The organism is Trujillonella humicola, assembly GCF_046233715.1.
Taxonomy (GTDB): domain Bacteria; phylum Actinomycetota; class Actinomycetes; order Mycobacteriales; family Geodermatophilaceae; genus Trujillonella; species Trujillonella humicola.
In genome coordinates, this window is sequence record NZ_JBJNRJ010000003.1 from 40,660 (window position 1) to 98,330 (window position 57,671).

The window sequence follows — 57,671 nt, forward strand, 5'->3', positions numbered from 1 at the left end:
GCCCCCGGTTCCTGAGGAGGAACCGGGGGCGCGGCGCGCAGCGGCGAGGGTCAGGCGGTGATCCACCGCCGGCCGTGCCGGGGGCAGCGCAGCCCCCAGGAGCAGTCGGTGCAGACCGGCGACCGGACCGAGGAGTGGCCGGGGCAGGCCGGTCCGTGGGGGCAGGGCAGCAGCAGCCGGTCGCAGTGCCGGCACCCGGTGCGGCGGCCGGCCAGCACGAGGCGCAGGCGGGAGAGGGGGTGGGCCACCGTCAGCCCCCGATCAGGGTGGAGGTGTCGCCGGGCTCGCCGAGCAGCTGCGCCATGCGCACCCGCGCCGAGGCCTTGACGTGCTCGCCGACGTTGCGCTGCAGCCGGCGGGCGGTCTCGGCGGCCTCGTCGACCTGGTCGAGCACCGCGGTGCGCGCCGACACGTTGTGCGCGAGCCGGGTGACCAGCTTCTCGGCCTCCGGCAGCCGGCGGCGCACCCGGCGCTGCCGGCGCAGGGCGGACCGCAGCCCGCTGGCCTCGGGGTTGGTCATCCGCGCGGCGAGGAAGAAGGCGGTGATGCCGGTGAGCAGCTGCACGGCGAGCAGCAGGCACGCCTGGACGACGTGGTGGTCGGTGTCGGCGGGGGTGTCGACACCGGGGATCACCACCGTCGGCGCGCTGCTGGCGGTGGCGCGGACGACGAACAGGACGACGCTCAGCACGAGCCAGGCGCCGCCGTAGAACCAGGCGGAGGGGTCCAGCGGTGCGCCGGTGGCCCGGTGCTCGCGCCAGGCCGCACCGAGGTGGAAGCCCGGGAGGAGCATCACCACCCCGATGCCGAGGGCCGTGCCCCAGGCCTCGCCGGTGGAGACGTCCAGCTGGAGGGCGACCAGGGCCTTGAGCAGCACGGTGTCGATGGCGACCACCGCGGCGAACAGCAGCAGCAGCTGCAGGCCGGCGGTGGCCAGCCGCTGGGCGGGGCCGGCGTTGACCAGCTCGGGGGCCAGCCAGGGGTGGCGCGGCGGCTCGGCCTGCGGCTCGGCGGCGCCGGGCGCGTCCGCCACGGCGTGCAGCTGCGGACCGGGCGGCCCGGCCGGGGCGGGGGAGTCGGGAGCGGCGGGGGGCGGCGGGGGGACGGGGAGGGACACGGGGGCTCCTGGGGGAGAGGGAGAGCGGCCGGTGGAGCCGCTCAGAAGGAGGAACGCGCTGCGCCCCGGATCTCTGAGCCGGGGCGCAGCGCGGGGCGGGGAACCGGTCAGGCGGTCGCCGCGTCGGCCGGGGCGGCCGGCCGGAGGTCGGCGGGTGCCGGGCCGCGGGGGATCGCGTACACGGCGAGCGGGGCCGCTCCGCGGTCCGCCGCGGGATCGGCCGCGCCGAGCCGGTCGCCGAGCAGCTCGGCCCGGTGGGCCGCGATCTCCGCGGTCAGGCGCTGGTCGGCCTCGCGCAGGTGGCCCAGCCGCACGGTGGCGTCGGTCAGGTTGCCGACCTCGGCCGACAGCAGCAGGCCGCCGTTGGTCGCCCGGGCGGAGGCGGCCTCGCGGTCGATCAGCTCCAGGTCGGCAGCGATGCGGCTGTCGACGTAACCGTCGACGACGGTGGCGGTGTACCGGTCGAGCGCGTCGCGGGCGTGCAGCTCCTCGACGAGCTGCAGCACCTGCAGCTCCAAGTCGGCCTGGGTGCTCACCACGGTGGGCGCCGGGTGCGCGATGAGCTGCACGGCGTCGGGCTGGTGCACGTCGGTCAGCGCCTCGGGGGCGGCCGGCCAGCGCCGGCGCCGGGAGGGGACGACGACCGGGGCGGGCTCGCCGGCCTGGCGGGCGGCGCGGCGGCGGGAGCGGGGCAGGAGGGGCATCGGGATCTCCGGGGGTTGGCAGCGGCGGCTGCTGCGGGGTGGGTGCACTGGGGAGGACGCGGTGCGGGCCGGATCGCTGAGCCGGGGATGCCGCACCGGCCCCGGGGAGGAGTCCCCGGGGCCGGTGCGGCGGCGCTCAGCGGTGGTCGGCGAGGGACAGCACGGCGGCCGGCCCGGGGGTTGCCGCCCCCAGCACCTCGGGCAGCGCCGGCGGCTCGGTGACCCAGGCCGGCGGGGCGATCAGGGTGCGGCCGAGCTGGCCGGCGAGCTCGGCCCGGTCGGGCTGGCGCCGCACCAGCGCCCGGAGGTAGGTCTGCGCGCGGCGCTGGTGGTGCTCGACGCACCGGCCGACGTGGCTGACGGCCAGGGCGTGCGCGGTGGCGATCTCGGCGTCCAGCTCGTCGAGGCGGACCTGGACCTCGCGGCTGCGCTGCTGCGCGGCCCGGACCTCGGCGCCGGCCCGGGCGGTGTCCGCGGCCAGCCGCATCCGGGCGCGCGCGGCGTCCAGCTCGGCGGGGGAGCCGGGCACGGCCGTCGGAGCCGGGGCGCCGGCGTCCAGCTCGCGCAGGTGCCCGGCCCGCTGCTCGAGGTCGGCGAGGGTGGCGGCGTCGACCGCGAGCTCCGCGGCGGCGGCCGACCGCTCGCGCAGCAGCGGGGCCAGGGCGAGGTCGAGCTGGTGGCGCACGGTGCGCGCCTGCTCCTCGGCCATGGTGGCCAGCCGGTGGGTGTACTGGGTGGTGCAGCCGGTCAGCGGCAGGCCGCGGCGGCCGTCGCGGAAGCCGGCGAGGGCGTCGAGCAGGCGGACCGGCGTCCAGTAGCGGCGCAACCGGATCCGGCGGCCGACGAGGACCGGGGAGCGCTGCAGGGCCGCGGCGGGGGGAGTGGGCATCGGGTACCTCCGGGTTGTCGCGGCGTTCGCCGCGGGGATGGGGAACGCCGCGCCCGGCAGCCGGGAGCGGCTGCCGGGCGCGGCGGCGTGCACCCGGCCGGTCGGCCGGGTCGTCGGGGAGGAGCGCTGCGGCTCAGGCCGCGGGCCGGGCCGCCCGGGCGTCGGCCGCGATGCGGTCGGTGAGCGGGCGGATGTCGTCCAGGCGACCGCCGTTCTGCACGTACCGGCGGGCCTGGACGGCCAGCCGGTCGGCGGTCTCGTTGAGCGGGTCGCCGGCGTGCCCGCGCACCCAGCTCACCGTGAGCGGGCGGCGCTGGGCGAGGACGGCGATGCGGGAGCAGACGGCGGCCACCTGGCCGCTGCCGTGGGTGCCGGCGGGGACGTCGAGCCGGCCGTGGCGCAGCACGCCGTGCAGGAGCCGGACGCCCTGCCGGCAGTCGGTGACCACGTGCAGGGGATCGGTGCCGGGGATCGTGGCCGCCGCCCAGGCGATCGCCGACAGCTCGGCGACCAGGGGGACCGCGGTCCGCACCGTGGTCACGCCGTAGCTGCCGTCGGCGCGGACCCAGGCGAGGCCGGCGGTCGTGGTGCCCCGGTGGTGGCCGACCGAGGCGTCGGTGGCCACGTGCTGCCGCGCGCGCGGGTCGCCGGGAGGGGAGGAGGGGAGAGCAGACGTCATCGCGGACCACCTCGCGTCGGGCGCCTGCTGGCGCCGTCTGAGAGGTGAGACGCGGGAGGGGGCCGCCTGCTGAGTTCGCAGGCGGCGGGCGGTCAGGCCGCGTGCTCCAGGGCGGCCGTGTGCAGGGCCCGGTAGCCGCGGATGGCCGACCGGATCTCCTGCAGGTGGTGCGACGGCGTGAAGGTCTGCGCCAGCTCCGGCAGCACGCTGCCCGGCACGACGCCGACGGTCTCGACCTGCACGTCGAACGGGAGGGCCAGCATGCGCAGCGCGGCGGCCTGCTGCGCGGGCACGTAGATGGCGGTGGTCACCGCGAGCAGGGTCTGCCCGGGCTCGACGGCGGCCAGGGTGCGGGCGAACCAGTCGTAGGTGTCGGCGGTGTGCGCGCGGCGCCGCTCGGGCTCGCTGGACGGCGCCGCGGCGACCCGGATGCGCAGGCCGCCCGCGCCCTCGTAGGTGCGCACCGACCAGGTGCCACCGGGCAGGTCCGACCGCTCGCCGTCCTCGGCGACGGGCGCGCCGAGGCCGAAGGCGCGCCGGGTGCCCGCGTCGAGGGCCTCGTACTCCTCGTCGACGCCGTCCAGGCCGACTGCCCGGGCCAGGTCGCCCTCGTCGCCGCCGAAGGGGCGGTGCCCGCCGAGGGCCGTGACGTCGGCCGTGCGGACGTCGCCGGTGGCGATCAGGCGGGCCACGTGCGCCGGGCGCACCACGCAGGCGCGCACCAGGCCGCCGAGAGCGAAGACGTGGTCGTACTCCTTGCGCCGGGGCGGCCGGGGGTCGACCAGGCCGAGCGCGCGGGCCGCGTCGTCGGTCAGGGCGACCTGCTCGTCGGTCAGCTCCAGCGGGGTGGCCAGGTTGCGCTCGGCGCCGCGCCGGCCGTCCCACCGCGTGGAGAAGCCGTCGAGGGCGGTGAGCCGGTCGCCGAGGGAGCCGGCGAAGAGGTCGGCCGGGCCGCCGAACCCGGCAACCAAGGCCCGCAGGGGTTCCGACGCGGTCCAGGTGTCGATGCCCGCCACGATGTCCTGGGCGCCGCGCGCGTCGTCACCCACCGCCGGGACCGGCTCGAACGTCACCGCGGCAGGTTACCGGGCGGCGCGGCCGGGGTCCTTGCCCCCGCGCCGGGGGTCGGTTCTGATGACGCCCAAGGACGATGCAGCAGGGAGTTCGGTGCCGTGGACGAGGAGTGGCCGGTCTGGACGGCGCCGCCGGCGAGCGCGCCGGAGGTCGACGGGTACGGCGGCATCGCCTGCTACGTCACCCCGCTGCTGGTCCAGCAGCGGATCGGGCATGCGTTCCCGCGGGGGGTGCGCAGCCGGTTCGAGGGCGCCGGCGTGGACCGGGCGGGTGTGGACCGGCGGATCGCCGGGGCGCTGTGGAAGGCGCTCGCCGCCCGGGCCATCCCCTACACGGCGCCGCCGTGGCACCCGCTGGCCGGCCAGCGGATCCGTGATCCGGAGTGGTTGTGGCGCACCACCGGCTCGGGCACCTGCATCGACCTCGCCGTCCTGTTCGCCGGCGCCTGCCTGAACGAGGAGCTGGCCACGTTCCTGGTGCTGCTGCGCGGACCGGCCACGGCGCACGCCGCCGTCGCCGTCCACCTGGGCGGCAACCCCCGATCGGGCCGGCTGCCCGCCGGGGTGGCGGCGACCGACGAGCCCGGCGTGGGCCGGGTCGTCGACCCGGCGGCGTTCGCGGCGGCGCCGGACGTGCTGCTGCTGGACCCGACGACGGCGACCGAGGGGACGGCGGACGCGTCGATCGGCCACTCGGCCACGACGCTCGGGGAGCTCCTGGCGGGCGGGGCGTTCCCGGACGTGCACCTGGTGTCGGTCGGGACGCGGCACGTGCTGGGCGACGAGCCGCTGCCCCAGCCGAGCCGCCGCGGTGCGCTGCGCACCCCGCTGGCTCGGCCGGAGCTGCAGGCGACGCTGCACTTCGCCGCGCACGCCCGGGCGTGGGCCGAGCTCCGCGGGCATACCGGGGGGTGCGTCGTCCTGCACGGCCGGGAGGGCACCGGCAAGAGCACCGTGGCTCGGCAGTTCGCCGCGCAGTTCGACCAGGGCTTCGGCTGGGTCCTGTCCGGGGCGACGCTCGGCGGCTACCGGGCCTCCCTGGCGCGGGCGGAGCTGGCCGAGCGGGGTGACGAGCTGACCGTGCCCGATGCTGCGATCGAGGCGGAACTGGCGCGCAGCGCGCTGGACCGGCTGGCGCGGACCGACGGCGGCTGGGTGGTCGTCGTCGACAACGCCAACGGCGGGCCGGGGAGGTTGCGCGGGCTGCCGGAGCCGCGCGACGGGCAGTTGCTGCTGGTCACCACGACCGACGACCCGGCCCAGTGGCCGGGATACCTCCCGGTGGGCCTGGACCGCGCCGAGGGGGACACCGACGACGTGCCGCCGGACCTGCGGGACGTGGCGGTGGGCAACCCGCTGCTGGGTGCCGCGTTCGCGGCGCTGAAGGCGGCGGCGCCCAAGGTCGTCGCGGCGCTGCCGGCCGATCCGGTCGCCGACGTCGACGCCGGTGCCCGCCGCTACTGGGCGGGCGTGCAGGAGGCGGTGCCCGGCGCGGTGGCCCTGGCCGCGCGGCTGGCGCTGCTGCCGCCGGAGGCCATCACCGGAGAGGCGGCCGCGGAGCTGGGGCCCGGCCTCGACGACCTGGTGCACGCGGGGCTGGTGACGCCGCTGACCGACGGCACGCTGGCGATGCACCGCGTGTTCGGGCGCGCCGTGCGGGCGACCGACGGGGATGCGGCCGGTGCTGCGGTAGACGTCCTCGGCTGCGAGCCGGCCCGCGTCGCCCTTGCGCGATTCGGGGACACCCAGGTCACCGGCGTCCTCGCGCAGGCGCTGCAGGCGGCCGTCGACGGGATCGCCCTGGCCCGGCTGGGCGCGTTGCAGGAGCTGCACGACGGTGTGGCGGTGTCGCTGGCGACGTACCAGCGGGCCGAGGCGGAGCTCGCGCCGCTGGCACCGGCGCCGGGGGAGCCGGCCGCCGCCGGACTGGCGGACTGCCTCCACGCGCGGGCCCGGTCGATCAACCAGGCACGCGAGGGCGACGTCACGCAGGAACAGATCGAGGCGGCGCGCGCGGCGGCACTCCGCGCCGCGGGCCTGCGGGGCACCGACGAGCTCGGGGAGCAGGAGAAGCACCTGGCGATGGCCGCGCTGCTGCGCCAGCGCGCGGCGCGGGTGCTGGAGCTCGGCAGCCCGGAGCTGTTGGCGGAGTTGCACGCGGTGCGCAGTGAGCTGGACAGCTCGTACGAGACCCGCCGCGACCTGCTCGGACCGGACCACCCCTTGGTGGACCGGGCGTCCTTCAACCGCGCTGGGGTGCGCATCCGACTCGCACAGGCCGAACCGGACCGCACCGCAGAGCACCTGGACGGGGCCCGCGAGGTTTACGCGGGGACGTTGCGGTTCCGGCGCGCGTACTACTCCGACACCAGCCCCCTGACAGCGGCTTCGGCGCTGGGCCTGGGGACCTGGGGTTACTACGCTGTTTTGTATCGGTGCGCAGCCGAGCCCGCCGCGACGTTCGCCGAGGCCTGGGAGCACGCCGTCGAGTCCATGATTATCCGGCAGCGACTCAAGGCGAACAGCGATGTGGTGAAGAGCGCCTCGGTGCTGACGAAGCTGGCCCTACTACAGGTGCATCTGGCTGGTGGTGCGCCGGCCGAAATCGCGGACGGGTCGATCACCGAACTCGAGCGTGGGTTGCAACGCTGAGTCTTCGGCTGCCAGATCGGTGTGCCGCTACAACTCGGGTCCTATGAATCGGAAGCGTGGAACGCTCTTGCCCTCGTGCTCGACCTCGTCCAGGAACATGCTCAGCGGGCGCACCTGCAGGCGTAGTCCGGTGTGCTCCGGGATGACGTATAGCGGGACGTAGACGGCGAGCACTTCGTCACTCTCCGTGTGCTTGGCGAAGCCGAGGACCTGGTACAACCTCCTGCTCTCAGGTGTGCTCTTGAAGTGCTCGTATACCCCTGGATACGGGTAGTTCGGCAGCGTCGATTCGGTCATCAGGTCCTCGTCATGTCTCTGCGCATGGCCACTGGCGGTAGGCGGGTCGGAGAGGAGGTCTCCGCTCTCGGATCGGCGATCCTCCACCAGATGCCTCGCGTGTGGTCGTTGCTCTCCGAGGATCCAGCAGTACTGGCGGCTCGCGCGACGACGCACCGATACAGCGCTGTGTGGCTCGACGGTGGGTATCGGGGCTTGCGGCCTTATCCGGACGGATGCAGAGGCGATCGCGGGTCCTGCTCGATGACCATTCGGACTGATGGGAGGCGTCACCAGCGCGGGGGCCGAGCCGCGGCCCCCGCGACACTGCCGGCGGATCGCCGCTCGGCACGGCCTCCAACCCGTTGCGTGATCCTAATGTGGTCGCGCGGCCCTAGTTGGCGCGGACCTGGAATCCCGTGAAGGGTGCCCCCCGCTACTCCGCAGCGCGGAGAGGAAGTGAAGTCACTCCGTCGCCGTTGCGGTTCACGATGCAGCAGCCGAAGTGGTGTCCTCGCCGTAGGCGCTGTTCGCAGAGCGGCCAACGAGACCCAGGGCTGGGCCGCCGCCCCCGTTGAGTGGCGTCGGCGACGGAGTCCTTGCCCAACGACCCTGCGCTCTGCCAGCCTGTCGATCGCTGTCCCCCTAATACGCGCGGTGGGGAGAGTCTGGCGTGCGCCTAACGTGCCGCTTGGTCTCGGTGTGCAACTTGTCGTCTTCGGGGGATGCCGTGGAAGCGTTCATCGGTGTGCTGGTCGCTGTAGGGCTCATTGTGCTATTCGTCTATATGTGGAACTCAGGGAGAAATGCGGTAGCGACCACGGTCGTGCATTCTCCGCACGATCCGCGGCGAACCGTCGAGATCGTTTCTCGGGCGTTTGGCGGTGCGCGTGGACTTCTCTGGACTGATTCCCCTGGGCCTGGCAAGATCAACAAGCGGCGTAGGGGTAAGGATCGTGGCATTGTCATGTCGATAGATATCGAACCGCTGCCGAATGGCGGGTCGAACGTAGCGATGTGGGCATCGCAGACGAACGTGTACTGGGGATTCTTGGTCAACTTCTCCGGTGACGTGAACTCCCGAAAGAAGGCAATTGCAAGGCTTGTCTCGGCCTAACTGACGGCGGTTAGGTAGCGATAGGTGACTTAGTGGTGGAACCGTCCCATTATTGGCCACGGGCCCCGGCCTGCTGCGCTTTCGGCCATCGTTAGTTCCAGAAGGAGCTGTGCAATGCCGTGGTTCGCGCGCCGCTCAGATCAGCCGACCGCCCCGCTCCGCGACCTCGCGGAGTTGATGGAGCGCTTCGGACGCTTCGAGTACTACAAGGCTGACAGCGGCGAGGACGCCGGCGCCATATACGCCAACGTCATCGCCCCGCTCTACCCGCTGGCCACCTCCGATCCGCAGGCCTTCCTCGGTGCGCTAGCTGAGCAGGCATCGGCGCGCGGCGGATGGGCCGCCTACGGCGCCGGGCACGCCGTGTGGGAGTTGCTAACGGGCGACGTGCGAGACCAGCTGCGCGACAACTCCGCCTACCGGGCGGTGATGGACGCCTCGCTGCAGTTCCTCAGGGACAACGGCGTGCCCCCGATTCGCGTGACCGGGTACGAGTGGGACTACTGGGTCGACGCCGGCGGTTCGGCGCAGACGTGGCTGCCGCCCCTCCCGCTCCCACCGCGGGACACAACGGTGCCCACCGAGCTGCGACCCGGTGAAGAGCGCCCCGTCGCTCGGCTGGCCCCTGAGCGGGACGCCAACTTGATCATCGTGCGCCGAGCCGATGCCGGCGGCTACGAGGCGCTCGTCGACGCCCGCTGGAATGACGACGACCCGCGTCGCAGCCGGTCGCTTTGGCAGTCCGCCGAGAGCTTGTACGACCTTTACGTGCAGATCGGCAACGCTCTGCAGACTCCGTCGCCCTGGCACGAACCCGAGCTAGGGCCGTTCTTTCCGCTACCTGCATCCCGCATCTGACCCGGCAGCCTGCTACCTCGAAGGGAGACGTCGGCGTCCTAGGTCGGCCGTGGCAAGCAGGTGGCCGCTGTATGGGGCGAAACGTACGGGTCCGCGAGCTTGCCGCCAGACTCCGGACTCGGTTCTTCTTCAACCGCATCATTTCGAGCTGCACCGGTCTGACAGTCAAAATCTCCCTACTCCTTGACTGATGCGCTCATCGCGGCGGCGAGAGCGGCGTCGCGTTCTTGCTCGGCGCGTTGATAGCGCAGGGCCATGGCGGGGGAGGCGTGGCCGAGACGATGCATCAACTCCTTGGTCGTGGCTCCATGCCGGGCGGCGATGGTGGCGCCCCAGCCGCGAAGGTCGTGCAAGTGAGATCCGAACGGGAGTCCGGCCGCCTTCGCGGCCGGAGCCCACACCTGTGAGAAGTTGTTGCGTCGGACTGGTCCGCCCTTCGGACCCACGAACACCAGTCCGTTCGCACCGGGCTGGGCGTACGTCGCAAGGTGACGCTCCAAGTCGTCGATGATGTGCGGCGGGATGGCTACCGTTCGTCGACTAGCGGCCGACTTCGGCGGTCCGTAGGAACGTTCCTGCCCGACCACGTCGACGACCGAGCTCCTCACGCTCACGGTGCCTGCCGCGAGGTCGAGGTGTTCTCGACGGAGCGCTGACAGCTCACCGATGCGAAGGCCCGTCCAGGCAGCCAGCAGGATCAGGGCTCGCCACCGATCCTCGACGGCATCGGTAAGCGCCTGAACTTGAGCGAGTGTGAACATCGGTCGCTCGCTGGACCGTTCCTGCCCCGCGCCACGGATGGAGCACGGGTTCTTCGCGATGAGGTTGTCCTCCACGGCCGTGGTGCAAATGGCACGCAGCAGCCGGTAGCACTTGGCCGTTGTGACTTGCCCCGGCCCGCGTGGTCCGCTGAGCTTGCCGTACCAGGCCCGGACGGCGGACGCCTCGAGTTGGCGAAGTGGCGTCGATCCCAGCGCCGGCACGATGTGGTTCTTGAGCTGTGCCCGGTACAGCTCGGCCGTGCGAGGCGCCAGCGGCCGGCCACGCACGAGACGGGTCTCCACCCAGCGCTCGGCATAGACCTGGAGCGTCTCCTTGCCCGCCTTCGGGTCGATCCAGCGGCCCGAGTCCATCTCGGTCTGAGTCTTGGCGAGCCACCGATCGCCGTCTGCCTTGGTCGCGAACGTATGCGGTGCCGTGACCTGCCTGCCCGAGCTACCCCGGTAGCGGGCTTGGTAACGCCCTGAGGGAAGCCTGCGAACCGTGCCCCATGCCCTTCGACCCATGACGACCTCCTAGCGCCCTCCGATGGCGATGAGATTCGCGCAGTTGCCGGCAGTGTCGATTGCGTCGGCGTTGTTCGGCGGCTGGCATTCCACAACCTCCAGCGGCGGCCTTGACTCCGGCTGGGCAACCTGCCTGCCTGCTGACGGCAGGACGCGGGCCTCGGCTCGACTGCGCACAGGACCCGCTGCGATCGAGTCGCCAGAGAACCTTTCGTTCCGCATACGGTCGGCCGATCAGGACCTGATCTCGTTGCTCGACGTGGTGGGAACGGAGTGGCGCAGAGGCTGCCACATGGAGGCGTGGTGAACGACGCCATTCGTACGGCGCAAGGTGAGCTACCCGTCGCTCGCGACACGTCCGGCCTCGATGAAGTCGTCGAGCGTTGAGCGCTGGAGTCTTACGTACTTGCCGATCTTGACGTACGTGATCCGCCGCTGGGCGATGAGCCGACGGATGAACCGCTCGCCGGTTCCCAAGTAGTCCCCGGCCTGCGCGACGGTCAGCAGCGCGTCGTGCCGACCAATGAGCGCTGCTCGCTCGGGGGTCGTTCCGGACATCAGGTGCCGACCTGCCAGTCGCGATTAGGCCGTCCGAGAAGGTCGCGGCCGGCGATGGGCCAGCACCACGGCCGGCATGGACGACGTCGCCGCCGGGGACGGGCTGCAGGTCTCATGGCCCGAAGCCTCGACAGACAGTTCCGGTCTTCCTGCAGTCGCTGGGACTCGGCTCCGGGCATTGCCGCTATGACGCAGGCGCCCTCGGCAGCCGCGCGGGACTCCGGCGTTGCTGAGCTGACCGTCCTCCGGGTTGCCTCCAGCCTGGACGGCGGCGGCTATGCGGTCTGCCGTAGTCCTTCAGTTCTTCTCCGGTGGTGGAAGGCCGTCGAGGCGGCGCCGCGCCCGCTTGTCAACCGACAGCTACTGCGCACAAGCTCCTGTAGGTCGTCAGCTGTGTCGCGTAGGGCGATGAAAGCGCGCGTGCGACCGCAATCCGCGAGTGGGCGCTAGGGTTCTCCGCCACGGGCGGGTGTCCACCGATCGGGTGATGGAGGCTGCCGTGGCGCGGCCGCTGCTTCGAGGCGATCGCCTGCAGGCTGCGCGAAAAGCCATGGGGATTACTCGAGAAGAACTGGCCGAAAAACTGGAGCTCTCGAGCCCATCGCGCATCCGGGTATGGGAGACGGGACTGGAGCGGCCGCGGCCTCGTTACGTACCGCGGTTGGCGGCCGCCGTGGGCGTCGACCCCTTGCACCTGCTCGACGTCGATCCCGAGGACCCGCCGCTGGCGGCTCTGCGCTTGGCGGCCGGACGCGCCACGAACGAGGTGACTGGTCCCGGGCTGTCGGTCATGACCTACGTGCGCCTGGAGGACGGACGAACCGGGGCGGTTCCCTCGGCCGAGGTGATCGGCGCTGTCGCCGACGTTCTGGGCGTGGACGTCCCTCGCGTGGAGGCGGCCGTCCGCCGTAGTCGCAGCGACCAGTCGGCCTTGGCGTCCTCCGGCGGCTGAACAGGAGAATTACTGGAGGAAGAAGCTTGCTCTCCTGGACGACTGCGGTGGTAATTTCCCGCGCACGTTGCCCCGGGAGGTGGCCATGGGCCGCACGTCGAAGTCAAGCGTGGCGTGCTCCTGCGTGCTCCTGCCCCGGCCCATAGCGGTCTCCCTGGTGGTCCAGGGCGATCTGCCCACCCGGCGAGGGCACTCGCGATGACCGGGCGGCGGTGGACGGCTGGCGTACTCCTTGCGCTGCTGTCCCTCGCCGGCTGCACCGAGGGTGAGGCCAGTCCCGAGGGCTCGTCGCCGGGCGTGACGACGTCGTCGGCTTCGCAGACATCGACGACGTCTCCTGTGGCGAGCAGCGCGCCGACCCCCGAAGACGAGGCGGCGGAGGCCGCCACCGCGGTCGTCAGCGAGATGCTGCGCGTGACCGACGCGGCCAAGAAGGACCCAGCTGCCAGGGACTGGGAACCGGAGATCCGGCGATACGCCGGCGACCCGGCTGCTCTGCTCGCCGTCACGGCGGTACGGGACTACGCGACGATCGGCCTCCGCCAGGAAGGCGACACCGTGGTCGATCTCGAAGTCACGACCGTGGATCTGGCATCCCCCGAAGGGCCGACGGTGAGAATCACGGGGTGCTATGACAGCCAGAGCACGCGGGTGCTGAACGTGCAGACCGGCGAGGTCGTGCCACCGGGGACTCCGCCGCGGTACGTCTGGGACATCACCGTGACGCGCTACGAGGCCGAACCGGGATCCCCGTGGCTGGTCAACCAGCTCAACCCGCTAACGGATCGACCATGCTGAGGATGTCCTGCGTGGCCGTGCTGGCAGCCGCGATGCTCGCCTTCCCCGGTGGGCTGGACGCCATGGCAGCCCCACCTGTCGGCTGTGCCAGGGCTGATGCGCAGACCGGCATCTGCCTGGTCGAGGCGACCTCTCCTGGTCAAGACGCGAACGCGGCTCCCGTAGGCAGCGGTGGCAATTCCGGTGAAGGACGGTCCGGCGGAGATGCCTCGTCCCAGGACCCGTGCACGTACACGGTGGCGCAGCCGCAGCCGCCCTCGACGAGTGTCCTGTGGCAGGGGCAGTCGCCGGCTGACGGAGCGATGTACGCCAAGGTCTGTCCGCGGGTGGACGGCTCGGGGCTCACCACGATCCTCGTGTTCGTACCCAACGGCTCCGCTCCGCCGGCGGGGCCGCCCGTGGACCCGCGCGTTCTGGCCGAGCAGGCGATCGCATCGCTGGTCATGCGCGCCCCGGAGATTCGGATGGCGCCGCCACCCGAGTCCACCAGTGGCCTCGTCGGACTGCCGGTGTGGATGTGGACCGAGCGCGGGGAAGAGTTCGTCGGCCCGACCCGGCAGTCGGTGTCGGCCGGTGGCGTCACGGTGGCGGCTGTGGGGGAGCTGAGCCGCATCGTCTGGGACATGGGGGACGGCACCACCGTGGTCTGTGGGCCCGGGACGCCGTACTGGCCGGGCGCCAGCGGAGAGTCACCGGACTGCGGTCACGTCTATGCGGAGGCGTCGAGCCGACACGTGCCTGGCGGCGGGCCGTGGCCGATCACCGCGACCAGCACGTGGACGGTCACCTGGTCCGGCGGCGGGCTGTCGGGCACCGAGACGCTGGAGCTGTCGTCGTCGGCGGAGCTGTTCATCGGCGAGTTGCACGTGCTCAACCAGGACGGGAGCACGCCATGACTGTCACTCAGCCGTCGAAGGCCGGCGCACCGCCCTCCTCCGGGGCGGTCAACGGACTGTCCCGGGCGCCGGTGCTGCCGCCACCGCGTCGCCGGCGCCGTCCGGCCCTGCTGGCCCTGGCCGTGACCATGGTGGTCCTCGGGGCCTTGGGCTCCGCCTACTTGGCGACATCGCTGGGGCAGACGTCACCGGTGATCGCGATCGCGCGGGAGGTGCCCTGGGGGCAGACCCTCACCGCAGCCGACCTGGTGGAGGCGCGTATCTCGGCCGATCCGGCGCTGGAGCCGATTCCGTACGGTGACCGCGACCAGGTCATCGGCCTGGTCGCCGCGACCACCCTGACGCCGGGCTCGCTGCTCACCCGCGACGCCCTGACCGACCAGCGCCTTCCGGCTCCCGGCCAGCAGCTGGTCGGGGTCGGGGTGTCGGCGGTGCAGCTGCCCACGACACAGCTGCGCCCGGGCGACGACATTCTCCTGGTGCCCGTGGCCGCCGGCAGCGCTCCAGCTGCGACCGAAGGCGGAGACCCCAGCACGGTGCAAGCGACCGTGGTCCAAAGCGGTCCACCCGGAACCGACGGCCGTCGAGTGGTCGACGTGCTCGTCGCGGCTGCCGACGGACCGGACGTCGCTGCCCGCGCCGCTGCGGGACTGGTCGCCATCGTCGTGGTGGCCGGCGAGTAGGGCGGGGCTGCCGCCGTGTTGATCGCGCTGTGTTCGGCGAAAGGTGCACCCGGGGTCACCACCAGCGCGCTGGCGCTGGCGTTGTCCTGGCCGCGCCCGGTGATCCTGGCTGAGTTGGATCCGGCCGGCGGGGACGTGCTGGCGGGATACGGCCGGGGTGAGATGTCGGCCGGTGGGCTGGCCGACCTGGCGCTGGCGGCCCGGCGGGGCGGCCCGGCCCGTCACCTGGACCGCCAGCTGCTGCGGCTCGACCTCGAAGGGCGGGCACGGTTGTTGCCTGGCCTGGCCGATCCCGTCAGCGCCCGACACGTCGACTGGGATCGCCTGGGGGCTGCGCTGGTGGCCGTGGAGGACGGCGCGATCGATGTGGTCGCCGACTGCGGGCGGCTGCGCGCCGAGCACTTTCCGGATGCGGTGGTCCATCGGGCCGCCGCAGTGGTCCTGGCCACCGGCTCCACGCTTCGCGCCGTGCGTTCGGCGACCCAGGCGATCGCCGAACTCTGGGAACGCGGCGCCTGTCCGGGCATGCTGGGCGCGCTGGTGATCGGGCCGGGGGAGCCGTACGGCGAGCGAGAGATCAGCGAGGCGCTCGGCGTTCCCGTCGTGGGCGCGCTGCCGCGGGACGAGAAGGCGGCGGCAGTGCTGAGCGACGGCGCGCCGGCCGGCCGCCTGTTCGTCCAGTCGGCCCTGCTGCGGGCCGCCCGCACGATCGCCAGCAGGTTGGTCGGATCCGTCGCGGCGCACCAGTCCCGGATGGCCCCACCGCCGGCGCCCGTGCCTGCGTCGGTGATCGCGGAGGGGGGAAGCCGTGTCCGCTGACCTCAGCCGGCTCGGCGAGGGGGCCCTGGCAAGACGACTCCTAGCGTCTACCGCGACGGTGGACTGGGCGTTGGTGCGCCGGCTGCACGAGGCGACGGCGACGGCCCTGGCCGAAGAGCTCAAGCGCCGTCCAACGCTCAGCGCGGCGGCGCAGCAGGAGCTGGCCCGCACACTCGCCCAGGACGGGATCGACGAACTGGTCCGGCAGCGCCTGCGGGCCGGGCAGGCGGTGCCGACTCCGGACGACGAGATGGCGATCGCCGAGGCGGTGTTCGCCGCACAGTTCGGTCTCGGCCGGCTCCAGCCCTACGTCGACGACCCGCAGGTCGAGAACATCGAGGCGCACGGGCACGACAACGTGTGGATCGGCTACGCCGACGGCCGCGACGTCCGGGTCGGCCCGATCGCGGACTCCGACGAAGACCTGGTCCGCCAGCTGCAGCACATCGCCGCCCGGCTGGGCCGCGCGGAGCGGACCCTCACCACAGCGAGCCCGCTGCTCACGATGCGGCTGCCGGACGGGTCCCGGCTGACCGCGGTGATCGAGACGGTGCCCCGTCCGCAGCTGGTGATCCGCCGTCACCGCATCCGCAACGTCGACCTCGACGACCTGGTGGACCTGGGAGCCGTCGACCGTGCGCTCGCTGAGTTCCTCCGGGCGGCAGTGCGCGCCCGCAAGAACATCATCGTCACCGGCGCGCAGGGCGCCGGGAAGACCTTGTTGCTGCGGGCGCTGGCTAACGAGCTCCCCGTCTCGGAGAACCTCGCCACCATCGAGAAGCACTTCGAGCTCTTGCTGCACGAGCTGCCCGATCGGCATCCGCGCGTGGTGCCGTTCGAGGCCCGCGAAGGAACCGGCGAGCGGGGTCCGGACGGCCGCCGCCTGGGCGAGGTGACGTTGACCGAGCTGGTCGAGCAGGCGCTGGTCATGAACGTCAGCCGGGTCTGGCTGGGCGAGGTGCGGGGCGAGGAGGCGTGGCCGCTGATCGAGGTGATGGAGGCCGGCGAGGGCGGGTCGTGTTGCACGCTGCACGCCCGCTCGGCGCACCACGCGTTCGAGCGGCTGGCGAACTTGTGCATGCGCGGACGCACCGCCGTCACCCCGGAGCACGCCTACCGGTCCTGTGCTGCGGCGATCGACCTCGTCGTGCACATCGCGACTGTGGATGAGCGGTGGATCGGCGGTGAGCGGCAGCGGTTCGTCAGCCAGGTCGTCGAGTGCAACGGCATCGGCGAGGGCGGGCGCCCGGCGGTCACCGACGTCTTCACTGCGGGCCCCGACGGGCGGGCGGTGCCCGAGCACGATCCGGTGGACCTGGCCGACTACGTCCGGGTCGGCTTCGACGCCGGCTGGCTCCGGCCCGGCCGAGGTCACTGGTCGAGCACCGCTGCGGGACGGCGATGAGCGGCGCGGGGCTGTTGGCCGGCGTGTGCGGCGCCTTGTCGGTCGGCGGCCTCCTGCTGGCCGCCCATGCGCTCACCGCAGCCGATCCGCCGGCCCGGCCGCGGCGTCGCCAGCCCCGGCCGACGGCGCAGCTCGACCGGCCGGCGGTGCGCCGGCAGCGGGCGCTGTGGGTGGCCGCAGCCGTGCTGGCGGCTGTGGTGTGGCTGGTCTCCGGCTGGCCGGTGGGTGGTGCGCTGGCCGGGCTGGCGGTGATCGGCGTCCCCTGGCTGCTGGCACAGTTCTCCGGCGGCAACGCCGAAGTAGAGCGGCTGGAGGCGCTGCAGGAGTGGGTGCGCCGCACCTCCGACGTGCTGGCCGCGGGCGGCGGTCTGGAGCAGACACTGATCCGCTCGGCGCGCACCGCGCCCGAGCCGATCGCAGCGGAGGTGGCGACGCTGGCGGCGCGGCTGCAGGCGCGTTGGCCGACCTCCCGAGCGCTGCTGGCCTTCGCCGACGACCTCGACGACGCCGCCGGGGACCTGGTCGTCGCCGCCCTGCTGCTCGGTGCGGAGCTGCGCGGGCCCGGGCTGGCGCGGGTGCTGACCGAGCTGGCGGGCAGCCTCACCGAGGAGGTCACGATGCGCCGCAAGGTCGAGGCCGACCGCGCCAAGCCCCGCGCCAACGCCCGCTGGCTGCTGCTGATCACCGTCGCCGCGTGCGGGCTGGCGGCTCTCAACGGGAACTACCTGGCGCCCTACGGCACCGGGCTGGGACAGATGGTGCTAAGCGTCATCAGTGCGCTGATCGTCGCCTGCCTCTTGTGGATGCGCCGGCTCACCATGCCAACGTCATCGCCGCGCTTCCTGGTCGATCCCGACGGCGGCCGCCCGGCAGCAGAAATCGAGCCGGATGAGGTACCGGTCCGGTGAGCGGCCCCCAGGCGCTGCTGATCACATTCGGCGCGATCGTCGGGCTCGGAGCGTTCCTGCTGGTGCGCGCCGCGCTCGTGGTCGAGCAGCCGCGGTTGGCCGATGCGCTCGCCCGCCTCGACGGGCGCGCGGCCCCGGTCGCCGTCGGCTCGATGACCGGGGAACGCGACCGGTGGGCGCGGGCAACTGGTCACGCCGGAACGTGGGCCGCGGCCCGGTTGCCCGCCGGCGCGTTGCGGACGCCGTCCCACGCGCTCGCGTTGATCGGCTGGACGCCGGAGGGTTACGCCGCCCGCAAGCTCGGCCTCGCCGCGTTCGGCGCAGCTTTCGTGCCACTGCTGACCGCCGTGCTCGGAGTCCTCGGCGTCCGCCTGCCGGTGGTGATGCCAACGGCCGGGTCGCTAATTCTGGCCGTCGTTCTGTTCTTCGTCGTCGACCTCGTCGCGCGCGACCAGGCCGCCGAAGCGCGCGGCCAGATGCGCCGGGCGCTGTGCTCCTACCTGGACCTGGTCAGCCTGCGCCGCGACGCCAGCGAGGGGCCGACCATCGCTCTGGAGCGGGCCGCCGCACTGGGCGAGGGCTGGGTGTTCCGGCGGATCAACGACGCGCTGGTCGCCGCCCGGCTGGCCGGCGACCCGCCCTGGGACGGGCTGCGCCGGCTGGCCGCCGAGACCGGGGTCGGGGAGCTGGCCGACGTCGCCGACATCGCGGCAGTCGCCGCGGTCGAGGGCGCCTCGATCGCCCCGACGCTGCGGGCCCGCGCGCAGTCGCTGCGGGTGCAGCTGCTGGCTGAGGAAGAGGCGGCGGCGAACACCGCCAGCGAGAAGCTCACTGCCCCGGTGGCCTTGCTGTCCGTCGCCTTCCTGCTGCTGTTCCTCTATCCCGCCCTGGCCCGCCTGATGGCCACCTGACCCGGTGAACCCGACCCGAGAGGAGCCCCGATGACCTCGCTGCTCACCCTCCTGACCGCCGTCGGCGCGCAGCTGCGCGACCGACTCCGCGACGCCCGCGACGACCCGGAGCGCGGCTCGCTGTCGGTCGAGCAGGTAATCATCACCGTGGCCTTGATCGGCATCGCCGTTGCGCTCGTGGCGGTGATCGCCAACGCCGTCACCTCCCGCTCCGGTCAGATCCAGTAGCCCACCCGTGGCCCGCCCCGCCGGCCTCCGCGGCCGCATCCCGCAGTCCCGGCTCAGCCCTGCGTGTGGCGAGGGGCCGGGCGGCGTGCTGCGCCGACGGCTGTCCGGGGAGCGTGGCGCGGCCTCGGTGGAACTGGCGATCGCCTTCCCAGTGGTGCTCCTCCTGGTGATGACGCTGCTCCAGGCGGGCCTATGGTTCTACGCCCGCTCGGTCGCCCTGGGCGCTGCACAGGAAGGCGCCCGCGAGGGCCGGGTGCAGCCCGCCTCGACCGCACGCGCCCAGTCGGCGGCCGAAGGCTTCCTCGACCAGACCGCCCAGGATCTGCTCACCGGCCGGGACGTGACCGTGACCGGATCGCCGACCAGCATCGAGGTCACGGTCACGGGCACCTCGCTCAGTCTCTTCCCAGGGCTGTCCGGCTGGTCGGTCACCCAGACCGCCGTCGGCCCCGTCGAACGGCCCACCCCGTGAGCGCGCAGACGAGAGAGCAAGGGTCGGTGTCGGTCGAGCTCGCGCTGCTCGCACCCGCACTGCTGTTGCTCCTGTCCTTCGCCGTTGTCGCCGGGCGCACCCAGGTCGCCGAGGGCGCCGTCGCTGAGGCCGCCCGCGCGGCCGCCCGGGAAGCCTCCCTCGCTCAGGACGCCGTCACCGCGGCCGCACTGGCCGGCGCTCAGGCGGACCGCACCCTGGCCGCCCAGGATCTGCGCTGCCAGAGCACCCGTGTCGACATCGACACCACCGGCTTCCAGGCTCCGCCCGGCCAGCCCGGCGACGTCACCGTGTCGATCACCTGCGTGGTCGGCATGGCCGACCTGCTGGCCCCCGGCCTGCCCGGATCGGTCACGGTCGAGGCGTCCTTCACCAGTCCCGTCGACGCCTACCGCGAACGATGACCCTCCAGCGACGCCGCCAGCAGGCGGACGCCGAGCGTGGCGCCATCAGCATCTTCCTCGTCGTCCTCGTCCCCGGGCTGCTGCTCATCATCGGCCTGGCCGTCGACGGCGGCGCCAAGGTGGCCGCCACCCAGCGCGCCAACGCCATCGCCGACGAGGCAGCCCGCGCCGGCGGCCAGGCACTCGACGTCTCCGCGGCCCTGGCCGGACAGATCCAGCTCGACCCGGCAGCCGCGGTCGCCGCCGCGCAGGACTACCTCGACCGCAACGACGTGCAGGGCGCGGTGACCATCGTCGACGGCGACACCCTGCAGGTGACCACCACGATCTCCGAACCCACGACCTTCCTCGGCCTGATCGGCATTTCCACCCTTACCGTGGAGGGCACCGGCACCGCCGACCTGACCACTACCGGAGACGGCCAGAACGGGGGAGCGGGCCCATGACCATCCCACCGCGGGCACCGGACCTGCCGCGCCGGCTGATCGCCGTGGTGCTGCTGGCCGCCGCGGTCGCCGGCATCCCTCTTGCGCTGTGGCGGCTCGGCGGCGCCTACCTGCCCGACGACATGTCCTCCTGGGAACAGGTGACCAGCACGCTGAGCCGCCCGGACACCGGCGCGCTCTTCCTCGGCCTGCTCGTGGTGATCGGCTGGGTCGCGTGGGCCTGCTTCGCCCTCTCCGTGGCCGTCGAGCTCGTCAGTCAGCTGCGCGGCCTGCCACCGATACGACTGCCCGGCTTGGCGGCGTCGCAGCAGCTGGCCGGCCTGCTCGTCGCTGCTGTCCTCGGTGCCGGCGGCGGTCCGCTGCTGGCCGCTCCCGCCCTGGCCGGCCCCCCGATCGTCACCGAACAGCCGGTCGGCCACGAGGAACCGTCACCGGCGCCTGCGCCGCCCGTGGAAACGCGCCCGACCGGACCGGTCGCGGCCGGGCCTGCGTACACGGTGGCCCCGCGCGACACCCTCGGCCGCATCGCCGCCCGCTACCTGGGTGACTGGACCCGCTTCGAGGAGATCGTCGAGCTCAACCGGGGCCGGCCCCAGCCCGACGGCGCGCGTCTCACCGACCCCGGCCTGATCCGCCCTGGCTGGACCCTGGTTCTCCCACCGGACGCACGCCTTCCAGAAGCCGGCGCGACCCCGGGCGAGGTGACGGTTCAACCCGGCGACACCTTGACCGACATCGCCGAGCAGCACGATCTGCAGCACTGGCAGCCGATCTTCGATCTCAACGCCGGCGAACCGCTGCCCGGTGGCGGCCGGTTCACCGACCCCGACCTGATCCGTCCCGGGCAAGTCCTCGATCTGCCGCCGGCCGATCCAGCGGCCGCCGATCCTCCGCCGCCGACCGAGAACGAGCCCCCGGCCGACGAGCCGGCGCCGGACGAGGACGAGCCAGCCGTCCCCGCTGAGCCTTCGCCGACCCCGGACAGCCTCCCCGAGCAATCGGAGCAGGCGGCAGTCGACGCCAACGCCGACGGTGGAGATGCCGACGAGAGCCCGTCGGAGCTGGCGGCCGTTCTCGCCGGCAGCGGGGCACTGCTCGCCGCAGGTGTGGGCGCGGCGTGGTTGGGGCATCGCCGCCAGCGGCTGCGCCGCCGCCGTCCCGGCCGACGGCTCGCCCCACTCCCGAGGACGCAGTTGCCCACACAGGCGGTCGTGGCATCGGCGGCCGACGAGGGCACGGCCGACTACGCCGCGCTCGACCTGGCCTTGCGCGGCCTCGCCGTCCGGATCTCCGCCGATCCAGATGGACAGCTCCCCGACGTCGTCGCCGCCCGACTCCACGGCGGCCGGCTCGAGCTGCGACTGCACGCCCCTGCTGACCGCCCGCCGCCGGAACCATGGACCGTGGACGACACCGGCCTGTGGTGGTCGGTGCGGCTCGACCGGGACACCGGTGTCGACGCTCAGGTTGCCCGGACCCGCCTGGCGCCGTACCCGACTCTGGTCACCATCGGCACCGACACCGCGGGTCGCTGGCTCCTGGACCTAGAACGCCTCGGTGCGGTGTACGTGACCGGACCGGCCGACCGCCGCGAGGACCTCGCCCGGCACCTGGCTGCCGAACTTGCCGTCAACGGCTGGTCGGACCTGCTCACCGTCACGCCCGTCGGCTTCGGCGACGAACTGGTCGACCTGGCCCCCGGGCGGGTTCACCCGGTCGCCAGCATCACCGACCCCAGCCTGCACCTCGGCCTGGCGGAAGCCGCCGAGTCCGACGACGACGTGCTGGACGGGCGGCTACGGGCCGGAGCCGGCGACGGCTGGATGCCGCAGGTCGTCCTCGTCCCACATCCGCCGGATCAGGTCGGCGAACTGGCCGAGGCCGCCGCAGTTCTGCATGCCCGGAAGCTTCGCGCCGCGATCGCATTGGTGCTCGGCGCGGAACCGGGGCAGGTCAGCAACGAGTGGCTGCTCACGCTGACCGACGACGGATCGCTGCTCATCCCTGCACTCGGGCTGCGGTTGCCGGCGCCACAGCTGACCGTCCAACAGGCTCGCGATATCGCCACGCTGCTGGCTTTCGAGCGCGACTCCGAGGACGCCCCGATCCCCGCCGCCGACGGCGACCGCCCCTGGCAGGTGCACACCGACGCCGCCGGCGCGCTGAGCGACGATGGGTCCGGTCCGGGCACTGCCGCGTCATCGGGACACGCGCCCTCACCGCGGCCGGCTCGACGTTCGAGTTCCCTTCCCAGGGCGGGCGCTTCGACGACGTCCGGATCGGCCGAGACCTCGACCGCGAGGCCGTCGACGACCACCGATGGTGGGGAGGCACTCGGGCGTTCAGTGGCGGCCGGCCTGCGCAGCCGGATCGAGGACGACCTCGACCAACTCGATCGCGACCTCGCCGACTGGTGGGCGCCCGACTGTGCCCGGCCGCGGCTGACCCTGCTCGGACCCATCATCCTGCGCGCGCAGGGCGACGAGGCGGCCGTCGCCCGGTCCGGGCTGCGCCGCCGCTACGAGGAGACGGTCGCATATCTCGCCACCCGTCCGCACGGCGCCACCGCTGACGAGGCGGCCACCGCTTTGCAACCGGCCCGCGGCGGCAGGACCGATCCGGTCAGCGCCCGGGCCTACGTCCACCGGGTCACCGCCGGTGCCCGCGCTTGGCTGGGCACCGACCCCGCCACCGGCTCCAAGCACCTCAGCTCCGGCCACCGCGGTCGCTACACGTTGACCGGTGTGCTGGTCGACGCCGACCTGTTCCGCCAGTTGCGCGCCCGGGCCGCGGTCCGTGGCGACGACGGACTGCCCGACTTGTTGGCCGCCCTGCGACTGGTGTCCGGCCCGCCGTTCGCCCAGCGCCCGGTCGGTTACGAGTGGCTGGACGGCCTGGACCTCACGCTCACCGCCGCCGTCTGCGACGTCGCTCACCAGGTGGTCACCGCTGCTCTTGCCGACGGCGACTTGGCCGCCGCGGGCACCGCCTCGGCCACGGCCTTGCTCGTGGCGCCGGATGACGAGCAGGTCCTGCTGGATGCGATGTGGGTGGCCTTCCACCAGGGCAACCGTGCCGAGGCCGAGACGTACGTCGCGCGCATCGTGCAGATCCACGACGGCGAGGACGAGATGGACCTGCCGATGAGTACCGCAGAGACCATCAACCGCGCCCGCCGGCAGTTCCTCGACCGCGCCTCGTGAGGGGTGCCGCCGCCGGTGACGCCGACAGACGAAGAGGCATCCCGCCTGGACATGCCGCGCCTCGGGACCGCCTGCAGTCGTCGGCACCCGCAGCTGCGTCGGACTCAGTGGAGAACCGTGGAGAGACGCAGCCCCGGCGACATGGCCTGAGGCCAGCGGTCCACCGGGGCTTTCACGGTCACGGTACGTCAGGCGGGCGTAACCGCAGCTCCGCCGCACATGAGAAGACGCTGTGGGTTCCGGCCCTGCATCGCGCATTCCCAGCCGGCACCGACCGCGCGGCGCACGTCGATGGTCCGGTAGGCCGCCCGCACGACCTCCGCAACGGGGTGGCTCACCACGAACCGCTGCTCACTACCGACGTAGCCGGCCGACTGACCTACCTGAACGGGTTGGGCGCGCGCCTCGACCCCCAGATGGGACAGCACCTGCGGGTGATCAGCACCGTCGCCGCCCCGCTGCCATCCGGCCATAGGCACAGCTGCGCCGCCCGCGCACGGCCTGGCTTCTCCAGTAGTTCTGCAGTGGTCCGCCCGTCCGGGGCGGTCGGCCATCGCCTCTTGCGCCGGTGCGCCCGGACCTCGGCCAGAGGTCTGTCTGCCTGGTCGACTGGAGGACCACTAGAGGTTCGGTCGCCACCGTCGGCGCATGCAGACGACAGCCCCGCATCGGGGGTCGCGGCGCGGTAGGCCAAGTCTTGGCACGCCGCCGTCGGCGGCGCCGGTGCCCCCCATAACACTGGATCCTCGCGAGGGACGGTCGATGACCGTGCCTGCCATGCGGGCGGCTGTCGTGGCCATCCGGTCGGGGCTCTTCGACGACGTCAGCGACGGCGTCCTCGCTCCCGGAGATCAGACGTTCCGGGGCGCGATCACCGGTGTTGTCGGTCGACCGGATCGCTCTGACGTCCCCTGGACGGGAGTGGCCGCCGGCGGCCGTGCGGTCCTGGTCGTGGCCGGTCACGCCGGGGCCGGTGCTTCCACCGTCGCGTTGACGATCGGCGAGGAGCTGGCGGAGGGCCGGCAGGTGCAGCTGGTCGACTACGCCGAGCCGGTCCGCTCGGGGCTGGCGGCTGCCCCGGTTATCGAACTGGGCACCGACGACGGATGGCGGCGAGGCCGGCGCGGTCGACTCGATGTCGTCCGGCTCGCTCGGCGCCCCGCCGACGGAGCGCTCCCACCGCTCCCGGGGACCGACGCGAACGGCACGGTCGTGGTGGACGCGGGCTGGTCGACGACCTGTGCGCTGCTCGACTCACCGCGGTCGTTCGTCGGCTGCAGTCTGGTCGTCGTCACCCGGGTCACGGTCCCAGCGGTCCGGCAGACCGAGCACGTCCTGGCGGTCATCGATGGAGAGGCGGCCGTCGCCGCGGTGGGGCCGGCGCGGTGGCCACCGCCGGTGGTGGCCAGCTGCGGTCCGCGGCTGGCTGAGTTGCGGGCGCGGGGACGGGTGATCTCCGTGCCGGTCGACCGACGTCTGCAGATCACCGGTCTGACCAGAGACCCGCTGCCCAAGCCGGTAGCCGCCGCCGGGCGGGCGCTGGCCGCACTCCTGGTACCGGCGGCGCCCGCACGGCACCGGCACCGCGCAGCGCGGTCCGAGGACTGTGCACCGGGAGACGGCCGATGAGGGTCGGACGGGGAACCGCGGCTGCAGCAGTCCGCGCTGCGTCGATCATCGCGCTCGCCCTCGCCGGACCGCTCGTGCTGAGCGCCGGGTCGGCCACCGCGGCGCCGGCGGAGTTCTCCGCAGCGGTCTGTCCGCAGGCGCCGCCCGGCATGCAGGGCTTCGCCAACCAGATCACCGGCTGGGTGAAGTGGGGCGTCCTGGTCCTGATCGTCATCAGCGCGGTGATGTCCTTGGGCGCCGTGCTGATGGGGCGGATCTTCTCGCATCCGCACGCCTCTAGGTATGGGGCGATGGGGGTCGCGGTCACCGTGATGGTGGCGATCACCTACACGGTCATCCTCGTGATCTTGAACTCCATCACTGGCAGCGGGTGCACGTGATGAGGCGCCGAGCTGGCCGTCAAGAGACGGCGACGACGGAATGGAGTCCGGCTCGACTGCTCGTGCTGGCCGGCAGCTGTCTGGCGGTCTTGCTGGCGATCGTCGCCGGGCTGGTGCTCGCGGTGCTTGCGGCGTTGGCCGAGGACCCGGACGGAGGTGAGGCAAGCCCCGTCGCCGGAAGGGCAACGAGGAGCCTGTCCGAGCAGGATGCGCTGGCCGCCGCACCCATGCCGACCGCCGAGCCGGAGGAGGCGCTGCCCGGGCCGGTGTCCAGCAGAGCGGCCGAGGTGCTGGTGCTCCCGCGCCCTTCAGGTGTCGGTCCGGCAGATGTGGCCACGGGCTTCCCACGCACGCCGGAAGGCGCGTTGGCGCAACTGGCGGCGATCGACGTGACGGCGATGCAGTCCGGATCGATGGACGGCGTGCGCGATGTGATCGCTGAGTGGGCCGCCGCGGGCGGTCCCACTCCCGAGAACTGGTCCGGCGTGACCGGTATGGCGAGCTTGCTGTCGGGAGCGGGGCTGTCCGCGGCCGGCTCGCCCCAGCTGGCCATCGTCGTCCGGCCGGTGATGGGACTGATCAAGGGCACGGTGGGGCCGGACTTCGCGGTGGTGTGCGTGGACCTGGAGTTCACCGTCACCCTCGAGCGGACGGCCCGGCGGGCCGTCGCCGACTGCCAGCGCATGACATGGGTCGCGGATCGGTGGCTGATCGGTCCCGGGCCGGAGCCTGCACCGGCGCCGTCGATCTGGCCGGGCACGGACGCGGCGATCGACGCCGGATGGCGGGACCTGCGCCATGCCTAGCGCCGCCGTGCGTCGACGCACGAGGACCCACGGGGTGCGCCACCTTCTCGTCGTCCTCCTGCTGGCGGCGATCAGCTGGCTGGGGACAGCGACACCGGCTATGGCCGAGCCGACGGTCACGGCTCTCCCCGCGGCGGTTCCCACCAACCTGCCTTGCCCACCGCTCATCCCCGCCTGCGCGCTCGCCGAGCTGGGTGAGGCAGCCGGTGACCTGCTCGGCGACGCGGCCGGCAACGTGGCAGAGAACGTGTGGACCAGCGCCATGCTCTCGCTGTGGGATGCCGGGCTGTGGCTGCTCAGCCTCGCGTTCTCGGTTATCGACGCCCTCGCCACGCCTGACCTTTCCGCCGACGGCCCGCTGGCCGGGGTCTATCCGGTGACGTTCGGCATCGGCGCCGTCGTGGCGACGCTGATGGCCTTGGTGCAACTGGGTGCCGCTGGACTCCGCCGGGACGGGCAGACGCTGGGGCGGCTGCTACTGGGGGTCGTGCAGTACGGGTTGGTCTGGGCCGGATACGTCGGCGTGGCCGCGCTGCTGGTCACCGGCGTCTCCGGGCTAACCACGGGCCTGCTCCGGAGCCTGCTCGACATCGAGACCATGGCCGCCTTCGATCCCTCGATCAGTGTGGAGCGCGACCTGGTCGACGGAACCGTGGCCACCGTCCTGGGGATCTCCTCGATCTTCCTGCTGGTGCCGGCCAGCGTGGGCTATCTGCTGTTGATGCTCGTCCGCGAGGCGGCCCTGATCGTGCTGGCCGCCACCTCGGCAATCTCGGCGGGCGGGCTGCTGGCGCAGACGTCGAGCGCCTGGTTCTGGCGGAGCTTGCGCTGGTTCATCGCCGCGCTGCTGGTGGCCCCGGTCGCTGTCCTCGTCCTCGGTGTCGGGGTCACGATCACCGAGGGCATCCTGACCGGCGCTGAGGAGACCAGCACCGAGTCCGCGGTCGGCATGGCCGTCGTGGGGTGCCTGTTGATCCTGCTCGGCGCGGTGTCTCCGTTGGTGCTTTTCCGGCTGCTGGCCTTCGTCGATCCGGGCACCTCCAGTGGTGCGGCGCTGCGGTCCTCGCTCGCCGCTTCCGGCGGCGTCATGGGAGCGTTGGGCAAGCTCGGCGGGGCCGCCGCAGCCGGCGGCGCCGCGGTCGCCGCTACCTCCGGCGGCGTAGCCGCGTCCGGCGCCGCTGCGCAGATCAGCGGCGACCGCGCGCAGGGAGAGTCGACCGCGGACGCCGCGACCAGCGGGCGTTTCGCCGGTGCGATGCGAGCCTTGGCCGCTGGTACGTCGGGAGCCGGGCGACTCGCCGCCGGGGTGGCCGCCTCGGCCTCGGATGTGCTGGCCAGCGCCGGGGTCGGGCACTCCGCCCCGTACTACGGCCAGCCGGCCTCGGGGCGGGCGGCATGGCGTGGCTCCGGGGCGTCGGGCGGGCCCGGTGCCGGCTCAGTAAGTCCCGTGGCTACGGCAGGCGGACTGCCCCGTGGGCCGTCGAACGGTATCGGTGGCAGCGACGACGGTTCGGTGGTTGCGGCCTGGCCGGCGGAGCGAACGGACACCCGCGCTGGCTTCGGACAGGACGCGCTTGAGTCGCCGGATCTTCGGCCGGAGGGCTCCGGCGTGGACGGGGACCCGCAATGAGCGCCACCCGGTACGGCGACTACGCCAAGGACGTCTCCGGCTGGTTCCTCGGCATGACCGGCACTCAGCTGGCACTGGTCAGCCTCGCCGGTGTTCCGGCGCTGATCGCCCTCAACGCCCGGGCCTGGATGGTGCTGTTGCTGTGGCTGCCGGTCTGGACCCTGCTGTCCGCGGCTCTGCTGGTGCCCATCCGCGGTCGCTCGGCCGGCCGCTGGGTGGGCGATCTGTGCCTGTTCGCGGTGGGGCGGGCGCTGGGCTGGACGGCCTTCGGGTCCCGCGCGGCCGCCGGGACAGCGGAGGACCTGTCGGAGGTGGATCTGCCGGGAGTGCTGGCCGGGATCCGTACCCACGACGGGCCGCCGTTCGGCCAGACCTTCACTCGGCCGGTCATCGTGCAGAACTGCGCGGCACGGACCTGGGCCGCGGTGGCTCGGATCGCCCATCCTGGCATCGGGCTGGCCGAACCGGGTGAGCGCGACCGGATGGGCGCCGGATTGGCCGAGTTGTGCGAGATCGCCGAGCGCACGGAACTCGTCGACGTCGTCGCTCTGCAGGTGCGGACGGTGCCCGACGACGGCGCCGAGCGCGCGGCCTGGGAGCGGACTCATGCCCGCGCGGATGCGCCGGGTCTGGCCGTCGAGGTCAACGCCCTGCTGGGAGCGACGCTGACTCCGGCGGCGGTGCGTTCGGAGGCGTTCGTGACCGTGGTGGTCGGCGAGCGGCGGATCGCCCGCGCCGCCAGGGAGTCCGGCGGCGGGATCGACGGCCGCGCCCGGGTGCTGCACGGCGTGATGGCCGAGATCGAAGGGGCGCTGCGCGGGGCAGTCGGCTGCGCCGCAGTGGACTGGCTGGACTCGGCCGGACTGGCAGCGGCGGTGCGCACAGGCTTCGCGCCCGGGGATCGCGGCCAGCTCGTCACCGCCGATCGCGTGGATGGGGCCACTCGGGGCCGCGCCCCGGCGGCCGGGTTACCGATGGGCGCCGCGGGCCCGACCCGCTCCGTCGCCGAGGTGCGGCACTACGCCCACGACGCGTGGGCATCGGTCACCGACACCATCCTGCTGCCCGACTCCGGAGCGGTGCTCGGGGCGCTGGCGCCGGTCCTGGTGCCGGCCACCCCGGGGGAGCGGCGCAGCCTGACGGTGTTCTTGGCGCCGCTGCCGTTGGACCGGGCGACCCGGCTCGTCGGCCGGGAGGACATGAGTGCCACCACCGGCAACGAGCTGCGGGCTCGGATGGGCTTCCGGCAGCGGGCCCGGCAGCGGCGGGACACCGAGCGGATCGGCGCCGCGGACGAGAAGCTGGCCTCCGGCCGGGCGCTGGTCCGTCCAGCCGTCGCCGCCTGCGTCACGGTGCCGGCCACCTGGCCGATCGCCGAGCACGGCCGCCGGCTCGACGCCGCCGTTCGCGCCGCGGGTTTCGTGCCGCTGCGACTGGATCTGGCCCAGGACTCCGGGTTCGCGGCAGCCGCCATCCCGCTGGGTATCGGCCTGCCCGACCGGCGAGGTCGGCGATGAGCCGCCGTCACAGCAGCGGGCGGGACCTCACCGTCCTGCTCGACGACTTCGGTCACCGGCTCCCGCCGGTGCGGAGCGAACCGGTGGGGGAGCGGGGCGGCTCGTCGTTCCCGGTGGCGGTTCCGCGCCGAGGCCCGCGCGGACGCGGGCGGGGGCGCGCGGTGGCCCCGGCACCGCTGTCGGTGTGGCGGATGACGTCGGAGCAGACCCCGGTGGTGTGGCCGCTGATCGCGACCAGCGGTCTGCCGCCCACCGGGGCGCAGATGGGCATCGACTTGCTGTCGGGCGGTGCCTTCTACTGCGACCCGGTCGGTTGGGTCACTGACGACGACATTCCGGTCACCAACCCGAACGTCGTCGTGTTCGGCAAGCCGGGCCGCGGGAAGTCGGCCACGGTCAAGGCGTTCGCGCTGCGGATGCTCGGCTACGGCTACCGAACCCTGGTCCTCGGCGACACCAAGGACGAGTACGAGCCGCTGTGCCGCGCCCTCGGCGTGGAACCGATCGCCGTCGGCCACGGACTGACCGCCCGGGTGAACCCGCTGGACTTCGGCCCGCTCGGGCACGGCTGGGACCGGCTACCTGCCGCCGAGGCCCGCCGCCGGGAGGCGCTGGTCTTCGCCCGGTGGATCGTGCTGCTGCGCGGTCTCGTCGGCTCCCAGCACGTGCCCTTCGGGCCGGTGGAGGAGACAGCGGTGGGGGAGGCGCTGCGCCTGCTCACCGGCTACCGCACCGGCGCCACCCGGTTGGCGGAAGTGACCGTTCCGCAACTGTGGCGGGCACTGGACGAGCCACCCGACCCGCTCGTCACCGGCTGCCGCTACGCCGACCGCCGGCACTTCCTCGACGAGACCCGAACCCTGCGCGACGCCCTCGGATCCCTGGTCAAGGGCTCCCTGGCCGGGCTGTTCGACGACCGCACCACGATCGCCGTGGACTGGCGCGCCCCCATCCAGTCGCTGTCACTGTCACGCCTAGAACCGCTCGGCGACCAGGCCGTCGGCATCGCACTGACTTGCCTGAACAGCTGGGGGCAGGCGATGCGCGAGATCGCCGACCCCGGCGACCTGCGCATCGTCGTCCGCGACGAGACCTGGCGGCAGATGCGCCTGGGCACCGAGGCGATGAAGAGCCTGGACGCCAACCTGCGGCTGTCCCGCCGCGACGCCGACGTGCAGATCCTGCTCGCCCACAAGCCCTCGGACATGCTCACCGCCGGCGACGCAACCTCCCAGGCCGTGGCGATCGCCCGGGACCTGCTGCACCTGTGCGACGTCAAGGTCCTGCACGGCCAGGACCAGGCCGTCGGTGACGAGCTGGGCGACCTGCTCGGACTGACCCCCATCGCCCAGCGGGTGGTCACCGGCTGGGCAGTCGCCGGCAAAGGCCGGGCGCTGTGGCTCGTGGGCGACCGGGCGTTCAAGGTGCAGACCGTCCTCACCAGACCCGAACTGGAGCTGACCTACACGAACGAGGCCCTCACCGCCGGACGGCCGGCATGAGCGGGGCCGTCGGGCGCGCCGCCCAGTCGTATGCGCAGGCGTGGCTGTGGAAGCTGGCCGCACCTCTGGCCGTCCCGGTCGGTGGGGCGGTCGCTCTGCTGCTGATCCCCATGGGAGTCCTCGCCGCGCCGGAAGCGGCGGAGGCCGCCCGGCCCGCCGGGTTCTCGTCGTGTGGGACGGCGGGCACGGGCGCCTCGGCCGCCGGAACGGACCTCGACGCCGTTCAGATGGGTCACGCCCAGACCATTGTCGACGTCGCGCTACGAGCCGGGCTGCCGCCGTACGCGGCGACAGTTGCCCTGGCCACCGCCTTCCAGGAGTCCGGGCTGCGGATGCTGGCCAACGACGGCAGCAGCCTCCAGCTGACCGTAGAGCAGGCCGCGGTGACGGCGACCAGCCTGCAGTACCCGCACGACGGAATCGGCACCGACCACGACAGCGTCAACACCTTCCAGCAACGCTGGACCGCCGGCTGGGGAGCCATCGCCGACCTGATGGACCCCGTCTACGCCGCCGAGGCGTTCTACCAGCGGCTCGCCACAGTGCCCGACTGGCAGACCATCCCGTTGACGGCGGCCGCCCAAGCCGTGCAGATCTCGGCGACCCCCACCGCCTACGCCCGCTGGGAGCCGCTCGCCCGCGAGCTGACCGCCATGCTCTGGCCGGCCGCCGAGGCCGCCGCAGCGGACCCGTCCGCCGCAGCGCCTGCCCTGTGTCCCGCCGCGGTCGCGGCCGCCGGGACCTGGATCCGGCCCACCGCCGGGACCATCACCTCCGGCTTCGGTCCCCGCGGCGGAAGCCTGCACGCGGGCGTGGACATCGCCGGCCCCCGCGGCACCCCTGTCTACGCCGCCACGGACGGCACCGTGACCGACGCCCGGTGCACCAGCGCCTACTGCGACCGCGACGGCAGCCTGGCGCTGACCGGCTACGGCAACCTCGTCGAACTCGACCACGGCGCCGGCGTCAGCACCCGCTACGCGCACCTGACCGCCTACACCGTCACCGCCGGCCAAGCGGTCAGCGCCGGCGCGCTGCTCGGCTACCAGGGCTCGACCGGCAACAGCACCGGAGTGCACCTGCACTTCGAGGTCCGCGTCGACGGCGCCCCGATCGACCCCGTCCCCTGGCTCGCCGAGCGCGGGATCGAGCTGTGAGAGCCGGCAGGTGCGCAGACCAGTCGTGGGACCAGACGTGAACAGGGAGAACGGAGGGTGGTCGTGAGCGGCGATCGATCCCGGGACGACGTCGGCCCGGCGAGCTGGGAGATTCCGGTGGCTGCGGCGGTGGTGTGGGTGACGGCCGCCGCACTGCTGCTGCCGGCCGGCCGCGCAATCGCAGCACTGCTGACCGGCGGCGGCTGGGTGTGGCCGCACGGGTCGGCCGCCCTGGTCCCCGCCGTCGGCGGCTTGCTCACCGGCGAGCCCACCGCCGGGCTGGACGCCGCACAGACGGCGGCGCTGCCGTCGCCCGCGGCTGTGTACACCGCCATCGCCGGGTGCTTCGCGCTCTTCCTGGCCGTCAGCGGGGGAGCGGCGTGGGCCGTGCACCGATGGCTGACCGGGCGGTCGGGCATGGCCACCCGCAACCAGGTGGCCGAGGTACTCGGCAGCGGTCGGTTGCGCCGGGTCGGACTCGTCGTCCGTCCCGACCTGACCCCGGCCCGTCGGCGTAGACCTCGCCCCGTCGTGAACACGGACGTGGGATGGCGGCTGGGCCAGGCCGCCGTCCCCGCCGCCGGAGAGCTGTGGGTGCCCTTCGACCGCACGACCGGCGTCTACGGCCCGCAGGGGTCGGGCAAGACCCTCGACCTGCTCGCCCCTGCCCTGCTCGACGCGCCCGGCGCGGCGCTAGTCACCCTGACCAAGGCCGAGGACTTGCTGCTCACCGTCGACGCACGCGCCGCCGACGACCGCCCGGTCGCCGTGCTCGACCCGTTCGGCGCCGTTCCTGGACTGCCGGAGCTGGTGTGGGACCCCGTCGCCGGCTGCGTGGACCCCATGACGGCCGAGCGCCGCGCCAAGGCCTTCACCGCCGGCACCGTCCCCGGTGCGATCACCGACGGCACCACTGATTCCGCGGCTCGGTTCTACGCCTTCGAAGCCGCCAAGGTGCTGCAGGGCTATCTGCACGCCGCTGCGCTGACCCGTCGCACCATCGAGGACGTCCTGGCGTGGGCCGCCCACCCTCAGGCGGCGACCCAGCCGGCTGACATCCTGCGCGCTCATCCGCACGCCGCGCCGTTCTGGGACGGGCTGCTGCACGGTGCTCTGCACGGCGATCCGCGCACCGCCGGGAACACCGCCACCACGGTGCAGCAGGCGCTGACCTTGTTCTTCCAGGCTGACATCCGCCGCCGCTGCACTCCCGGGCCCGGCCGGCCGGGCACGGACATCGCCGCGCTGCTGGCCGCCGGTGGCACCGTCTACCTGCTCGGCCGCGAGGATCCCTACGCCTCGGCGGCCCCGCTGATGACGGCTCTGGCCGAGCACGTCCTCGACACTGCCTTGCAGCTCGCAGGCGATGCACCGACAGGGCGGCTGTGCCCGCCGCTGCTGGCCTGCCTGGACGAACTGCCCTCCACCGCGCCGCTGCCCACTCTGCGCACCCGGATGGCCAACGACCGGGCCCTGGGCATTTCCTTCATCTATGCCGCGCAGACCTGGCGGCAGCTGGTGCTCATCTACGGCGAGGACGAGGCCCGTGCCCTGTTCGGGCTCACCAACGTGCTCGTCGCCTTCGGCGGTGGCAAGGACGGCGGCTTCTACCGGGAGCTGTCCGAGCTGCTGGGCAGCACCCGGGTCCGGCGCACCTCCTACAGCTACCGAGGCAGCGGATGGTCTCGATCCACCTACGGCGAGACCGTGCCCGTGCTGCGCCCGGAAGAGATCCGTCAGCTCCCACCCGGCCGAGCCCTCGTGGTCGCGGAGAACGCCCCGCCGCTGATCGCCGGGCTCACCCGCTGCCTCACCGGACGCCGCGGCGCGCAGCTATTGGCCGCGCAGGCCTCGGCTCGCGACCGCGTCGCCGCCGCCCGGGAGCACACCGCCAGCATGGTCGAGCGCACCGGTGACGCCCACGCCGCGGCCGCTCGCGCGGGTCTCACCCCGGTCGAGCGGGGCCTTCGATGACCGATCTCGGACTGGCCGTGCCGTTCCCCCCGCCGCCGCGGGAGATCCGCCGGGCCCTCGAGCAGCTGCGGCAGGCCGAGGACGCCGGTCTCGAACCGGCCGGCCTGCGGCTGCTGGACCGGCCCTGGGACCCGGCGACCTGCTCGTCTCACGTGCGCACCCGGCTGTGGCCGTGGCTGGACGACGTCGCCGCCTGGCTCAACCACAGCTACGCCTGGCAGACCACACAGGCCATCCCCTCCTGCTGGCCCGCCCATCCCCACCTCGTGCACGAGCTCGCAGTACTGGCCTGCCTGCGCGCGACGGCTGGCGACGCGGCGACTCCGCACGCGCTGGAGGAGTGGCACCGCTACGCGCTGCCCGCCTTCCACGCCCGTCTGGCCGAGCGGCTCGGCATCGGCTGTCGACCCGGCCGGCACACCGACTGGCCGGCCCGTTCCTGGGCCGCCGAGTACACCAGTCCGCAGGCGACCGCAGCGCGGCGGGCGCTGTTCGACGGCGACCCGGGCATTACCCCGACTGGCCACCGCCCCGAAGCGGCGGGAGGCCTGTGATGAGCAGCGCCTTCCCGTCCGACCGCGGCGACTGGGTGTCGATGCTCGATGGCGTGCGGATCAGCCGCGCCTGGATGGTCCGGCACACCCCGGGCCTGCTGGCTGCCTGGTGCGACGCCGCGACCGGCGAGGGCCGCCGCGGAATCGCCACGCGCATCGTGCAGATCGCCGCCGACCTGGAGAGCGAACCCGCGGACGGCGACGACGACGCAGCCATCGACCCGGCCTGGCGGCAGCTCGTGGCCCGCATCGACCCCCGTCTCGTCCGCGGCCCGGACTGGCTGCCGCTGGCCGTCGCGCTCGTCCGCGCGGCGACCGCCGGCTACGACGTCGCTGACCGACTGCCTGCGCTGGCCGCCGCCGCTCCGCTGCCCGCCCGGCACCCCGCTCGTGAGCTGCACTGGCGGCTGCTCGACGACTGCGCCGCCGCCCTTCCCACGCGCGGCGCCACCGAGCACCGCGCCTCGAACGCACACAGCCCGTGCGGTCCTCCACAGATGTCCCGCAACGCCCCCGCAGCTCACCGCGGCGACGCAAGCGTCAACAGAACCAATCCCTGACGAAAGGACGTGTCCCATGGCCGTCGACACGGTCAGCGACCCGCTCGGCTACGCCGCATCACTGCTCGACGCCGTCGGCGCCGACCGGGAGCAGGTACCTGCCGACATCGCCCTGGAGTGCCTCTACGCCGCAGAGCTGCTCGAGCTCGCCGGCGGACGCACCGAACCGGTCCCGCTGATCGACGGCGACCCCGCCGCCAGCATCCGCGCGGCCATGGGCGCACTCGGATTGCTTGACGAGCGCACCTTCGCCAGCACACCGGTTCTCGACGCCGCGCGCGCCGCCCGCCACGCCCTGCGACGGCTGGGCTGAGCGGTGGCCACGACCCTGCGGCAGCTGCTCGACGATCTCACCGACCGAGCCGGCGCCCGCCCCGCGGCGGCGACCATCGAGGACGTCACGGGAGCACTGGCTCACCTGGGCCGGGCGCTGTCCGGACTGGCCGAAGACGGCCTCACCCTCGCCGACAGCCGCCGGCAGCGCACGGCCACCGCAGTCGCGGCCGCCTGCACGACCGCCGGCCGGCTGTGGCCGCACAGCGGCGGACCGCTCACCGACCTAGCCGGCGCTGCCGCCGACCTCGTCGGCCGCGACCGGGCCATCATGGGCCGCTCCCACCGCTGGGCCGTCACCGTCGAGGTGGCCGAGGCCGCCGACCACTGCGCGCGGCTCGGTCGCCGGCTGCTGCCGCAGGAGGCAGCTCCGGAGCTGGACGTCGTCCGTCAGTCGGCCGCCAGCATCGAGCGTGCGGCGCAGACGGATCCGCCCACCGCCGCGGACTCCGTGGTGCTCGACCGTCTGATTCCCCTGCCAGGCCCGCCGACCGGAGAGGCCGAGGTGACCGTCCTGGACGCCGCCGCAGGCCTTCTGGCTGCGCTCGACCGTGCGCGGCAAGCCGACACCCTGACACTGCGGGACTTCCGTGCCGCCGTCGCTGCCGCAGAGCTCACCAGTCGCTACGCCGCCGGCGCCGCGGGCCAGACCGGGAGGGACGCCGGACCGCCGCTGCTCGCAGGGCTGGCCTGGCAACTCGCCGGTCGCGCCAGCATGGTCTTCCACGACGGACGCCGAGGGGCACCGAGCGACGGCGGGAAGGTCGTCTCGTCGTCGCAGGCGCTTGTCCGCGCCCTGCGCAATGAGGTCGGCGCGCTCGCCGATCTCGGCGAGCAGCGCGACTCCAAGACACCCGCGGACGTGGCAGCTCCCGTTCAGGAGGCTGCGAACCAAGTACCAGCCGTCGCCGACCGGCTCACCATGGCGGTCGAGCGCTGGTCCCGCACCGGCCAGCTCTTCGCGAACGCTCGAGACCTGCCGCGCATGGAAGCCATGCCTGAGGACCGGATCCAGGCGGTGATCGCCGGACGACACGTGCGGGCAAGCGGCGACGACCTCGACCGTCTGCAGCAAGTCGTCGGCCGGGCCGCTGACCTGTCGACCGGACTGGCCGATGCGCTGAACCGCACCGCCGGCAAAGAGCCACTGGCGCAACGGCACCGAGCCGACCGGTGCGATCGGGGAGCGAAGGTGCCGGGCGACGCCGACCGCCTGCTCAGTCGTGCCACCGCCGTCGACCGCGACAGCAGCGGGATCCGGCTGCTCCACTCGCCGCGACAGATCCCACCGTCCCGATAGCCGGCCCCGCACGGGACGTGCGCACAGAGGGATCGCGCTCCGGCTCTCGACTCGCACGTTGCTTGACGACCACTCCGCGCTGATGAACCACCTCGGCGCGATCGAGCGCAACCTCGCATCCGACCCCGCGGATGCACAGCCTTATCGCCCAGACGGGTAGACGGCGGCTGACCTACAAGCCACTGACGGACTAGGATCACCGGCGGACCGGACGGGGATCGGACCCGCGGGGAGACCTTTCAAGGGGCGCTCCTGGCAACCATGCCCCGGCCCGTGCCGATGACCCGGCCAGGGTGTTGACCGCACCCCAGCCGGGCCACCGCTTGGCCCCCGCCGCTCCTCTTCAAAGGCGCTGGCGGCGGGGGCTCAGGCCCTCCTCATGACCATCTCCTTCGTCATGGCGATGCCGTCCACCCAGCTCATGGCTGGGGGTCCTCGGAGCCCTCGGCGTAGTCCGCGAGGGCGTCCACGATCTGGTAGAAGAAGTCCCGGTCTGCACCGCGCAGCGTCAGCGGGTTGACGCTGACAGAGAGCGTCATCGTGCCGCCGGTTCGAAGGGTCACCGCCTGCTTGTAGACGCCTGACCCATCGCGTTCGGCGGGGTCGTCATCAGGCTCCTGGAACGTCTCCCGGATAGGCGGCGACGCTGTCGCCGCGGCCGGCTTTTTGCGAGCGGGGCGCTTCTTCGGCACCCCGGGTCCCCCAGAGCCAGATCGGATCTGCGGGAAGTGATGACTGAACGGAAGGTCGGCAAGACGCAGCGCGTGCAGGAAGAAGGTCTCGCACTTCCGACGAGTCTCGGGCGATGAGAGGCCGAAGGAGTCACGGAAGCTGTCATGCAGAGCATTGCTGGTGGCGTTGGCCGCCGAGACGGCCAACTGCCGGGGGTAGAACTCCTCCACCATCTCGGCGAGCATCTTCTTCCGGTCGTCCTGGGCGCCGCTCGCGAACTGCTGGAGGCGACTAGTTACGGTGCCATCGGGCTCCATGAGTCCGAAGCTCACCAGTGCGCTCGTCAGGTTTGCCTGATCCGTGCCCGACTTGCCGCTCATCAACGAACGGTCGATGCGCGGCGGCAGTGGCTTGTTCGCCAGCTCCTCGATGAACTTCCAGAAAGTCTGGAAGGACATGTACGGGGGCTTGAATTCCGGGCTCTGTGGCTCCACGCCGATGCCCCTTCCGGAAGGTCGCTGGCCGTCGCCGACAGTCTGCCATACCGATCTGCCGTAAGCGCGTCGTCGGAGGATTTTTCTTCACAGATCCTGTGGCAGGGCGGACCGTGGGGTTATGGCAATCGAGCGCGGCGACGTCCTGAAGGCGACGACAGCGGGCGGAGGCACCATCGAGTTGCGTGCGCTGGGCGCCCCGATGCAGGGGCGGGACTTCCCCGTGGTGTGGGTCTGCACCGAGGCGGAGTGGCGGCGGTCTCAGGCGGCTGGCGACGAGGCTGACGGTCTCCCGTGGCCCCTGGACGCTGTGCAGGAGTTGGCAACGGCGTGACCGAACGCCGCAATCGGGACGAGCGGGTCACCCTCACTGGCTTGACCCCCGAGGAGGCGCTGGAGCACTGCTCGCGGTGCGGCCGGACGACGAGCTGGCCTCCGAGGACGCCAAGGGCTCAAACGACAAGAGACCGGCTCAGTCAGACGACTGAGCCGGTCTCCGTAAGTCACGGGCTGTTAGGCCAGGGGCCCACACCCGATGACGGCACTATATAGCGCCGGGTTGCCGTGGGGCAACGCCGCGCCGCGAGACTTTCCTCCGTGGGGGTGGAGGCGTCCAAGAGCCGTGCTCGTAGAGCGCGACACTGTGAGCGGCATTCCGCCAGCCGCTGAGGCAGCTCGTTGCTCCTAGGCGCTGTCGGACGTGGGCGGCCAACTGACCCTTAGGGGAGGTCGGCGAGGCGAAGCCGAGAGCGGCGCGGAACTCGAACGCCACGGCCGACGTGAGGATGTCGGCCATCTGTAAGCCGTCGGCCGCCTTGGAGTCGAGTCGGCACACAGATGTTACGGCCAGCCGGGCGAGGCGGCGGTTCACGCTTCGCTTCAGTTCCTCCTCGAAGAGGATCGTGTCGGGTGTCGAGTAGTTGTCGGCCAGGATCGACACCAACTCGCCGTCGGGGTGGATCGCCCCTGTGACCAGTTGCTCCGCCAGCTTCCCGTAGGCGCCCCATGCCGAACCGAAACGTTCGATGGGGTCGGCTTCGTGCCTGTCGGCGATGAAGCACCAGAACTCCGTCAAGCCGGGTTGTAACGCGACGTCCACGATCGACTTCATCATCGGAAGGACCTTCACGGTCACGTCCGAGAACTTGAACTCCTTGTACCAGTGGTAGCGGTCGCGCTCCTTCTGGAGAGCTCGTAACAGGCGCGACGGCTCGGGAGCCTTGAGGAGCCCGACCCCGAAGATCTGATCCTTTGGGATCGCACCGCTCTCATCGAGGAAGGCGGTGGCGCAGCGGTGATCCTGTTTGAGGACGCCTGCTTCCCCGGCACGTCCGCCAGGTCCTCGCCCGCCACTCACCGCCGCACACTATCTCGCCCGTGCCCGTGTCTTACGTACTCACATGATCACTGACTGTGTGGTCAGTCGGGTCACACATCGCCCTCATCTCGGCGTCAGTGGATGTCTCGGATGACGAACCATTACCGGAGGAGATGCAGGTCGGGCGGGCTGCCCTGCGCCGCCTGTCGCGCATGGGCCGTCTGTATGGAGTCTTCGCTTCGGGGCGTCGAGCGGGACGTCCGTTGAGGTCCGGCCGTGCTCCTACGAGGCGCCGAGGTGTGTGGGTCGGCGTCGAGCACAGCCCTGTGGACGCTGCCGGGCGGCAGGCCGAGGGCCTCGGTGACCCTGTCGATGCGTGCCAGCCACCGACTGGGTGGCAGAGCGACGATAATGGCGGCCAAGTGACGCACCGTCGCCTGCAGTTCCGACGTGCTGCAGTCGCGCGAGGCCGGGGTGAGGCGCGCGTCGAGCAGGATGTCGGCGAGGCTGCGTGAGGAGCCGATGGCTCTCCGCAGCCCTGTGGCGCCGTCACGGTGAACGAGGTCGGCGGGGTCGAGCCCTTCGGGTAGGGCAAGGCGGCGCGGGTCGTCGCCGCGGCTGGTGAGCTGCCAGTAGATGCGCTCGGCGGCCTGTTGACCGGCCGGGTCGTTGTCGGTGGCCACGAGGATGCCGGGACCGTCGTCGCGGATGTAGTGGCCGAGGAGGTCGGCTTGTCGGTCGGCGAGCGCGGTACCGAGGGTGGCGACGCCGACCGTGTGTCCGGCACCGGCCAGGGTGAGGGCGATCGCGTCCAGTGGTCCCTCGACGAGGGCTGGGGTGGCTCCGCCGGTGAGCGCGACTCGGGTCTCGTGGAGCCCGAACAGGTGCTCGCCCTTGCGGTAGAGGTCGGTGCCCGGGGTGTTGAGGTATTTGGGTCCGGCGCGTCCCTCGTCGGCCGCGGTGGGGTTGCGGCGGGCGATGAAGCCGACGATCGCGCCGTCGGCGTCGTGGATGGGCAAGGTAAGCCGGTCGCGGAACCGGTCGATCAGCGCGCCGGTGCTGGCGCGCTGGGCGAGGCCGGCGGCGACCAGTTCGGTATCGGTGGCGCCGAGGCTGCGCAGGTGCTCGACGAGCGCGGTCCAGCCGCCGGGGCCGTAGCCGGGGGTGAAGCAAGGATCGGCGGTGAGGTCGGTGCCCAGCCGGTCGCGCAGGTAGCCCGGTGCCCAGGCGTCGGAGTAGTGGTCGGCGAAGAAGGCGGCGGCCTGGGCGTTGAGCTCGATGAGCCGGTCGCGGCCGACGACGGCGGTGGCCCAGAAGTGCTGCTCGAGCAGGTAGTCCGCGTCATCGGCGGCCTCGACCGCGCCGGTGAGAGTGAACGGATCCGGCGTGAGGTACCGCGGCGGCGCCGCCGGGGGAGGGGTGTCGTAGTCGGGGTCGAACGGCGCGTCCTCGTCGCCGCGCGGCACGTCCGCCGGGTCGGTGGCGGTCGTGAAGGCGGGCACGGGCGGCAGATGGTGCGCGTCGTCGGGTGGCTGCAGCTCGGCGGGCAGGGGTTCCGGGTGGTGCACGGGGGCTGGGTCGGTGAGGGCGGCGATCCGGAAGACCAGCGCCTCGGCCAGCCCCGTCGCGCCGGTCACGGCGGGGGGCAGTCCCGCGAATGCGGCGGTGAGCAGGTCGGCGGAGGACCAGCCGGTGCGGAGGCCGGTAGTTATGGCGGCGACCAGCGCGGGCCACGCGGGGTCGGCTAGTACACGCCGGGCCTGCTCATCGGGCAGCCGGCCCAGCAGGGTGGGGCACCAGTCCGGGCGCGGTCTGGTCGCGCCCGGCGCCGCGGGAACGGTGGCCGGGGCGACGTGGGGAGCCAGCCGCCACCACAGGGCCGCGGCGGGTAGGTCGTCGGGCAGGGGACGCTGTGCGGCGACGGCGGCGAGCATGCCGGCGGCATCGAGACCGGCGCGGTCCGCGGCGGCCAGCCGGTCGGCGAGGACCGGCCAGTGCCCGTCGCGTCGGATGCGGGGGTCGATGCCGTCGGCCAGCGCCGCCCACACCGAGCTGTCCCGGGCGGGAGCGGCGGCGGTCACCGCCTCGTCCAGTCGCGTCTGGGATCGGCGTTCCGGAGCCGGCCGCCGGGAAGGTCCGGTGGGGCGCCGGTCGCTGTCGGGAACGGCGAGTGCTGCGCGCCAGACGGCGAGGTCGGCCCGCAGTCCCTCGTGGTCGAGGCCCAGCAGGCGCTGGGCCCAGACCGGCGCAGTGGCCGCGGTCATCTCGGTCGCGGCGGAGGCGACCCGTGCCCCGCAGGCGGTGACGTGGTCGGCGCGGGCGGTCAGGTAGGGCCCCCACCGCGAATCGTCGGCCAGGGCCGTCGGGATGCCGGGCAGCCACGGCAGCGGGCCGGCGGGGCCGAACTCGGGCAGCCGTTGGTCGAGGACGGCAGCGGGGTCGTTCGCCGTCTCCAGTTCCCGCGCCTCGACCGTCGTCCTCAGGACGGCGACCGGGTCGGCGCCGGTGAGCGCGAGCAGCGCCAGGTGTCCGCGCAGCGCCGGCCACGCCGGCGCGCTGGTCAGCCCGGCGTGCATCCGCTCAGCCGCGTTCTCCAGTTCTTCTGCAGTCGTGGCATCCAGGCGGTGGTCAGCGGCGACCCGTAGCGCGTCGGCGTACCGGGTGGCGGCGGCGTGCAGCTGCTCGGCCGGGTCGGCCAGCGCCCGGCGGGCGCCGGCCGCGGAGGTCTGGGCGCCGTCACGGGCCAGCATGCCGGCGAGCAGGTCAGTGGCGGTGGGCGGTGACACGGAGGCGGGGGTGACGATGCTGTGCGGATCGCCATCGCCGACGGTGGCCAGGTACAGGTGGTTGGCGGCGCGCCCGCGGGAGAGCGCGACGTAGAGCAGCTGTCGCGACTCGCCGCCGGTGAGCACGGTGTGGCAGACGTCGGCGGTGACGCCCTGGGCGCCGTGCACCGTGGTCGCGTAGCCGAGCTGCACGTGCTCGGCGACGTAACCCGCAGGCAGGGTGATCCGCCGTCCGGTGACGGTGTGGACGACGTCGAGGGTGCCGTCCCGGCCGGCTGCCTGGACGGTGAAGCGGTCCCCGTTCTTCACCCACTCGGTGGCGGTGATCGGCAGCCGCCGGTTGTTGGTGCGGGTGATGACCGGGTCCCCGGCCCCGGCGCGGGTGCCGTCGGCCAGCTCGACCTCTGCGCCCGGGGAGGTGGCGGCACCTGCCAGCCGGTCGGCCTGCGCCCGCTGGTTCAGCTGTGTGACCACGTCCCGGGTGGCGGCCAGCAGCAGTGCGTCCATGCCGCGGGCGGAGTCGGCAGCCCAGGCGGCGTAGGCCTGCTCGGCGCAGGCGGCCAGGTCCCCGACGTGCACCCGGCCGGAGTCGAGGTAGAAGCCCAGCCCGAGGGTGTCGCCGTCCCGGACGGCGACGGTGGCCGCGGCCTCGGCCGCGTCGGTGAAGCGGACCAACTGGGTGAGGGTGACTGCGCCGTGTGTGGCGGCGATCTCGGCCAGCACGCCGCCCGCGGCGACCGAGGTCAGCTGATGGTGGTCGCCGACCATCCGCACCGATCCGCCGCGCCCCAGGACGTGCTCGACCGCGCGGGCGAGCTCGCGGGTGCCGGCCATGCCGGCCTCGTCGACGACCACCAGCGTGGTCGGCCCGATGTCGGCCACCCAGCCGGGTGCCTGCCCGGCGTCGAGGCACCAGGTGAGCTTGGCCAGCGTGTCGCACGGAGCCTTCAAGGAGTCGCGCAGCCCGGCGGTGGCCACGGCGGAGGGCGCCAGGCCGAGCACCGTTCCGCCGCCGGCGGTCCAGGCGCGGGCCAGGGTCGCCTGCGCGGTGGTCTTGCCCGCTCCGGCGGGGGCGAGGGCCAGTTGCACCCGGGCGCCGCTGCCCGCGAGCTCGCGCACCAGTTGCGCCTGGCCGGGATTGAGCTCGGCGCCGTTGGCGGTGGCTTCCAGCAGCGCGAGCTCCACGGTGGCCGGATCGGCGCGTCGTCCGTCGCTGCGGCCGGCGGCCGACAGCAGCAGCGCCTCGGCGTCCAACACTGCCTGGCTGGTGAAGAGCCGGGCACCGGCGACGGTGTAGACGCTGGCCCCGTCCGAGCGGCGCAGCTCCGGTGGCTCGACCACCGGCTCCGACTCACCGAGCGGAACGGACAGAGCGGGGGAGAGCGCCCCCTCGGTGACCCGGGTGACCGCGACGTCCACGTCGTCCGGTGCCAGTGCGGTGCCGCGCACCAATCGCTCGGCCTCGGCGCGCACGTGCCAGACCTGCCAGGTGGCCCGCGCTTCCGAGACGGTGTCCAGCACCCGGACGGCGGCCGACCGGACCCAGGCCTCGGTGGCCCGCGGACGCGCGGACCCGCGAGCGCCCAGTACGCGGCCGAGCATCCGGGTGATGCGGTCGGGGCCGCCGACTACGGCGGCAGCCTCCCGCCGCCAGGTGGCCCGCTGCTCGTCGAGCGAGCGAGGCTCGTGCTTGGGGCCGCGGGTCTCCAACGTCGCCTGCTGCGCCAGTGCGATCGCCTCCACCGCTGTCGGCGGCCGGCCGTGGTCGCGCTGGAAGTCGCCGGCCAGCACCGCGCGGCGGGCGTTGATGTCCCGACGCCGCGACGACCACGCCACCAGGAGTTCCGCGTCCATGCCCACGATCTCCCGCACCGTTCGCCGTCCCGGCTTCGGCCCGGGGCGGTCGGTGAACCGAACGCGTAGGCGCGTAGCCAGGTGGGCCTCCAGCCGGGTGTCGTAACGCTCGGAGGCGGCGACGGCGGCCTTGTGCAGCACCCGCCCGTCCAGCGCCCGCCAGTGCCCGTCGCGGGTCTGCACCTTGTTGCTCACCGCCACGTGGCTGTGCAGATCGGGATCGCCGGCGCGGGAGTCGCGGTGGGTGAACACCGCGGCGATCAACCCGGTGGTCTCCACCTGCCGCACCCCGTCCGTCCCCAGCCGGGTGAAGGACGCGTTCTCCTCCAGCCAGGCCAGGGCGTCGGTGACCGCGGCGGCGTGCGCGGCCTCGATCTGCTCGGCCACCGCCCGCGGTGCCAGCGCCCATAACGCCGACACCGACTTGACGGGGGAAAAGGTGAGGTCGTAACCGGCCACCGCCGTCGTCGCCGGCCGTGAGACCCGGGCAAGGAACCCCGACAGCTCGCGGGCATCCCGCGGGGCGCGGCCGTAGGCCTCGGCGAACATGACCCGGGCGAGGTCGCTGCGGATCCGCGCGCGGTCGTCGTCCGGAACTGGGGCGGTGGCCGCCTGCCCGCGGGCGGTGTTGAAGGCTGCGAACTCCTCCGCGCAGCGGGCCCGAAAGCCGTCGGCTTGAGGAGCGAAGACGTAGAAGGCCCGTCCCAGAGCCCCTGCCGCCCGCGCCTCATGCCGCGTCTGCCCCCGCGCCAGGGTCTCCTTCTCGAGCCGATCGGCGTCGGGATGTCGCCCCTCGCTGAAGAGCGACTTCATCTGCTGTTCGGCGACGGGCTGACCGGCACTCACTCCGCTGAGCCCGGAGATGCCGTTGCCGGTCCACCTCCCCGGGGACTCTCCGCGCTGGGAGTAGTAGTCACCCAGACCCGCGTGACCCCGCTCTGTCGCGTCGAACGCTGCCACCTGCCGCGTGAGGTACGTGTAGCCGTCCCCGGCGGTCAGTTTGTGCAGCGTCATCACGGCCGCGGACCGTAGAAAGGTGGACTTCACTACGGCTGCCGCATTTCTCCAGTAGCTCGGCGGCGCGAGAGTGTCGGCCTGGGCCCCTCATTGGTCGCGCAGACCGGGGCTTGGCACAGATCCCTGCGCGCGACCGCCACGGCTTGCTTGCGGCCCCCCAGCGCACCACCTGGGGGTGGAGCCCTGTCTCCGGCCCGCAGACGGCCAGGGAGCGGCCGGCCGAAATGCAAGACGTGTGTGGCACATGATCTTGATTAGTCTGCAGTGGCGATGAGGAGCCGGATGGCCCGGTGGAGCAGAGCGCCAGGATCGATGTCAAGGCCCCGGTCGAGCGGGCCTGGGACGTGCTGCGCGAGGTGGAGCTATAGCCAACGGGCGCCGACCTCACTTCGACGCTTGGACGATGGGCCGCGCGCCGTCGGGTCCCGGTCCGGGTGGAGCAGCCCCGGGTCCCCGAGACCGAGTGCGTGACGGCAGAGTTCGACATACCTCCCCAAGCAGCCCCCCGGCGCAACGGGGCCACGCGCTCACTCACCGGCTTCGAGCGCCCCAGGCGCAGTGCATGCTGGACGCGGTAGCCCTTCAGTCGCGTCCTCCATGGCGTCGCCTCCCGCATGCCGCAGGATGGGGCCGTGTACACCCTTCTCGGCGCAGACGGCCGGCAGTACGTCAGCGAGACGGCCGGCCTGCTCGGTGGAAACTCGAAGGACAAGATCTACGGAAAGTTGGACTGCTGGAGTGCGCTGAGGTGGGTGGGCCGCGGCTACGAGAGGATCCGTGTGTTCTTCGCCGACGAGGAGACGGCCGTCGCGGCCGGCTACCGGCCGTGTGGCCACTGCATGAGGGACAGATACCACGAGTGGAAAAGCCGCCAGCCTGAGACGCACTAGCTCAAGGCGTGCTGATGGCGGCGCCCCAGTACAAGTCCCAGGTCCGGAATGCGATTCCGGACGACCAACTCGAGCTGCACGCACAGCGTGATGAGCGAGCTCCGCATCTCAAGGCATGGGCAGGCAAGGCGCTGCCTCCCGCGAGCAGGGCCGCATCGTCTGCGCTGATCATTCGGCGCAACGAACCGCTGCTGTCGGCGCAGTGCGGTATCTGAGCTATGTCCGAGCGCGGTGTCTCTCCTCGGCATCAGTGGCAGCCCTTCGCGCTTGAGGTGCTGTTCGGCAAGGGACCCGAAGCCGTCGACCCTTGGCCAGCCCTGGTAGACGGCATTGCAGGAGTCGAGACGCTGATCGAAGAGACCCGTCGGGACGCCCTCGCAGACGTCGGAGACGCGTCATGGCTCGACGACGAGTGGCTGTCCCCCGTGCGGGCCTCGGGCACCGCGCGGTCTGGACAGCTTCACGACCTGAAGGCGCCGATGCGTGTCGTCCTGATGGGCCGCACGATGGCCGGCAAGTCATCCCTTCTGTCCGCCCTGACCGGTTCACACTCCGAGCGCATCGGCGACGGGCGTCAGCGCTTCTCCCGGGACACCTTCGGCGCCACCGCGGCTGCCTGCCAGGACATCGAGCTCGTCGACACACCGGGCGTCGGCGCCCACGGCGGAGCCGACGACACCGAGATCGCGCTCGAAGCGGCGCTTTCGGCCGACGTCATCGTCTGGGTCAACAGCAGCGACTCCATCCAGGAGGAGTCCGCTGTGGCTCTCAAGCAGCTGGGAGTGATCGGCAAGCCGATCATCGTCGCCGTCAACTGCCGTCAGTCGCTCGAAGGCATCGGGCGCTTGAACCTTCTGAAGTACCCCGAACGGGTGTTCGGCGGTCGTGAGGGCCTCCTTCACGAGATCAAGCGTCACCTGGCTTTCGCCGGTGTCGAACCGCTCGCCGTCGTCCAGATCCATGCCCTCGCGGCTGCAGCGGCCGGCAACTCCGACATCGATCATCAGCTCTTCGCGGCTAGTCGCATCGAGGACCTCACGGACGTCCTGCTCCGCGAGCACGAGATCCACAGCGAGGCCCGGCGCGCGCTACGTGTCGTCGACGGACAGCGGCATTCGGCCCAGGACCTGGCTCTGGCGCTGGACGTCGGCGCCGCGCGACTCCGCTCCCGGGCCGGACGCGACCGGGAGATGACACGAGACATCCATGCTCGGCTGAACCGCTTTGTGCGTGGGACCGCGGAGGCCATGGCGGCGGACGTCCACTCGGCCGTGGGACGACGTCGAGATTGGCACCTGAGCGTGACCGACTTCGGCCAGCAAGTCCTGAGTGACTGGGACGACGAGCTCGCCGCCCTGCAAGAGGAGTTGACGAAGTCCCTGGAGGGGCACCTGTCGACCCTCGACCGTGAGGTCGGGGCCGCGATCCTGGACGCCGAGGCCGAGTGGATGGCGGTGCCGCCGGACCGCTTCGCACTGCGTGACCTGGCCAGCTTCGATGCCGTGTGGGCCAACCGCCTCGCGAGGGCCGGCGTCGGCATCGCCGGCTCGGCGCTGGGTCTCGGCGGCGGCGCGTGGCTGGGCGCCCAGATCGGCGGTGCGCTCGGCCTGGCCGCCGGACCGGGCGCGATCGTCACCGCGGGAGCGGGTCTTGTCGTCGGCGCCGTCGCAGGCCTGGCCACACACCACCTCAAGTCCGTCGCCGACCTCATGTTCCTCGGCAAGGACGGCGTCCTGCGAAAGCGGCGCGAGGACGTGGCGAAGCAGGTCGGCCCGATCCTCGACAAGTACACGCAGGAGTACGAGAAGGCCATCACGGAGCAACTGGACAAGATCCGGGACAACCTGCTGCGTCTGCGTGCCCGCAGTGACGGGCACTGCGAGATCGTCGAGCGACTCGCCTTACGTTGGGAATCAGGCAGCGCCCACGTGTACTCGGCGGTGAAGGATCTGGACCAAGTCACGACGTCGGCGCTACTTCGCATCAATGGCAGGGAACGGCTCGCACGCTCGGTGGTGCGGGCAACGCGAGTTCCAGGGGTCTGCATCCTGGCCGAGTTCGAAGGTGCCGCGTTCGAGGAGGCGTGGCTCTTCCCGCCCGATCTCGGCGAGACGCTCGCCGGGGGTAAGACCGGCAACTTCGGTTGCCGGTCCGTCAGCGCGTTGTCTTACGCGCTTGGCCTGGTCGACGCCCCTGTTCGCCTCGCGAAGGCTGACGAAGAGTCGGCACTTCTCGTCATCGACGCCGACCTGCCACCAGCCATCACCGAAACATGGGCGGCCGGGTTGACGGCTCATGTCGACAGGCTCATCCACATCAAGACCACCCGGAGGGCGAGCGACCCATGACCGTCAATCTGTTCAAAGAGTCAACGGCGGCGGCACGGAGGTTGGGGAATGACCTCCGCGGCGTGCTCGCCGAGCTGGACCCAGCCGTGGCGCAGCCGATGCTTGACCGGCTATCCGTCGACGCGCACTCGAGTCCGCTGCTGGTGTTCACCGGATATCACAGCAGTGGCAAGTCGACGCTCATCGAGGCCCTGACGAACCGCCGGTTCAACATCCCCATAGGTTCTGGAGTCACAACCGACAAGGTCGCGGAGTACGACTGGGACGGGGACGTCCGGCTCGTCGACACGCCCGGCGTACACGCTGGGCGTCCCCATCACGATGAGCGCGCAGAGCAGGCGCTCCAAGCAGCGGACCTCGTTCTGTTTGCCGTACCGGTCGAGCTCTTCGACGACACGCTCGTGGCTCACCTGCGCGATGTGCTGGGACGTCTCGGCAAGTCTCGGCAGACGATCATCGTCATCACCAAGGCAGGGACAATGGACGCTGCCCCTGGCCACCGGGAGGCCGCGATCCAGCAAGCCTTAGGCCCTTTCGACCCGGTGACCTGGGTCGAGTGCGACGCTCAGTACTACCTCGAAGGCCTCGACATCGCACAAGCTTCACCGGCCGACTCCGCTGCCTTCATCGAGGCTTCGGGTCTGGCGAGGGTCGCTGCCGCGATCAACAGCTTTGCGGCGGAACAGGGCGAAATGGGCCGCTTGGCTCAGCCCCTGCAGTTGCTGCTCGCTCTGTCACTCGAGGCGTCGGCGTACCTCACGGACGATCCGGACGAGCGGGCTGCGCTGGCGGTCCTGGCCCGTCAGCGCTCCGCTCTCTCCAAAAAGCGCGTCCATCTCGACAGCCTGCTGGAGGCGCGGGCTGCGCAGTTCCGGGCAGAGGCCGTGCGAGCAGCCTCGGTCTTCGCCGACGGTGTTGAACGCGAGGAACAGGGCGGGGACCTCTCGGAGTCTGCGCTGGAAGTCCTCGTGGGGAGCCTGAACGCCGGCCTCGGCGCCGCGTTCGAGCGCTTCGAGAGCGCGGTGCGCCAGGTGCTCGAGGTCCAGTTCGACGACCTGGCCTCTGAGGTCCTCGAGATCGAAGCTTCGCCGTACGGTCGCGTCGCCCTCCACATCGGCGCCATGGAGCCGACCGGTTTCGACGGACGCGAGGTCGCCGTCGTCCCGGGCAGGGCACCGTCGACTCCGGCCCCAAGCTGGGCCGGCGACCTCACGACGTACTTGGAGAAGTTCAGCACCTTCTGGGGAGCCGGGAACGGCATCAAGGCCGCATCAGGGAGTAACGGCCACGCCGTCGTGCTCAAGGTCGGGCATGCGTTCGGCAAGAAGTTCAAGCCCTGGGAAGCGGTCAAGACTGCGAACAACATCGGCAGGGCGGCAAAGGTCGGAGGCGCCGTCATAGCAATCGGTGTGGAGGCGTACACAATCGTCGCCGACGAGCGTGCTGCCGTCCAGGCCGAGCGAGCGCGTGCCGAGCGCCGTCGGAACCTCTCTCAGGAGGTCCTGGCCCAGGCCGACGGCATCGTGGCCAGCGCACTGTCTGCCGTTCGGAGAGACTTGGATGACGTCTTCAAGCCCGAGTTCCAGCGCATTGATGTCGTCGTGAGATCGGTCCACGGCGCTCGGGCGGCGCGTAGCGAGCTTCGCGAGCGGCTCAGCTCCGTGCAACAAGGAGCGAGCGAGGCTCTTGCCGCGCTATCTCCCATCAGCGAGTAGGGACTGTTGCGCAGTTCGTTGCGTGTCGGTGCTGCATGACAGTCTGGCCGAGTGAAGAGGCAGGGGCCGCTGTATGAACGCTGAACCCGTTGTGGGCACGCAGCCTTCATCCGCGGGGCGGATAACCGACGGCGCCTTGGTTCGCTGGCCCACAGCCCCCGGATGTCCTACGGGAGTCGTCGAAAGCGCCGGAGGCAATCAAGTCTCGGTCGTCTTCGACGGCGAGGACGAGCCCAAGCTCTTCAGCGCTCGCGCCGGCGTTCTCGAACGCGTCGTCTTGGCCGGCATGGTCAAGCGGGTCAGTACTGGAGATGTCGGAGTCATCCAGGGGATGACGACTGCGGCTCCGCCACGATGGCAGGTGTTCGTCAACGGCAGGGTGATCACGGTCGCCGAGAGTGATCTCCGGCCCCACGTCCTGGACGACCCCCGCAGTCGCATACAGGGCGGCCGACTCGGGAGTGCCCGCCAGTTCGCGCTTGCTGTGACGGCCCGGCGCTATGAGGTCGAGCAGCAGACGAACGACCTCGTCTCGCTCGGAGAGTCGCGCGTCGATCTGAAGCCGCACCAGGTCTCCGTCGTCCACCGGGTGGTGTCCGACTATCCGCACCGCTACCTGCTGTGCGACGAGGTCGGCCTCGGCAAGACGATCGAGGCGGGGCTCGTCCTCAAGGAGCTCCGCGCACGCGGCGGCGCGACCCGATGCATCGCGATCGTCCCGCCCAACCTCGTCCGTCAATGGCAGTTCGAGCTGAAGTCCAAGTTCAACGAAGTGTTCTCGATCCTGAACTCTGACACCGTTCGCTACCTCAAGTCCTCGCAGGGCTTCGACGGCAATCCGTTCGAGAAGTTCGACAGCGTCATCGTGTCGAGCGGGTGGACCTCGGGCGAGCCCTGGTCGAAGCTCATGGCCGAGGTGCCGTGGGACATGGTCATCGTCGACGAGGCCCACCACGCGCGCGTACGGATCTCGGGGAAGAAGCGCGAGGAGACGCGGCTGTACCGCGCGGTCCGCACGGTCGTCTCACCCGACGCGTTCTCGAAGAGGGCGGCGCTGTTCCTTACGGCGACGCCGATGCAGCTCGACAGCAAGGAGCTCTACAGCCTCGTCGAGCTCCTCGACCCCGCGCTGTTTCCGACCGTTCAACACTTCGAACGGCACCGTGCGGACCTTCCTGGGCTCAGTCGACTCGTCCACGACCTGACGCTTCATGGCTTCCCGCTACCGGGGGACGACCCCGAGGAGATCATCGCCCGTGTTGCCGGCTGGCTTGATCGAGATGTGGACCAGATCGCGGCCGAACTCTCCGCCGGCGAGCAATCGGTGTCTCAGGTCTGCGAGAACCTTGCGAGCCGTCACCTGCTGTCCGAGGTACTGATCCGCAACCGGAAGAAAATCATCGGCGGCTTCATGCCGCGCCAGGCGCACCGGTGGGAGGTCAACCCGACGCACGAGGAGCTTGAGGCCCTCAACGCCGTCGAGGAGTACGTACGTGAAGGCTTCGCGCGAGCCGACCGCACAAACGACCTAGCGGTCGGCTTCGTCATGGTGATCTTCCAGAAATTGATGGCCAGCAGCATCCGCGCGCTGCGTGTCTCGCTGGATCGCCGTCGCCAACGCCTCGAGTCCAGCGCAGCGAAGCCCGCCCTCGGCAAGCGCCGTGCCGCCCTCATCGCAGACATTGAGGAAGGCCTCGACCGGGACGAGTTCGTAGCGGGCCTTCTGGATGAGGTCTCGGCAGCAGACGCCGAGGAAGCGCACGAGCTGGCCCGACTGGTCGAGCTGCTCGACGCGCTTTCCTCGGACGCGAAGGGCGACGTGCTTGTCGAGCAGCTGACCGAGCTTGCCAAGCAAGAGCCGGCGCCGAAGGTCTTGCTCTTCACGGAGTTCCGGGAGACACAGGAGTACCTGCGTGGACGTCTCGAATCGATCGGCTGGGACGTCAACCTCTTCCACGGGCAGCTGAAGCCTGAGGCCAAGGACGCGTCGGTCGACGCCTTCCGGTCGGCGGCTGGCCCGAGCATCCTGCTCAGCACCGAAGCCGGTGGGGAGGGCCGCAACTTCCAGTTCTGTCACCTGCTGGTGAACTACGACCTGCCGTGGAACCCCATGCGAGTGGAGCAACGAATCGGCCGCGTAGACCGTATCGGGCAAACAGACACCGTGCAGGTCTTCAACTTTTGGGTGAAGGGCACGATCGAGGAACGCGTGCTCAACGTTCTCGAGCAACGGATCAATGTATTCGAGGAGACCGTTGGCGGACTTGACCCGATTCTCGGCGACACGGAGCGCGACCTCGGCAAGATCCTGCGCCTCGGTGGCGAGGAACGGGAGCGTGCGCTGGCGCTGTATGAGGATCAGGTCGAGCGCAGGATGCAGAATGCGCGATCGGCTGATGAGAAGCTCCGCGACTTCATCATGGAGACGAAGAGCTACACGCGGGAGATCGCTCAGCAGCTTGTTGCCGACGCCTCGCCGATCAGCCCCGCAGACCAAGAGCGCTTCGTGGCACGGCTGCTGGCCGACGTGAACACACACCTCAGCAAGAACAGCGACGGTACCTACGAGATCACGTTCCACGAGCCCTTCGTCAGTGACTATCCGCAGCACTCCAAGGAGCGGCGCCGGCGCACCGTAGCGATGCGGCCCGACGTGCGCCCAGACAGCGAACACGTCGAGTACCTGGCGATGGGCAACGCCGTGGTCGACGACCTCATCGCCCGCGTAACCAGCTCCTCATACGAGGGCGGTGCCGCTGCCTTCGAAATCGAGGACGCCGCCGGAATCGAGCCGGGCGAGGGTTGGCTCGTGGTGCATGAGCTCGGCGTGCCAGGTCTGAAAGAGGAGCGAGGGCTGATGCCGCTGTTCGTCCGCGACGGGGGCGACCTCGACGCCGCGGGCGGCAGCGCGCTGCTAGACCGCGCCGCTACGTTTCCCAACGACCGGGCCATGGCGCCGGCGGACTTCAGTCTCGATGACCTCGACGCGGCGATCGCAGCCGCTGAGGCCCGCTGCTACGAGCACCTGAGCGCCGTGGAGGCCCGGGTCCGCGCGGAATCCCAGCGCACTCTGGAGCGCGAGCGGGCCAAGATGGCGAACTACTTCGACTACCGCGACGTTGCTGCGCAAGATCGGCTTGCAAGCTCCCAGCAGACACTGCGGCAGCTTGAGGCAGCCGACAGCTCCGATAGCCGGCGGGCCATCATCCCGGTCTGGAAGGCCAACGTGGCGCGTGACGAGCGGCTCATCGAGCAGCTCAGCCAGGAGCGTGAGGACCAACTCGCGGCGCTTCAACGTCGGGCTACTGGTTCGGGCGACCTGCGGCTCGTCGCGCTCGCACGGGTGCACATCGGCGAGGAGGAGGACGACGAGTGACGGGTCCAGTGCTCCCTTTCCGGCACCTGTCAGTTCGGGTTCCCTGGCACGACACCGCGTACGACGGCCGGATCTGCGCTGATCCGCTGGCAAACGGCGCCTGCCTTCGTCTCAAGCGGATCTCGGAGGAGCGGGATGACGCCCACGAAGTAGCTCTCGCCGGCCGTTCGTGGCTTGAGCTCGAGCCCCGCCAGCTTCCACCGTGTGCGGCAGAACGCGCGGGCCTTATGTCGCCGACGCCTCGTGGAAGCGTGAAAAACCACCCGTACGCGGCGTGGAACGATGTTTATAGGCGGCGCTTCAGAGAGACAGCTTTCGAGATCCCGCCGTTCTCCGCGGACTGCGTGCCTTTTCGGTGGATGCTGCGTGACGAAGCGGTGGCTATCGCGGACCAGTACGAGATCCCGTACGAGGGCGACCTTGAGGCGGCGGTCGATGCGGAGGCAAACCTCAAAAGCCCCGCGTGGGTGCAGCATGCGACGAACCAGCAAGCACTACTCGACACGTTCTTCTCGGCGATCCAGCCGGAGAAGAGCCTGATATTCGTCTACGCAAAGGAGTCACCGCTCGCGGCGGACCCGCGTCGCGTGCTCATCGGCGTCGGTCGCGTGAGAAGCGTCGGTGCGATCCGGCCATACGAACAGTCCGGCGACGGCTTCGGTTCTGTGATGTGGGAGCGGGCCGTCGGTCACACGATTCGTCCGAACAGCACCGACGGCTTCCTCCTGCCGTATCACGACCTCCTGCGCTTAGCGAATGAGGACGCGAGCATCGATCTCGAAAGCTGCACCGTCTTCGTGCCCGACGAGTTCACCGATCAGTTCTCCTACGCATCCGAGCACGTCAGCCACGACGCAGCGCTCAGCATCTTGCTCGAGCTCGACCGCGTGGTGGAGAAGATCGCCCCCTTGGTTTCCGGCACGTGGGACGCCGTCCGGCAGTGGCTGAGCGACCGAGTGGCCGAAGTGTGGGAGGCGCGGGGCCCATGTCCGGGGCTCGGTGCGGCGCTATCCGCGTTCGGGGTGCCGGAAGGAGTCCTTCTGGCCTTCTCGGCTCAGGGGGAACTGGGCGACAACGAGGATCCTTGGCCGCTCGTCAACTCGTGGTTGAGGAACCCCAGCGCGCATCCTGCGGCCGCCAAGCGAGTCGAGTCGATGCTGTCCCGTACGTGGGCTGCGCTTCCCGACGAGCGGCGAGCGCTTCTCAAGCTGCTCTCGCGTTTCGCGCTCACGCCCGACCAGGCCCGGCGTCTCTACCAGCGGGTCGTTCGAGAAGCCGCGGGCATCGACGTCGACGACTCCGGCATCCTCGCCAATCCCTATCTGGTCTACGAGACCGGTCGCTTATGCCCCGATCCGGTTGCGGTGGGCACAGTCGACCGCGGCGTCTTCCCTGACGACCGGGTCCGACTTGCGCATCCGCTTCCCGCACCGTCCCTAGTGACCGATCCCCTCGATCCCCGCCGTGTACGGGCTCTGATCGTTAGCAGTCTTGAGGCAGCGGCCGTGGAGGGACACTCGCTGCGCCCGCAGGACCACGTCGTCCTGGAAATCAGCGATGCCGCATTGCAGCCTGCGTGCCCGCTGGGCGATGACGTGATGTCGGTCATCGTGCCGGACCTTGCGCCCGAGGTGGTTGTGGCGACGATGGCAGACGAGAAGCCGGCTCTGCAGCTCAGCCGCCTAACCGAGATCAGGAAGGCGATCGCGAAGACGGTCACAAGGCGGCGCCGAGCCAAGCCACTTCCTGTGAGCGCTGACTGGCGCGCGGTGATAGACGCGCGCTTCACCGCGCCCGCGACCGATCCTGAGGAAGAACTAGCGCGGCGGGAGAAGGCCGCAGCGCTTGAGGTGCTCGCAACCTCACGCATCTCCGTCTTGATCGGGGCGGCCGGCACTGGCAAGACCACCCTCTTGCGCGCTCTGTGCAGCCTCGACGCGGTCAAGGACGGCGGCGTGAGCCTGTTGGCCCCCACCGGCAAGGCCCGCGTCCGCATGCACGAGGCGATCGGCCAAGAGGTCGAGTCCCGCGCGCTGACGATCGCTCAGTTCCTCCTCCGCTCGGAGCGCTACGACCCCGAGACGAGCCGCTACAGGAGATCTGATCGGGATCGCGACAACACGGCCCGGACGATCATCGTCGACGAATGCTCGATGTTGACCGAAGACGCGATCGATGCGCTCCTTGATGCTCTTGAAGGCTACGACCGCCTGATCCTCGTGGGAGATCACCGACAGCTCCCACCGATCGGAACGGGCCGTCCGTTCGTCGACATCGTGAACTACCTCCGCGAGGAGGCGGGACAGCTCGCGTTTCCACGCGTTGCGCCGTCCTACGCAGAGCTGACCATTCCCCGTCGTCAGGTCACCAGCGGCGATGACGATCGTGCCGACCTCCAGCTGGCCGAGTGGTTCGCGGGGAGCGAGACGAGCCCGGGCGCGGATGAGATCTGGGACCGGCTGCGACGAGGGGAGGACCTCGGGACGGTCCGCCTGAGGCGCTGGGAGAACGCCGCGGAACTCAGAGACGTGCTGAGGGCCGAGCTGGCGACAAGCCTGAGCGCCATGCAGGGAGACGACGACGCGACCGGGTTCCAGGTCTCCTACGGCGGGACCCAGTCGGGCGAATACGTCTACTTCAACCTCGGAGCGGCCGAGCAAGCGGAGTCATGGCAGGTGCTCAGCCCCGTCCGAGTAACAGGCGGTGGCGTCAACGAGCTGAACCGCTACCTGCAGCGGACGTACCGGGAGGAAATCCGACAGCTCGCCGCTCCGGACGACCCTCGATTCCGCAAGATTCCTAAGCCGGCTGGGCCTGAGGAGATCGTCTACGGGGACAAGGTCATCAACGTTCGCAACAAGAAGCGGACGAGGTACTACCCGAAGATCGACAACGCGCTCGAGTACGTGGCGAACGGGGAGATCGGCGTGATCACCGGTCCGACACGCTTCGCGACGAGGAACGCGCCCCTGGGCCTCCTCGAGGTCGAGTTTGCGACCCAACTCGGGACCTCGTACAAGTTCTGGATGTCTGAGATGGGAGAGGAAGGAACACCTCCCCTCGAACTGGCGTACGCGATCACGATCCACAAGTCCCAGGGCAGCGAGTTTGGTCGCACGTTTGTCGTGATCCCTAGCCCCTGCCGTCCTCTTTCCCGCGAGCTCCTGTACACGGCTCTCACTCGCCAGCGCGAGCACGTGACCGTCCTCCACCAAGGGGACGTCTCCGATCTCCTGCGCTACGCGAAGGCGTCGTACTCCGAGACCGCGGCCCGGATCACCAACCTCTTCCGCGCTCCAAACCCGGTCGATGTGGACGGCAGGTACCTCGAGGACGGATTGATCCACATGACCCGCAAGGGCATCGCTGTCCGCTCGAAGTCTGAGGTGATCATCGCTGACCTCCTGTACTCGAAGGGGATCGACTTCGAGTACGAGCGCCCGCTTGACTTGGATGGCGACCGCAAGCTGCCCGACTTCACGATCGCCGACAGCGATACCGGCGAGACCTACTACTGGGAGCACCTCGGCATGCTGCAGCGTCCGTCATACCGCAGGAAGTGGGAGGCCAAGCAGTCGTGGTACACAGCCCACGGCATCCTGGACGAGGCAGCGGGCGGCGGTGAGAACGGCACGTTGATCACCACTCGCGACGGTGACGACGGCTCAATCTCGTCAGCCGCGATCGAGGAGCTCATCGACAAGCTGTTTGCCTGACCAAGCTCCAACGTCCAGGTGCCAGCTTGTGCGGTGGCCCCACAACGGGAAGCTCTTGCGGCGGAGCGACTCTGCGTGCCGTTACCCCGCCGATGCCTCGCGGGCATCCGTCCGATGAACGGCTCGCCGGCACTCGGAAGGGGTGGCGATGACCGGTAGCCCCGGCGTCGGCAGCAGGACGCGTCGGGTGCGCGGTCTGCTGCTTGGACTCGCACTCGGTGAGGCCCTGGCGACGGGCTCTCCCAGCTCTGCCGGGGCTAGCCAGCTGCGCAGCGGGGTTGGCACGCAGCTCGCCCTGTTCACCGTCGAGGGGTTGATCCGGGCGTCCGTGCGGCAGCGCAGCAAGGGCATTTGCCACCCGCCGAGCGTCGTCTGGCACGCGCTCGTACGGTGGGCTTACGGCCAGGGCATCCCGGCGCCGACGCTGTATGTCAACTGGGCGTCCGACACGGGGGATCCCTGGCCCGACGGATGGCTGGCGGCCGTTCCGGCGCTGCGCGAGCGGCGCGGTTCCGCTCCGGCCACCGTGGCGGCGTTGCAGGGCGGGACGCAAGGAACCCGGCAACGGCCTGTAACGCAAAGCGAGGGCTACCACGGACTCATTCGCGCGCTCTCGGTCGGCGCGCTCGGGGTCGATCCGCGCGCGACGTTCGAGCTCGCCGCTGATGTTGCGGCCCTCACCCACGGCAAACCAAGGGGCCACCTTACGGCTGCCGACGGGGCCCTGATCGCCGACGCTTTGCTCTCCGCGCGGGACCTGCATCAGGGCATCGCGCAGGCGCTCGGTGCGA

46 protein-coding genes (1 of these 46 running past the window's edge) are annotated in these 57,671 nt (G+C 71.6%); 34 read left to right on the plus strand and 12 right to left on the minus strand.

Annotation, left to right across the window (positions count from 1 at the left end; genetic code table 11):
* Positions 1 to 50 precede the first annotated feature (50 nt).
* The 6 genes from ACK586_RS02580 to ACK586_RS02605 form a co-directional block, all read right to left on the minus strand.
* Positions 51 to 248, minus strand: coding sequence for a hypothetical protein (locus ACK586_RS02580; RefSeq protein WP_409328888.1), 198 nt, complete (start codon positions 246 to 248; stop codon positions 51 to 53).
* 2 nt (positions 249 to 250) lie between these two features.
* Positions 251 to 1,117: a hypothetical protein gene (locus tag ACK586_RS02585; RefSeq protein ID WP_409328889.1), complete on the minus strand. Its 867-nt coding sequence runs from the start codon at positions 1,115 to 1,117 to the stop codon at positions 251 to 253.
* Between the two features lie 107 nt (positions 1,118 to 1,224).
* Positions 1,225 to 1,821: a hypothetical protein gene (locus tag ACK586_RS02590; protein ID WP_409328890.1), complete on the minus strand. Its 597-nt coding sequence runs from the start codon at positions 1,819 to 1,821 to the stop codon at positions 1,225 to 1,227.
* A 136-nt stretch (positions 1,822 to 1,957) separates the two neighbouring features.
* On the minus strand, positions 1,958 to 2,710 hold the full coding sequence (locus ACK586_RS02595; protein WP_409328891.1) for a hypothetical protein: 753 nt from the start codon (positions 2,708 to 2,710) through the stop codon (positions 1,958 to 1,960).
* A 133-nt stretch (positions 2,711 to 2,843) separates the two neighbouring features.
* A complete protein-coding gene (locus tag ACK586_RS02600) occupies positions 2,844 to 3,389 on the minus strand; it encodes an RNase H family protein (RefSeq protein WP_409328892.1) in 546 nt (181 codons plus the stop codon).
* A 92-nt stretch (positions 3,390 to 3,481) separates the two neighbouring features.
* Positions 3,482 to 4,462 carry a hypothetical protein gene (locus ACK586_RS02605; protein WP_409328893.1) on the minus strand — a complete coding sequence of 327 codons (981 nt, stop codon included), beginning with the start codon at positions 4,460 to 4,462 and terminating at the stop codon, positions 3,482 to 3,484.
* A 99-nt stretch (positions 4,463 to 4,561) separates the two neighbouring features.
* On the opposite strand from ACK586_RS02605, the gene ACK586_RS02610 reads away from it, so the two are divergent.
* Positions 4,562 to 7,114 carry an ATP-binding protein gene (locus ACK586_RS02610; protein ID WP_409328894.1) on the plus strand — a complete coding sequence of 851 codons (2,553 nt, stop codon included), beginning with the start codon at positions 4,562 to 4,564 and terminating at the stop codon, positions 7,112 to 7,114.
* Between the two features lie 27 nt (positions 7,115 to 7,141).
* Here the strand turns inward: ACK586_RS02610 and ACK586_RS02615 are convergent, their stop codons facing one another.
* Complete coding sequence (locus ACK586_RS02615) at positions 7,142 to 7,411, minus strand: DUF1653 domain-containing protein (protein ID WP_409328895.1); 270 nt, start codon at positions 7,409 to 7,411, stop codon at positions 7,142 to 7,144.
* A 1,210-nt stretch (positions 7,412 to 8,621) separates the two neighbouring features.
* Between ACK586_RS02615 and ACK586_RS02620 the strand changes: the two genes are divergently transcribed.
* Positions 8,622 to 9,365: a hypothetical protein gene (locus tag ACK586_RS02620; protein ID WP_409328896.1), complete on the plus strand. Its 744-nt coding sequence runs from the start codon at positions 8,622 to 8,624 to the stop codon at positions 9,363 to 9,365.
* Positions 9,366 to 9,541: 176 nt separating this feature from the next.
* On the opposite strand, the gene ACK586_RS02625 is transcribed toward ACK586_RS02620, so the two are convergent.
* Together ACK586_RS02625 and ACK586_RS02630 are read right to left on the minus strand one after the other, a co-directional pair.
* The gene (locus ACK586_RS02625) at positions 9,542 to 10,651 is read right to left on the minus strand and encodes a site-specific integrase (RefSeq protein ID WP_483409967.1); all 1,110 of its coding nucleotides are present in this window, start codon (positions 10,649 to 10,651) and stop codon (positions 9,542 to 9,544) included.
* A gap of 336 nt (positions 10,652 to 10,987) precedes the next feature.
* Positions 10,988 to 11,209, minus strand: coding sequence for an excisionase family DNA-binding protein (locus ACK586_RS02630; protein WP_409328898.1), 222 nt, complete (start codon positions 11,207 to 11,209; stop codon positions 10,988 to 10,990).
* 499 nt (positions 11,210 to 11,708) lie between these two features.
* Between ACK586_RS02630 and ACK586_RS02635 the strand changes: the two genes are divergently transcribed.
* From ACK586_RS02635 to ACK586_RS02755, 25 genes are all read left to right on the plus strand, one after another.
* Positions 11,709 to 12,161 (plus strand): helix-turn-helix domain-containing protein, encoded by a 453-nt coding sequence (locus tag ACK586_RS02635; RefSeq protein ID WP_409328899.1) that lies wholly within the window; start codon positions 11,709 to 11,711, stop codon positions 12,159 to 12,161.
* 198 nt (positions 12,162 to 12,359) lie between these two features.
* Positions 12,360 to 12,959, plus strand: a complete 600-nt coding sequence (locus tag ACK586_RS02640; RefSeq protein ID WP_409328900.1) for a hypothetical protein — start codon at positions 12,360 to 12,362, stop codon at positions 12,957 to 12,959.
* A 2-nt stretch (positions 12,960 to 12,961) separates the two neighbouring features.
* Positions 12,962 to 13,855 (plus strand): ATP/GTP-binding protein, encoded by an 894-nt coding sequence (locus ACK586_RS02645; RefSeq protein ID WP_409328901.1) that lies wholly within the window; start codon positions 12,962 to 12,964, stop codon positions 13,853 to 13,855.
* On the plus strand, positions 13,852 to 14,538 hold the full coding sequence (locus tag ACK586_RS02650; protein WP_409328902.1) for an SAF domain-containing protein: 687 nt from the start codon (positions 13,852 to 13,854) through the stop codon (positions 14,536 to 14,538). Before ACK586_RS02645 ends, ACK586_RS02650 begins: the two co-directional genes overlap by 4 nt.
* A 15-nt stretch (positions 14,539 to 14,553) precedes the next feature.
* The gene (locus ACK586_RS02655; protein ID WP_409328903.1) at positions 14,554 to 15,357 is read left to right on the plus strand and encodes a CpaE/TadZ family protein; all 804 of its coding nucleotides are present in this window, start codon (positions 14,554 to 14,556) and stop codon (positions 15,355 to 15,357) included.
* Positions 15,358 to 15,415: 58 nt separating this feature from the next.
* A complete protein-coding gene (locus ACK586_RS02660; RefSeq protein WP_409328904.1) occupies positions 15,416 to 16,762 on the plus strand; it encodes a TadA family conjugal transfer-associated ATPase in 1,347 nt (448 codons plus the stop codon).
* Positions 16,759 to 17,670, plus strand: a complete 912-nt coding sequence (locus tag ACK586_RS02665; protein WP_409328905.1) for a type II secretion system F family protein — start codon at positions 16,759 to 16,761, stop codon at positions 17,668 to 17,670. The genes ACK586_RS02660 and ACK586_RS02665 overlap by 4 nt, the downstream gene beginning before the upstream one ends.
* Positions 17,667 to 18,581, plus strand: coding sequence for a type II secretion system F family protein (locus ACK586_RS02670; protein ID WP_409328906.1), 915 nt, complete (start codon positions 17,667 to 17,669; stop codon positions 18,579 to 18,581). Before ACK586_RS02665 ends, ACK586_RS02670 begins: the two co-directional genes overlap by 4 nt.
* A gap of 30 nt (positions 18,582 to 18,611) precedes the next feature.
* Positions 18,612 to 18,809: a hypothetical protein gene (locus ACK586_RS02675; RefSeq protein WP_409328907.1), complete on the plus strand. Its 198-nt coding sequence runs from the start codon at positions 18,612 to 18,614 to the stop codon at positions 18,807 to 18,809.
* 127 nt (positions 18,810 to 18,936) lie between these two features.
* Positions 18,937 to 19,281, plus strand: a complete 345-nt coding sequence (locus ACK586_RS02680; protein WP_409328908.1) for a TadE/TadG family type IV pilus assembly protein — start codon at positions 18,937 to 18,939, stop codon at positions 19,279 to 19,281.
* A 26-nt stretch (positions 19,282 to 19,307) separates the two neighbouring features.
* A complete protein-coding gene (locus ACK586_RS02685) occupies positions 19,308 to 19,703 on the plus strand; it encodes a TadE/TadG family type IV pilus assembly protein (RefSeq protein ID WP_409328909.1) in 396 nt (131 codons plus the stop codon).
* Positions 19,700 to 20,149 (plus strand): pilus assembly protein TadG-related protein, encoded by a 450-nt coding sequence (locus tag ACK586_RS02690; protein ID WP_409328910.1) that lies wholly within the window; start codon positions 19,700 to 19,702, stop codon positions 20,147 to 20,149. The genes ACK586_RS02685 and ACK586_RS02690 overlap by 4 nt, the downstream gene beginning before the upstream one ends.
* Positions 20,150 to 20,193: 44 nt before the next feature.
* Positions 20,194 to 23,352, plus strand: coding sequence for a LysM peptidoglycan-binding domain-containing protein (locus ACK586_RS02695; protein WP_409328911.1), 3,159 nt, complete (start codon positions 20,194 to 20,196; stop codon positions 23,350 to 23,352).
* Positions 23,353 to 24,114: 762 nt separating this feature from the next.
* Positions 24,115 to 24,981, plus strand: a complete 867-nt coding sequence (locus ACK586_RS02700; RefSeq protein ID WP_409328912.1) for a hypothetical protein — start codon at positions 24,115 to 24,117, stop codon at positions 24,979 to 24,981.
* A complete protein-coding gene (locus tag ACK586_RS02705) occupies positions 24,978 to 25,361 on the plus strand; it encodes a hypothetical protein (RefSeq protein ID WP_409328913.1) in 384 nt (127 codons plus the stop codon). Before ACK586_RS02700 ends, ACK586_RS02705 begins: the two co-directional genes overlap by 4 nt.
* A 62-nt stretch (positions 25,362 to 25,423) precedes the next feature.
* Complete coding sequence (locus tag ACK586_RS02710; RefSeq protein WP_409328914.1) at positions 25,424 to 26,167, plus strand: hypothetical protein; 744 nt, start codon at positions 25,424 to 25,426, stop codon at positions 26,165 to 26,167.
* 34 nt (positions 26,168 to 26,201) lie between these two features.
* Positions 26,202 to 27,797 carry a hypothetical protein gene (locus tag ACK586_RS02715; RefSeq protein WP_409328915.1) on the plus strand — a complete coding sequence of 532 codons (1,596 nt, stop codon included), beginning with the start codon at positions 26,202 to 26,204 and terminating at the stop codon, positions 27,795 to 27,797.
* Positions 27,794 to 29,314, plus strand: a complete 1,521-nt coding sequence (locus ACK586_RS02720; protein WP_409328916.1) for an SCO6880 family protein — start codon at positions 27,794 to 27,796, stop codon at positions 29,312 to 29,314. Before ACK586_RS02715 ends, ACK586_RS02720 begins: the two co-directional genes overlap by 4 nt.
* On the plus strand, positions 29,311 to 30,816 hold the full coding sequence (locus ACK586_RS02725; RefSeq protein ID WP_409328917.1) for an ATP-binding protein: 1,506 nt from the start codon (positions 29,311 to 29,313) through the stop codon (positions 30,814 to 30,816). The genes ACK586_RS02720 and ACK586_RS02725 overlap by 4 nt, the downstream gene beginning before the upstream one ends.
* Positions 30,813 to 31,973, plus strand: a complete 1,161-nt coding sequence (locus ACK586_RS02730; protein ID WP_409328918.1) for a M23 family metallopeptidase — start codon at positions 30,813 to 30,815, stop codon at positions 31,971 to 31,973. Before ACK586_RS02725 ends, ACK586_RS02730 begins: the two co-directional genes overlap by 4 nt.
* A gap of 63 nt (positions 31,974 to 32,036) precedes the next feature.
* Positions 32,037 to 33,947, plus strand: coding sequence for a type IV secretory system conjugative DNA transfer family protein (locus ACK586_RS02735; protein ID WP_409328919.1), 1,911 nt, complete (start codon positions 32,037 to 32,039; stop codon positions 33,945 to 33,947).
* A complete protein-coding gene (locus ACK586_RS02740) occupies positions 33,944 to 34,501 on the plus strand; it encodes a hypothetical protein (RefSeq protein ID WP_409328920.1) in 558 nt (185 codons plus the stop codon). The genes ACK586_RS02735 and ACK586_RS02740 overlap by 4 nt, the downstream gene beginning before the upstream one ends.
* Entirely contained in the window at positions 34,501 to 35,061 is a 561-nt protein-coding gene (locus ACK586_RS02745) for a hypothetical protein (protein WP_409328921.1), read from the plus strand. The genes ACK586_RS02740 and ACK586_RS02745 overlap by 1 nt, the downstream gene beginning before the upstream one ends.
* Before the next feature lie 16 nt (positions 35,062 to 35,077).
* Entirely contained in the window at positions 35,078 to 35,374 is a 297-nt protein-coding gene (locus tag ACK586_RS02750) for a hypothetical protein (RefSeq protein ID WP_409328922.1), read from the plus strand.
* 3 nt (positions 35,375 to 35,377) lie between these two features.
* Entirely contained in the window at positions 35,378 to 36,694 is a 1,317-nt protein-coding gene (locus ACK586_RS02755; RefSeq protein WP_409328923.1) for a hypothetical protein, read from the plus strand.
* Between the two features lie 419 nt (positions 36,695 to 37,113).
* On the opposite strand, the gene ACK586_RS02760 is transcribed toward ACK586_RS02755, so the two are convergent.
* From ACK586_RS02760 to mobF, 3 genes are all read right to left on the minus strand, one after another.
* A complete protein-coding gene (locus ACK586_RS02760; protein ID WP_409328924.1) occupies positions 37,114 to 37,860 on the minus strand; it encodes a DUF5343 domain-containing protein in 747 nt (248 codons plus the stop codon).
* Positions 37,861 to 38,404: 544 nt separating this feature from the next.
* Positions 38,405 to 39,217 carry a DUF3800 domain-containing protein gene (locus ACK586_RS02765; RefSeq protein ID WP_113840892.1) on the minus strand — a complete coding sequence of 271 codons (813 nt, stop codon included), beginning with the start codon at positions 39,215 to 39,217 and terminating at the stop codon, positions 38,405 to 38,407.
* 122 nt (positions 39,218 to 39,339) lie between these two features.
* A complete protein-coding gene (gene mobF, locus ACK586_RS02770; protein WP_409328925.1) occupies positions 39,340 to 44,832 on the minus strand; it encodes a MobF family relaxase in 5,493 nt (1,830 codons plus the stop codon).
* 635 nt (positions 44,833 to 45,467) lie between these two features.
* Here mobF and ACK586_RS02775 point away from each other — a divergent pair.
* From ACK586_RS02775 to ACK586_RS02805, 7 genes are all read left to right on the plus strand, one after another.
* Positions 45,468 to 45,725 carry a metal-binding protein gene (locus ACK586_RS02775; RefSeq protein ID WP_409328926.1) on the plus strand — a complete coding sequence of 86 codons (258 nt, stop codon included), beginning with the start codon at positions 45,468 to 45,470 and terminating at the stop codon, positions 45,723 to 45,725.
* Positions 45,726 to 45,739: 14 nt separating this feature from the next.
* Positions 45,740 to 45,940 (plus strand): hypothetical protein, encoded by a 201-nt coding sequence (locus ACK586_RS02780; protein ID WP_409328927.1) that lies wholly within the window; start codon positions 45,740 to 45,742, stop codon positions 45,938 to 45,940.
* Between the two features lie 57 nt (positions 45,941 to 45,997).
* Positions 45,998 to 48,073 (plus strand): GTPase, encoded by a 2,076-nt coding sequence (locus ACK586_RS02785; protein ID WP_409328928.1) that lies wholly within the window; start codon positions 45,998 to 46,000, stop codon positions 48,071 to 48,073.
* Entirely contained in the window at positions 48,070 to 49,788 is a 1,719-nt protein-coding gene (locus tag ACK586_RS02790; RefSeq protein WP_409328929.1) for a GTPase domain-containing protein, read from the plus strand. The genes ACK586_RS02785 and ACK586_RS02790 overlap by 4 nt, the downstream gene beginning before the upstream one ends.
* Positions 49,789 to 49,861: 73 nt before the next feature.
* Entirely contained in the window at positions 49,862 to 53,164 is a 3,303-nt protein-coding gene (locus tag ACK586_RS02795; RefSeq protein ID WP_409328930.1) for a DEAD/DEAH box helicase, read from the plus strand.
* On the plus strand, positions 53,161 to 56,880 hold the full coding sequence (locus ACK586_RS02800) for an AAA family ATPase (protein ID WP_409328931.1): 3,720 nt from the start codon (positions 53,161 to 53,163) through the stop codon (positions 56,878 to 56,880). The genes ACK586_RS02795 and ACK586_RS02800 overlap by 4 nt, the downstream gene beginning before the upstream one ends.
* Before the next feature lie 187 nt (positions 56,881 to 57,067).
* Positions 57,068 to 57,671, plus strand: the 5' portion of a protein-coding gene (locus ACK586_RS02805) for an ADP-ribosylglycohydrolase family protein (RefSeq protein ID WP_409328932.1). It continues 419 nt past the right edge of the window; only the first 604 of its 1,023 coding nucleotides appear in the window; it begins with the start codon at positions 57,068 to 57,070; the stop codon falls past the right edge of the window.

Coding starts and splice junctions, on each gene's coding strand:
- ACK586_RS02740 (WP_409328920.1), top strand. CDS start 33,944: ATGACCGATCTCGGACTGGCCGTGCCGTTCCCCCCGCCGCCGCGGGAG.
- ACK586_RS02640 (WP_409328900.1), top strand. CDS start 12,360: ATGACCGGGCGGCGGTGGACGGCTGGCGTACTCCTTGCGCTGCTGTCC.
- ACK586_RS02725 (WP_409328917.1), top strand. CDS start 29,311: ATGAGCCGCCGTCACAGCAGCGGGCGGGACCTCACCGTCCTGCTCGAC.
- ACK586_RS02645 (WP_409328901.1), top strand. CDS start 12,962: ATGTCCTGCGTGGCCGTGCTGGCAGCCGCGATGCTCGCCTTCCCCGGT.
- ACK586_RS02745 (WP_409328921.1), top strand. CDS start 34,501: ATGAGCAGCGCCTTCCCGTCCGACCGCGGCGACTGGGTGTCGATGCTC.
- ACK586_RS02620 (WP_409328896.1), top strand. CDS start 8,622: ATGCCGTGGTTCGCGCGCCGCTCAGATCAGCCGACCGCCCCGCTCCGC.
- ACK586_RS02650 (WP_409328902.1), top strand. CDS start 13,852: ATGACTGTCACTCAGCCGTCGAAGGCCGGCGCACCGCCCTCCTCCGGG.
- ACK586_RS02700 (WP_409328912.1), top strand. CDS start 24,115: ATGACCGTGCCTGCCATGCGGGCGGCTGTCGTGGCCATCCGGTCGGGG.
- ACK586_RS02705 (WP_409328913.1), top strand. CDS start 24,978: ATGAGGGTCGGACGGGGAACCGCGGCTGCAGCAGTCCGCGCTGCGTCG.
- mobF (WP_409328925.1), bottom strand. CDS start 44,832: ATGACGCTGCACAAACTGACCGCCGGGGACGGCTACACGTACCTCACG.
- ACK586_RS02665 (WP_409328905.1), top strand. CDS start 16,759: ATGAGCGGCGCGGGGCTGTTGGCCGGCGTGTGCGGCGCCTTGTCGGTC.
- ACK586_RS02690 (WP_409328910.1), top strand. CDS start 19,700: ATGACCCTCCAGCGACGCCGCCAGCAGGCGGACGCCGAGCGTGGCGCC.
- ACK586_RS02720 (WP_409328916.1), top strand. CDS start 27,794: ATGAGCGCCACCCGGTACGGCGACTACGCCAAGGACGTCTCCGGCTGG.
- ACK586_RS02615 (WP_409328895.1), bottom strand. CDS start 7,411: ATGACCGAATCGACGCTGCCGAACTACCCGTATCCAGGGGTATACGAG.
- ACK586_RS02625 (WP_483409967.1), bottom strand. CDS start 10,651: ATGGGTCGAAGGGCATGGGGCACGGTTCGCAGGCTTCCCTCAGGGCGT.
- ACK586_RS02590 (WP_409328890.1), bottom strand. CDS start 1,821: ATGCCCCTCCTGCCCCGCTCCCGCCGCCGCGCCGCCCGCCAGGCCGGC.
- ACK586_RS02600 (WP_409328892.1), bottom strand. CDS start 3,389: ATGACGTCTGCTCTCCCCTCCTCCCCTCCCGGCGACCCGCGCGCGCGG.
- ACK586_RS02730 (WP_409328918.1), top strand. CDS start 30,813: ATGAGCGGGGCCGTCGGGCGCGCCGCCCAGTCGTATGCGCAGGCGTGG.
- ACK586_RS02795 (WP_409328930.1), top strand. CDS start 49,862: ATGAACGCTGAACCCGTTGTGGGCACGCAGCCTTCATCCGCGGGGCGG.
- ACK586_RS02630 (WP_409328898.1), bottom strand. CDS start 11,209: ATGTCCGGAACGACCCCCGAGCGAGCAGCGCTCATTGGTCGGCACGAC.
- ACK586_RS02595 (WP_409328891.1), bottom strand. CDS start 2,710: ATGCCCACTCCCCCCGCCGCGGCCCTGCAGCGCTCCCCGGTCCTCGTC.
- ACK586_RS02750 (WP_409328922.1), top strand. CDS start 35,078: ATGGCCGTCGACACGGTCAGCGACCCGCTCGGCTACGCCGCATCACTG.
- ACK586_RS02780 (WP_409328927.1), top strand. CDS start 45,740: ATGGCGGCGCCCCAGTACAAGTCCCAGGTCCGGAATGCGATTCCGGAC.
- ACK586_RS02675 (WP_409328907.1), top strand. CDS start 18,612: ATGACCTCGCTGCTCACCCTCCTGACCGCCGTCGGCGCGCAGCTGCGC.
- ACK586_RS02790 (WP_409328929.1), top strand. CDS start 48,070: ATGACCGTCAATCTGTTCAAAGAGTCAACGGCGGCGGCACGGAGGTTG.